47 protein-coding genes (2 of these 47 running past the window's edge) are annotated in these 57671 nt (G+C 71.9%); 27 read left to right on the top strand and 20 right to left on the bottom strand.

Features of this window, described 5'->3' with window-relative positions; all coding sequences use genetic code 11:
* Together ACQPZO_RS18405 and ACQPZO_RS18410 are read right to left on the bottom strand one after the other, a co-directional pair.
* Nucleotides 1-399, bottom strand: the start of a protein-coding gene (locus tag ACQPZO_RS18405) for a thioesterase domain-containing protein (RefSeq protein WP_433342583.1). 2760 nt of this gene lie to the left of the window's left edge; only the first 399 of its 3159 coding nucleotides appear in the window; it begins with the start codon at nt 397-399; its stop codon lies off the left edge, out of view.
* Nucleotides 396-3977, bottom strand: a complete 3582-nt coding sequence (locus ACQPZO_RS18410; RefSeq protein ID WP_433342585.1) for an amino acid adenylation domain-containing protein — start codon at nt 3975-3977, stop codon at nt 396-398. The genes ACQPZO_RS18405 and ACQPZO_RS18410 overlap by 4 nt, the downstream gene beginning before the upstream one ends.
* A gap of 655 nt (nt 3978-4632) precedes the next feature.
* On the opposite strand from ACQPZO_RS18410, the gene ACQPZO_RS18415 reads away from it, so the two are divergent.
* Nucleotides 4633-6180 (top strand): pectate lyase family protein, encoded by a 1548-nt coding sequence (locus tag ACQPZO_RS18415; protein WP_433342587.1) that lies wholly within the window; start codon nt 4633-4635, stop codon nt 6178-6180.
* A gap of 134 nt (nt 6181-6314) precedes the next feature.
* On the opposite strand, the gene ACQPZO_RS18420 is transcribed toward ACQPZO_RS18415, so the two are convergent.
* The 5 genes from ACQPZO_RS18420 to ACQPZO_RS18440 form a co-directional block, all read right to left on the bottom strand.
* A complete protein-coding gene (locus ACQPZO_RS18420; RefSeq protein ID WP_433342589.1) occupies nt 6315-6935 on the bottom strand; it encodes a GNAT family N-acetyltransferase in 621 nt (206 codons plus the stop codon).
* Between the two features lie 64 nt (nt 6936-6999).
* The gene (locus ACQPZO_RS18425; protein ID WP_433342590.1) at nt 7000-7200 is read right to left on the bottom strand and encodes a DUF397 domain-containing protein; all 201 of its coding nucleotides are present in this window, start codon (nt 7198-7200) and stop codon (nt 7000-7002) included.
* Nucleotides 7201-7324: 124 nt separating this feature from the next.
* Nucleotides 7325-7849, bottom strand: coding sequence for a cold shock domain-containing protein (locus ACQPZO_RS18430; RefSeq protein WP_433342591.1), 525 nt, complete (start codon nt 7847-7849; stop codon nt 7325-7327).
* A gap of 53 nt (nt 7850-7902) precedes the next feature.
* Complete coding sequence (locus ACQPZO_RS18435) at nt 7903-8097, bottom strand: DUF397 domain-containing protein (protein ID WP_433351070.1); 195 nt, start codon at nt 8095-8097, stop codon at nt 7903-7905.
* The gene (locus ACQPZO_RS18440; RefSeq protein ID WP_433351072.1) at nt 8094-8840 is read right to left on the bottom strand and encodes a Scr1 family TA system antitoxin-like transcriptional regulator; all 747 of its coding nucleotides are present in this window, start codon (nt 8838-8840) and stop codon (nt 8094-8096) included. Before ACQPZO_RS18440 ends, ACQPZO_RS18435 begins: the two co-directional genes overlap by 4 nt.
* A 455-nt stretch (nt 8841-9295) precedes the next feature.
* Between ACQPZO_RS18440 and ACQPZO_RS18445 the strand changes: the two genes are divergently transcribed.
* The 8 genes from ACQPZO_RS18445 (at nt 9296) to ACQPZO_RS18480 (ending at nt 18219) form a co-directional block, all read left to right on the top strand.
* The gene (locus ACQPZO_RS18445; RefSeq protein ID WP_433342593.1) at nt 9296-9613 is read left to right on the top strand and encodes a hypothetical protein; all 318 of its coding nucleotides are present in this window, start codon (nt 9296-9298) and stop codon (nt 9611-9613) included.
* Nucleotides 9613-9858, top strand: coding sequence for a flavin reductase (locus ACQPZO_RS18450; protein ID WP_433342594.1), 246 nt, complete (start codon nt 9613-9615; stop codon nt 9856-9858). Before ACQPZO_RS18445 ends, ACQPZO_RS18450 begins: the two co-directional genes overlap by 1 nt.
* A gap of 158 nt (nt 9859-10016) precedes the next feature.
* Nucleotides 10017-12644 carry a hypothetical protein gene (locus ACQPZO_RS18455; RefSeq protein ID WP_433342596.1) on the top strand — a complete coding sequence of 876 codons (2628 nt, stop codon included), beginning with the start codon at nt 10017-10019 and terminating at the stop codon, nt 12642-12644.
* Nucleotides 12645-13009: 365 nt separating this feature from the next.
* Nucleotides 13010-14512: a hypothetical protein gene (locus ACQPZO_RS18460; protein ID WP_433342598.1), complete on the top strand. Its 1503-nt coding sequence runs from the start codon at nt 13010-13012 to the stop codon at nt 14510-14512.
* Between the two features lie 222 nt (nt 14513-14734).
* On the top strand, nt 14735-15544 hold the full coding sequence (locus ACQPZO_RS18465) for a nucleotidyltransferase domain-containing protein (protein WP_433342600.1): 810 nt from the start codon (nt 14735-14737) through the stop codon (nt 15542-15544).
* Nucleotides 15545-15659: 115 nt separating this feature from the next.
* Nucleotides 15660-16616 carry a sulfotransferase family protein gene (locus ACQPZO_RS18470; protein ID WP_433342601.1) on the top strand — a complete coding sequence of 319 codons (957 nt, stop codon included), beginning with the start codon at nt 15660-15662 and terminating at the stop codon, nt 16614-16616.
* 117 nt (nt 16617-16733) lie between these two features.
* The gene (locus tag ACQPZO_RS18475) at nt 16734-17573 is read left to right on the top strand and encodes a helix-turn-helix domain-containing protein (RefSeq protein WP_433342602.1); all 840 of its coding nucleotides are present in this window, start codon (nt 16734-16736) and stop codon (nt 17571-17573) included.
* Nucleotides 17574-17637: 64 nt separating this feature from the next.
* Nucleotides 17638-18219, top strand: a complete 582-nt coding sequence (locus ACQPZO_RS18480; RefSeq protein ID WP_433342603.1) for a dihydrofolate reductase family protein — start codon at nt 17638-17640, stop codon at nt 18217-18219.
* A gap of 48 nt (nt 18220-18267) precedes the next feature.
* Here the strand turns inward: ACQPZO_RS18480 and ACQPZO_RS18485 are convergent, their stop codons facing one another.
* The 4 genes from ACQPZO_RS18485 to ACQPZO_RS18500 all read right to left on the bottom strand — a co-directional run bounded on the left by ACQPZO_RS18485 (nt 18268) and on the right by ACQPZO_RS18500 (nt 22121).
* Nucleotides 18268-18705, bottom strand: a complete 438-nt coding sequence (locus ACQPZO_RS18485; RefSeq protein WP_433342605.1) for a hypothetical protein — start codon at nt 18703-18705, stop codon at nt 18268-18270.
* A 190-nt stretch (nt 18706-18895) separates the two neighbouring features.
* On the bottom strand, nt 18896-20197 hold the full coding sequence (locus ACQPZO_RS18490; protein ID WP_433351074.1) for an MGH1-like glycoside hydrolase domain-containing protein: 1302 nt from the start codon (nt 20195-20197) through the stop codon (nt 18896-18898).
* Nucleotides 20198-20262: 65 nt separating this feature from the next.
* Nucleotides 20263-21081 carry a sugar phosphate isomerase/epimerase family protein gene (locus tag ACQPZO_RS18495; RefSeq protein WP_433342607.1) on the bottom strand — a complete coding sequence of 273 codons (819 nt, stop codon included), beginning with the start codon at nt 21079-21081 and terminating at the stop codon, nt 20263-20265.
* Nucleotides 21082-21083: 2 nt separating this feature from the next.
* A complete protein-coding gene (locus ACQPZO_RS18500; protein ID WP_433342609.1) occupies nt 21084-22121 on the bottom strand; it encodes a zinc-binding dehydrogenase in 1038 nt (345 codons plus the stop codon).
* Between the two features lie 118 nt (nt 22122-22239).
* Here ACQPZO_RS18500 and ACQPZO_RS18505 point away from each other — a divergent pair, with 118 nt between their 5' ends.
* From ACQPZO_RS18505 to ACQPZO_RS18525, 5 genes are all read left to right on the top strand, one after another.
* Nucleotides 22240-23628 carry an ABC transporter substrate-binding protein gene (locus ACQPZO_RS18505; RefSeq protein WP_433342611.1) on the top strand — a complete coding sequence of 463 codons (1389 nt, stop codon included), beginning with the start codon at nt 22240-22242 and terminating at the stop codon, nt 23626-23628.
* Complete coding sequence (locus tag ACQPZO_RS18510; RefSeq protein WP_433342613.1) at nt 23625-24584, top strand: carbohydrate ABC transporter permease; 960 nt, start codon at nt 23625-23627, stop codon at nt 24582-24584. Before ACQPZO_RS18505 ends, ACQPZO_RS18510 begins: the two co-directional genes overlap by 4 nt.
* Complete coding sequence (locus ACQPZO_RS18515; protein WP_433342615.1) at nt 24584-25450, top strand: carbohydrate ABC transporter permease; 867 nt, start codon at nt 24584-24586, stop codon at nt 25448-25450. The genes ACQPZO_RS18510 and ACQPZO_RS18515 overlap by 1 nt, the downstream gene beginning before the upstream one ends.
* Nucleotides 25451-25663: 213 nt before the next feature.
* Nucleotides 25664-27196, top strand: coding sequence for an LPXTG cell wall anchor domain-containing protein (locus ACQPZO_RS18520; RefSeq protein ID WP_433342616.1), 1533 nt, complete (start codon nt 25664-25666; stop codon nt 27194-27196).
* Between the two features lie 242 nt (nt 27197-27438).
* Nucleotides 27439-28056 carry a class I SAM-dependent methyltransferase gene (locus tag ACQPZO_RS18525; RefSeq protein ID WP_433342618.1) on the top strand — a complete coding sequence of 206 codons (618 nt, stop codon included), beginning with the start codon at nt 27439-27441 and terminating at the stop codon, nt 28054-28056.
* A 126-nt stretch (nt 28057-28182) separates the two neighbouring features.
* Here the strand turns inward: ACQPZO_RS18525 and eccB are convergent, their stop codons facing one another.
* From eccB to ACQPZO_RS18540, 3 genes are all read right to left on the bottom strand, one after another.
* Complete coding sequence (eccB, locus tag ACQPZO_RS18530; protein ID WP_433342620.1) at nt 28183-29562, bottom strand: type VII secretion protein EccB; 1380 nt, start codon at nt 29560-29562, stop codon at nt 28183-28185.
* Between the two features lie 94 nt (nt 29563-29656).
* Entirely contained in the window at nt 29657-31999 is a 2343-nt protein-coding gene (locus tag ACQPZO_RS18535) for a lysylphosphatidylglycerol synthase domain-containing protein (protein WP_433342622.1), read from the bottom strand.
* 149 nt (nt 32000-32148) lie between these two features.
* Nucleotides 32149-32571, bottom strand: a complete 423-nt coding sequence (locus tag ACQPZO_RS18540) for a hypothetical protein (protein WP_433342624.1) — start codon at nt 32569-32571, stop codon at nt 32149-32151.
* A 252-nt stretch (nt 32572-32823) separates the two neighbouring features.
* Between ACQPZO_RS18540 and ACQPZO_RS18545 the strand changes: the two genes are divergently transcribed.
* The 4 genes from ACQPZO_RS18545 to ACQPZO_RS18560 all read left to right on the top strand — a co-directional run bounded on the left by ACQPZO_RS18545 (nt 32824) and on the right by ACQPZO_RS18560 (nt 34947).
* Nucleotides 32824-33591 (top strand): DUF5753 domain-containing protein, encoded by a 768-nt coding sequence (locus tag ACQPZO_RS18545; protein WP_433342626.1) that lies wholly within the window; start codon nt 32824-32826, stop codon nt 33589-33591.
* Nucleotides 33582-33773: a DUF397 domain-containing protein gene (locus tag ACQPZO_RS18550; RefSeq protein ID WP_433342628.1), complete on the top strand. Its 192-nt coding sequence runs from the start codon at nt 33582-33584 to the stop codon at nt 33771-33773. Before ACQPZO_RS18545 ends, ACQPZO_RS18550 begins: the two co-directional genes overlap by 10 nt.
* A 190-nt stretch (nt 33774-33963) precedes the next feature.
* A complete protein-coding gene (locus ACQPZO_RS18555; RefSeq protein WP_433342629.1) occupies nt 33964-34155 on the top strand; it encodes a DUF397 domain-containing protein in 192 nt (63 codons plus the stop codon).
* A gap of 51 nt (nt 34156-34206) precedes the next feature.
* A complete protein-coding gene (locus tag ACQPZO_RS18560) occupies nt 34207-34947 on the top strand; it encodes a class I SAM-dependent DNA methyltransferase (protein ID WP_433342631.1) in 741 nt (246 codons plus the stop codon).
* Nucleotides 34948-34992: 45 nt separating this feature from the next.
* On the opposite strand, the gene ACQPZO_RS18565 is transcribed toward ACQPZO_RS18560, so the two are convergent.
* Nucleotides 34993-35880: a M23 family metallopeptidase gene (locus tag ACQPZO_RS18565; RefSeq protein WP_433342633.1), complete on the bottom strand. Its 888-nt coding sequence runs from the start codon at nt 35878-35880 to the stop codon at nt 34993-34995.
* A gap of 215 nt (nt 35881-36095) precedes the next feature.
* Here ACQPZO_RS18565 and ACQPZO_RS18570 point away from each other — a divergent pair, with 215 nt between their 5' ends.
* The 4 genes from ACQPZO_RS18570 (at nt 36096) to ACQPZO_RS18585 (ending at nt 43908) form a co-directional block, all read left to right on the top strand.
* Nucleotides 36096-37187, top strand: coding sequence for a GH25 family lysozyme (locus ACQPZO_RS18570; RefSeq protein ID WP_433342635.1), 1092 nt, complete (start codon nt 36096-36098; stop codon nt 37185-37187).
* Between the two features lie 307 nt (nt 37188-37494).
* Entirely contained in the window at nt 37495-42960 is a 5466-nt protein-coding gene (locus tag ACQPZO_RS18575) for a carboxyl transferase domain-containing protein (protein ID WP_433342637.1), read from the top strand.
* A 128-nt stretch (nt 42961-43088) separates the two neighbouring features.
* Nucleotides 43089-43547, top strand: coding sequence for a helix-turn-helix domain-containing protein (locus tag ACQPZO_RS18580; protein ID WP_433342638.1), 459 nt, complete (start codon nt 43089-43091; stop codon nt 43545-43547).
* Nucleotides 43540-43908: a DUF4180 domain-containing protein gene (locus ACQPZO_RS18585; protein ID WP_433342640.1), complete on the top strand. Its 369-nt coding sequence runs from the start codon at nt 43540-43542 to the stop codon at nt 43906-43908. The genes ACQPZO_RS18580 and ACQPZO_RS18585 overlap by 8 nt, the downstream gene beginning before the upstream one ends.
* A 75-nt stretch (nt 43909-43983) precedes the next feature.
* On the opposite strand, the gene ACQPZO_RS18590 is transcribed toward ACQPZO_RS18585, so the two are convergent.
* Nucleotides 43984-44127 carry a hypothetical protein gene (locus tag ACQPZO_RS18590; protein ID WP_433342642.1) on the bottom strand — a complete coding sequence of 48 codons (144 nt, stop codon included), beginning with the start codon at nt 44125-44127 and terminating at the stop codon, nt 43984-43986.
* Nucleotides 44128-44267: 140 nt separating this feature from the next.
* On the opposite strand from ACQPZO_RS18590, the gene ACQPZO_RS18595 reads away from it, so the two are divergent.
* On the top strand, nt 44268-44981 hold the full coding sequence (locus ACQPZO_RS18595) for a spermidine synthase (protein ID WP_433342643.1): 714 nt from the start codon (nt 44268-44270) through the stop codon (nt 44979-44981).
* Between the two features lie 150 nt (nt 44982-45131).
* Nucleotides 45132-46814 carry a long-chain-fatty-acid--CoA ligase gene (locus ACQPZO_RS18600; RefSeq protein WP_433342645.1) on the top strand — a complete coding sequence of 561 codons (1683 nt, stop codon included), beginning with the start codon at nt 45132-45134 and terminating at the stop codon, nt 46812-46814.
* 78 nt (nt 46815-46892) lie between these two features.
* Here ACQPZO_RS18600 and ACQPZO_RS18605 read toward each other — a convergent pair whose 3' ends face one another.
* Entirely contained in the window at nt 46893-47714 is an 822-nt protein-coding gene (locus tag ACQPZO_RS18605; protein ID WP_433342647.1) for a putative protein N(5)-glutamine methyltransferase, read from the bottom strand.
* Nucleotides 47715-48364: 650 nt separating this feature from the next.
* Between ACQPZO_RS18605 and ACQPZO_RS18610 the strand changes: the two genes are divergently transcribed.
* From ACQPZO_RS18610 to ACQPZO_RS18620, 3 genes are all read left to right on the top strand, one after another.
* Nucleotides 48365-50497: a B12-binding domain-containing radical SAM protein gene (locus tag ACQPZO_RS18610; protein ID WP_433342649.1), complete on the top strand. Its 2133-nt coding sequence runs from the start codon at nt 48365-48367 to the stop codon at nt 50495-50497.
* A gap of 141 nt (nt 50498-50638) precedes the next feature.
* Nucleotides 50639-51799, top strand: a complete 1161-nt coding sequence (locus ACQPZO_RS18615; RefSeq protein WP_433342651.1) for a BtrH N-terminal domain-containing protein — start codon at nt 50639-50641, stop codon at nt 51797-51799.
* A gap of 30 nt (nt 51800-51829) precedes the next feature.
* Entirely contained in the window at nt 51830-53023 is a 1194-nt protein-coding gene (locus ACQPZO_RS18620) for a glycosyltransferase (protein ID WP_433342653.1), read from the top strand.
* 81 nt (nt 53024-53104) lie between these two features.
* On the opposite strand, the gene ACQPZO_RS18625 is transcribed toward ACQPZO_RS18620, so the two are convergent.
* The 3 genes in view from ACQPZO_RS18625 to ACQPZO_RS18635 are tightly spaced (at most 13 nt apart) and all read right to left on the bottom strand, a layout consistent with a single transcriptional unit that may run on beyond the window.
* A complete protein-coding gene (locus tag ACQPZO_RS18625) occupies nt 53105-54964 on the bottom strand; it encodes an ABC transporter ATP-binding protein (RefSeq protein WP_433342654.1) in 1860 nt (619 codons plus the stop codon).
* Nucleotides 54961-56829: an ABC transporter ATP-binding protein gene (locus ACQPZO_RS18630; RefSeq protein ID WP_433342656.1), complete on the bottom strand. Its 1869-nt coding sequence runs from the start codon at nt 56827-56829 to the stop codon at nt 54961-54963. Before ACQPZO_RS18630 ends, ACQPZO_RS18625 begins: the two co-directional genes overlap by 4 nt.
* A gap of 13 nt (nt 56830-56842) precedes the next feature.
* Nucleotides 56843-57671, bottom strand: the 3' portion of a protein-coding gene (locus ACQPZO_RS18635; RefSeq protein ID WP_433342658.1) for a hypothetical protein. It continues 350 nt past the right edge of the window; the window shows 829 of its 1179 coding nt (coding positions 351-1179); the start codon falls outside the window, past its right edge; it ends in the stop codon at nt 56843-56845.

Here is a 57671-nt window from a genome sequence, read left to right on the forward strand (position 1 = left end):
GTCGTCGTCCACCCGGGACAGCCCGTCGAAGAGGCTGGCGTCGTCGACGTGCGGGGCCCGCGCGCCGCCCACGTACAGCCGCAGCGGCAGCGGCCCGCCGGTGCGGCGCAGCTCGCGGACCACCTCGAAGCCGACCCGCCCGCCCATCGAGTGGCCGTAGATCGCGTACGGCCGGTCGGCCCGCCCGGCGATCGCGGCGGCGACCTCGGCGACGGTGAAGTTCGGGTCCTCGCTGATCCGGTTCTCCCGGCCGGGCAGTTGCACCGGCAGCACCTCGACGTCGGTGCCGAACTCCCGCTGCCAGTCGCGGAACGCGCTCGCGCCGGCGCCGGCGTAGGGCAGGCAGAACAACCGCACCGGCGCCTGGGGTCGGCTTCCGGCGGAGACGAACCAGTTCACCGCATGCCTCTCTGAGGGGGGTCGATCCAGTACCGCTGGCGCTGGAACGGGTAGGTGGGCAGCCCGGTGCGCCGGACGCTGTCCTCGGGGTGCAGGGCCGTGAGGTCGACGTCCCGCCTGGCCACCCAGTCGGCGGCGAGGTCGCGCAGTTCGCCGGGCGGGCCGGCGACCCGACCGCCGGCGGCGAGCCTGCCGCCCGCCGGGGGCAGGACGCCTGCGGTGGGTGGGGCGCCTGCGGTGGGCGGGGCGTCGGCGGCGAGCAGGGCGTCCAGGCCGGCCAGGGCGTCGGTGAGGTCGCCCGCCACGACCGCCGCCCGGCAGGCGAAGGCCCGGCGGCCGAGCGCGAGGGTGGCGGCCACGTCGGGCAGCGCCGGGGCCGCGCCGGCCAGGTGCCGCCGCAGCCGGTTCAGCGCCGCCCGCAGCGCCGCCGGGGTACGCGCCGACACCGGCAGCAGGTGCTCCGCCGCGTCCGGGGCGGCGGCCGGCTCGACCGGCGGCGGCTGCTCGACGACCACGTGGGCGTTGGTGCCGCCGAGCCCGAACGAGCTGACCCCGGCCACCCGGCGGGCCACCTGCGGCCAATCCCGGGCCTTCGTCGGCACGTGGAACGGGCCGCCGGCGAGGTCGATCTCCGGGTGCGGCCGGGTGAAGTGCAGGTTCGGCGGGATGACACCGTGCTGGACGGCGAGCACCGTCTTGATCAGCCCGGCGATGCCGGCGGCGGCGTCGAGGTGACCGATGTTGGTCTTCACCGAGCCGAGCGCGCAGGACTCGGCGGGGGCGGCTCCCCCGTACACCTCGTGCAGGGCGGCGACCTCCAGGGCGTCGCCCAGCGGGGTGCCGCTGCCGTGCGCCTCGATGAACCGGACCTCGCCGGGGGCGACCTCGGCGGCGGCGAGCGCGCCGGCCACGGCGGCGGACTGCCCGGTGGGGCCGGGCACCGCGAAGCCTGCCCGGTCGGCGCCGTCGTTGGTGACCGCCCAGCCGGGCAGCACCGCGTAGACGCGGTCCCCGTCGGCCTGGGCGTCGGCGAGCCGGCGCAGCGCGACCACCCCGACGCCGGAGCCGAAGCCGGAGCCGTTGGCGGCCTCGTCGAAGGCCCGGCACCGGCCGTCCGGGGAGGCCATCCCGCCGGCGGTGTGCCGGTACCGGGGCCAGGTCACGTTGACCCCGCCGGCCAGGGCGATGTCGCACTGGTAGTCGGCGAGGCTCTGGGCGGCGACGCAGACCGCGACCAGCGAGCTGGAGCAGGCGCTCTGCACGGCCATCGCCGGCCCGGTCAGCCCGAGCCGGTACGCGACCTGGCCGGGCAGGTGGTCGGTGGACTGCCGGCCGACCAGCCGGGCCTCCCAGTCGTCGGGGTCGACGTCGCCGACGACGGCCGGGTTGTCCATGAGGTGGAACAGGAAGTACCGGTTGGCGGAGGTGGCCGAGTACACGCCGACCAGCCCGGGGAACCGCGACGGGTCGTGCCCGGCATCCTCCAGGGCCTCCCACGCGGTCTCCAGGAACAGCCGGTGCTGCGGGTCGGTGCGGGCGGCCTCCTGCGCGCCGAAGGCGAAGAAGGCGGCGTCGAAGTCGGCCACGGCGTCGAGCCGGCCGGTGGCCCGGACGTGCCGGGGGTCGGCGAGCAGCCGTGGGCCGATGCCCAGGTCGGCCAGTTCCTCGTCGGTGTGGTCGTGGATCGCGTCGACCCCGGCGCAGAGGTTCCACCAGAAGGCGCCCAGGTCCTCCGCGCCGGGGAAGCGGCCGGCCATCCCCACCACCGCGATCTCGTCGCCGGTGTACTCGCGGGCGGCGACCGGCGCGGCCGGGGTCGGCCCGGCCGGGGCGCGGTCGGGCACGGGCGGGGCGTCGACGAGGCGGGCCTGCGCCTCGACCGTGGGGTTCTCGAACAGCCGCAGCAGGGGCGGGCGCACCCCGAACCGCTCGGCGAGGCGCTGCTGGACCACGCCGAGCAGCAGCGACTGGCCGCCGACGTCGAAGAAGCTGGCGGTGCGGGCGACCGCCGGGCGGCCCAGCACCGCGCACCAGATGTCGTGCACGGCCCGCTCGGTGGCGGTGGCCGGCTCCTCCCCCGCCGGGACGTCCCGGGCGGGGTCGGGCAGCGCCCGCTCGTCGATCTTCCCGGTGACGGTGAGCGGGAACTCGTCGACCAGCACGACGGCGCGGGGCAGCGCGTACTCCGGCAGCCGCCGGGCGAGGGCGGCACGCAGGGCCGCCGCGTCGAGGGGCCCGCCGGCCGGTCGGGCGTACGCGAGCAGCTCGCCGTCGCGGGCGATGGCGCGGACGGCACCGACGCCGCTCTGGGCGGCGAGGACGGCCTCGATCTCGGTCAGCTCGACCCGGAACCCGCGCACCTTGACCTGCCGGTCGAGCCGGCCGAGGCAGACCAGCTCGCCGCCGGGCAGCCGCGCGCCGAGGTCCCCGGTCCGGTACGACCACACCCCGTCGGGCTCCCGGGTGAACCGGTCGTCGGCCCGGTCGAGATAGCCGGGGGCGACGTGCCGGCCGCGCACCACGATCTCGCCGCCGGCCGGGTTCTCGCCGCTGGCCGGAATCTCGCCGCTGGCCGGGGCGAGGTGCACCTCGTAGCCGGGGAGCGCGGTGCCGATCGGCAGCGGGCCGGTGGCGGCGGGGTCGGCGGCGGCCAGCGGCAGCGCGTACCGGGCGGCGAACGTCATCTCGGTCGCGCCGTAGCCGTTGACCAGCACGCAGCCGGGGGCGAACCGGTCCCGGCCCCGGGCGGCGTCGGCGAAGGTGGCCTGCTCACCGCCGAGCAGCACCGCCCGGACCGCGTCCAGCCGCCGGTCGCCGAGGGCGTCGAGCAGGAACCGGTACACCGTGGGGGTGGAGTGGTAGACGGTGACCCGGTGCCGGACGAGTTGGTCGACGGCGTGGGCGAGGCCGTGCCGGCGCAGGTCGACCGGGACGACGGCGGCGCCGGTGAGCAGCGCCGGATACAGGTCGGGGATGGCCGCGTCGAAGCTGAACGAGGCGAGCAGGCTGAGCCGGTCGTCCGGGCCGACGGCCAGGGTGTCGATCTGGTTGTCGACGACGCGGGCGAGGTTGCGGTGGGTCTGCCCGACTCCCTTGGGCAGCCCGGTCGAGCCGGAGGTGAACAGCACGTACGCCAGCGCGTCCGGGTCGACGACGGTCGGGCGCAGCGGCGCGGGGGCCACCGCGTCGGTGGTCAGCACGGCGGTGCCGGGGCGGTCGGCGGCGAGCCGGGCGGCCAGCTCCCGGTGCTCCGGGGCGGCCAGCGCGGTGCGCACGTCGGCGGCGGCGAGCATGTGCCGCAGCCGGTCGACGGGGAAGCCCGGGTCCAGCGGCACGTACGCGCAGCCGGCGGCGAGCGCGCCGAGGAGCGCCGCGACGGTGGGCACGCCGTGCGGGGTGAGCAGGGCGACGCGGTCGCCGGGGCGGACCCCGGCGGCGGCGAGGAGCGCGGCGTGCCCCCCGGCGGCGGCGGCGAGGTCGGCGTAGCTGACCGCAGGGCCCTCGCCGAGTATCGCCGGACGGGCCGGAACCTCGGCCGCGAGGCGGGCGAATCGATCGATGATGGCGTGTTTTTCCATGTCAGCGGGCGCGGGTCGCGACACCGTCGACGGGCGTGCGGCATCCGGTCACTGTGATCACGATCCCCCCCCAGGACTACACAATGGATGCAGCATATGGGCCTACAACCGGGCTGCAAGATCATCGATTGGAGTCGGACCGAAGAGCCGACGAGGCCCGCCCGGGACGGCTGGCCAGATCCACCCGATCAGTCCTCTAGCGCGTAGAGGATCTTGGATTTACGGGTACCCGCCAGTAATTTTGCGGCCAAAGTCCCTGCTGGCCGGGGGTTTTTCCATCCGGCATGTCCTGAGTGGCAGCTCAGAAGGGCTCGCCGACGGGGGCCGGTGCCGCCGGACGGCAATCGCAACTCAGGTGGAGCTGTCCATAGTGCTGCAATCCGGACGAGGCCTTGCCACATAGATAGATGAATCCCTATCCTCACGGTGGAAAGCGCTTTCCAGGCACCTGCGGATCGTCCCCGACGGGGGGCGATCATCGCGGCACCTGCGGCGACTCTGCCCAGCCGTCGCTGCGCAACCGGTGCTGCCACCGATGCCGCCAGGCCGATTTCGGATCACTGCACCGCGACGGCGGGCATTTCGCCGGGTTCCGCTTCGACCGACACGTACGCAGCAGCGACATCCAGCATTCGAGGACGAAGGTGAGGCGACAATGAGACGACCAGTCGCACTGCGGCTCCAGGCGGCGCTGGCCACAGCGGCCGTCGGGGTCGCGATCGGTGTGGCACTGCCGACACCCCAGGCGTCGGCGGCGGCCGGCAGCGCCACCGGGTACGCGACCCAGAACGGCGGGACCACCGGCGGTGCGGGCGGCCAGACGGTACGGGCCACCACGGGGACCGCGATCCACACGGCCCTGTGCAACCGGACCAGCAGCAGCACCCCGATCATCATCGAGGTCACAGGGACCATCAACCACGGCAACACCAGCAAGGTGTCGGGTGACAGCTGCAACACCGCCGCCGGCGTGATCGAACTCAAGCAGATCAGCAACGTCACGATCATCGGGGTCGGCACCGGAGCCGTCTTCGACCAGCTCGGCATCCACATCCGCGACTCCAGCAACATCATCATCCGGAACGTGACCGTCCGGAACGTCAAGAAGTCGGGCTCGCCCACGTCCAACGGTGGCGACGCCATCGGCATGGAGAGCACCGTCCGCAACGTCTGGGTCGACCACGTCACCCTGGAGGCCTCCGGCGGGGAGTCGGAGGGGTACGACGGCCTGTTCGACATGAAGGACAACGTCCAGTACGTGACCCTGTCCTACAGCACCCTGCGCAACTCCGGCCGAGGCGGCCTGATCGGCTCCAGTGAGAGCGACCGCTCGAACGGCTTCGTCACGTTCCACCACAACCTGTACGAGAACATCGACTCCCGCACGCCCCTGCTGCGCGGCGGCATCGCCCACATCTACAACAACTCCTACGTGAGCCTGCACGAGTCCGGCATCAACTCCCGCGCCGGGGCCAAGGCCAAGGTGGAGAACAACTACTTCAAGAACTCCAAGGACGTCCTGGGCACCTTCTACACCAGCGAGGCCGGCTACTGGCAGGTCAGCGGCAACGTCTTCGACAACGTCACCTGGTCCAGCCCCGGCACCGACAACAACCCCGCCGGCCCCAACCCGCAGTCCAACACCACCGTCAGCATCCCGTACTCCTACAGCCTCGACGGGGCCGGCTGCGTGCCGGACGTCGTCCGCCAGACGGCGGGTGCCAACACGGGCCTGAAGGAGTCCAACGGCAGCTGCTCGCCGCAGACGCCGTCGCCGACGCCGACCACCCCCACGCCGAGGCCAACCACTCCCAATCCGGGACCGACGAACCCCGGCGGGACCAACCTCAGCATCGGTGCCGGCTCCGACGGGTCGAGCAAGGCCAACGGCACGAGCTACGGCAACGTGCGGGACGGCGAGATGAGCACCTACTGGTCGCCCGCCGGCTCGACCGGCTCCATCTCGATCAAGTGGGGCTCCCCCACCACGGTGTCAAGGATCATCATCCGTGAGGCGTCGGGGGCCGTGGGCAACATCGGGTCCTGGCGGGTCACCAACGGCGGGACCGGTGCCGTCCTGACCTCCGGCAGCGGGGCGGGCACCATCACCTTCCCCCCGACAGCGCTCACCAAGGTCACCTTCGAGATCACCAGCTCGACCGGCACACCAAAGGTTGCCGAGTTCGAGACGTACGCCGGATAGCAGTGCGGTCCCGCTGCCCGGCGAGTCCGGCATCCCCCGGACCCGCCGGGCGGCGGCGACCGACCCGGCATCGACGCCGTGGCCTCCGCCCGCCGCCGATCACCCGGGGGCGGGGGCCGTCGGACGCCCCGGAGTCAGGACGGGCGCGTGCGGTACGCCGCCCACATCGCGTGGGTCATCTCGTACTCGACCTCACCCAGTTCCGTGTCCGGCAGCGGGTCGTCCCAGGTCGGGAAGTACGTGCGCACGTACCGCATGCCGACGGCCTCCAGCACGCCCCGGGAGCCGGTGTTCACGGCCATGGTCTGCGCGATCACCCGGCCCTGCCCGACGGTGTCGAAGGCGTGCCGCAGCAGGGCGCGGGACGCCTCGCTGGCCAAGCCCTTCCGCCAGTACCGACGGGCGAGGCGGTAACCGAGTTCCGCGACGGTCGGGTCGTCGGGCTGGTCGGGGCCATGCGCCGGAGGAAGCATCATGAGCCCGACGAACTCGCCCTCGTCCTCGCGGGCCGGGGGCGTCGAGCCACGCGCGCCGCCATCGGACCCGAACGCCATCCAGAAGCCCAGGCCGTCCACCTTGTCGGCCAGGGCAATCCTCCGCGCGTGGGACTCGACCACCTCGTCCCTGGACCGCGCCCGGCCGTAGAGGTAGCGAAGCACCTCCGGGTCGGAGTCGAGCTGGACTTCCGCCTCGATGTGCCGGTCGGCGAGAGGAACCAGCAGGAGGCGGTCGGTGCGCAGGATGGGTTGGGCCACGCGGCAAGAGTCACATGACGGTGCCGGTGATGCGATCCATTTACTGCCGATCTGCGCTGGTTCGTCAGGCGACGGGGCCGATCCTCTTCACGAGGTCGACGAACCCCGCCCAGGCGGGCGGCGCGAAGGCCAGCGTCCCGCCGTCGCGGTCCTTCGTGTCGCGGACGAGGACGATGCCCGCGAGATTGTCGGCTACCTCGACGCACGATCCGCCGTTGTTGCCGCTCTTCGTGCTCTTGCGCCATTGCGCCTGGCTCATGTCCATGATGCCGCCGCCTCCTTGATGAGGTCCAGTGACTGTGCCCGGGAGCGGGCTTCGCCGCGGATCGCTCCCACCTGCGGTATTCCGTCCGCAGCCAAAGGCAGCGCCGGAGTGGTTTTCTTGAGGGTCAGCGCCTGTCGGTCCTTGGCGATTCGTCGAAGGTCAGAGTCAGTGTGCTGCGGTAGGCGTTGGACTCGACGTCTTCTCGTCGTTGGTCGTTCGGTTCGGTGTCGTCCGTCCACACCTTTACCGCCCGGTACGCGAATCCGTCCTGGACTGCCGCCTCGGCCAGGAACGAGACGCTCTGCCCTGGGCTGAGCTGCCGATACCCGTTCGTCGCGATCGCCGAGAAGTGCACCCAGCAACCGCCGGGCACGTCTGGCCCGTCGATGATCCCCCAACCCTCGTCATCGCTGTAGGCCCGCACGATCCCCAAACCTGTCATCTGGTCAGTCTGCCTGCCACTGCCGACGTCGCCGAGGACAAGCGCCGTGTTGACGTGTACCGGAGACAGAGGGGCTCGGTGGGTTGAACTCGCCCCGGTCAGCCCCCCTCGCCGCGGCCGAGGCCCGCCGCCCCCGCCTTCCGGCGACGGTGCCGCCATCTCCTGGAACTCCCGCACGGTGACCGCCTCGCGGAGGGTGGCGAACACGGCCTCCGTCCCGGCGCGGGCAGGGCAGCCGAGGGCCGTTCTGCGTCGGTACGTCAGCCGACGGGGCCGACCCTCTTCGCGAGGTCGACGAACCCCGTCCAGGCGGCCGGTGCGAAAGCCAGCGTCCCGCCGTCGCGGTCCTTCGTGTCGCGGACGAGGACGATGCCCGCAAGATTGTCGGCGACCTCGACACAGTCGCCGCCGTTGGAGCTGCTTCGGGTGCTCTTGCGCCACTGGGCGCGAGTCAGGTCAGCCACGATCTCGCCCTCAAGAAGTCGATGGTCTGGCGGCGTGGAAGCGCCACCGATCGAAGCGTATCCCAGACCAACCAAAGAGCGGCGGTCTCCTTTGTCAACCGCCCCGCAGCCTGGTCGTCCAGGTACGCCACGTCGCCATCATCTGTCGTAGCGATGACGAACGGCCCGGCCTGCCCAGGGTGGATGCCCGCATCCAGCGGCAGTACATGCAGGAGAACGTTGGGCCGCTGCGCCATCGTGACCAGATGGTCCAACTGCGGATGCATGACTTCAGGGTCCCCGCGGCGAAGCGCGAACTCGTCAATGACAGCGATGAAGAGCGGCGGCTTCTTCCGGTCCAGGACAGCCGCCCGGCGGCGCAAGCGCGTCTCGACGTAGTCCGCAACCTCCTCCTGTCCCAGGGGACCGCTACCGAGCACCGTCGAGGCGTAGTCGGGGGTCTGCAACAGACCCGGAATCACGGCTACCTGGAAAGCACGCAAGGCGCTCGCCTGAGCCTCAGTCTCCACCCACGGCCGCAACCACGCGGGTTCGCGCCGTTTCAAAACGTCCGGCCAAACGTCCTCCACCTCTCGCCCAAGCGCGACGGCTGCAGCGGCACGATGGCGCGGGTGGGGGACCCGCCCCGGCGTGACCCACCGTGCGACTGTCTTCGGGTCCACGCCGACCTGGCCGGCAAGACTCTCGACGGTCTGGCCTGCGGCGGTCATCGCTGCCCGTAGTGCGTGATTCATGCTCACCTCTCGCCGGACGTCCTTAACGTCTCCAGAACCTATATCTACGGGGTGTAGTCGTCTACATCCGGAGGGCAAGGTGTTTTCAGGACGGCGCGGGTCGGCTGACAGGTTCCCGGCTCGCGTTTGTCGAGGGGGCCGCCCGGTCCTTCCGCACCGAGCCGAGCAGGCGGCCCCCTCTCCAATCTCGACGGACGAGGGAGAGTCATGTCGTACCGAGGAGGACGTCACCGGGCCTATCGCGGCCGGCACTGCGCGTGCCAGGTGTGCCGGGAGGGCAGGGCCGGAAAGGAGAAGCGCGAGCCGAAGATCGAGCCCGAGCAGAAGCCCGAGCAGAAGCCCGCACGGTACGACCCCCCGCTCGTCGGCCCGATGATCCCGCCGCTGCGAGTACCGCGTAACGACGTGGCGACGCGGGTCGGCCTTACCGGCAAGCCGCGCGGTTGGACGGAGACATGGCGCGCGAACGGGGGCCAGTGGTGAAGTCGACTCCCGCCCCGCTGGCGCTGGAACTGCACTGCGCGGCGGGCCCCCTCTGGCTGTGCGAAGCCGACGGCGAGCCGTTCCCGTGCTCGGTGTGGCGGAATCTGCCGATGGACGACCACCTTCGCGGCGCGCTCCTGGCGGGCTTCACGCTGTTCCTCGGCCCGGCGATCCGCGACCTGCGGGGCCGACCCGAGGGCCCGACCCCGCCCGAGATCGTGAAACGGTTCCTGTGGTTCCTGCCGATCAGCGACGAAGAGGCGCGGGCGACCGCGCTGCGGTACCGCTGATGCACGGCAGCCAGCACCTCCCGATCCGTCCTCTCTGGCTGTGCAGACGCTGCGGGGCCCCCTGGCCGTGCGGCCCGGCGCGGCTGTCGCTGCTGGCCGAGTACCAGGGCAACCGGACGGCCCTGCTGTTCTACCTGGCGATGCTCAAGGAGGAGGCGAACGTTCACCTGACGTCGCTGAACCCGTCGGCCCCGCCACGCGACCTGACCAACCGCTTCCTGTCCTGGGTCCGCGCGCCCCGGTAGCCCTCCCCGACCGCCCGCCCCGGTCCGGTTCCCCTCCCCCGGGACCGGCCCGGGGCGGGCCTCGTTCCGCGCGTACCGGCTCGTCGCGCCGATGGGCGGAGGTCGCCGCCGGATGTTCGTCGGTGTGTTGGCTCGATCGCCTTGAGTAGGGTGCGGGCATGGAACGCGGCCGGCTTGGCGGGTTGTGGTGGCGGTTCCTGGCTGCCGGGGTGCCGGCGGGTGTGGCCGGAGTGGCGGTGTGGGCGTTGGTCGCCGACGACAAGGCGGGGTGGACGGTCGTCGCGGGCGCTACGGCGGCCGTTGCAGGTGGGTTCGGCCCATCCGTAGGGCAGTGGGTGACGGCTCGGCGAGAGCGGCGCGAGCGGCAGGGCCGGGTCGTGGCCGGTGTGTTGGTGGCGGAACTCCCGGCCTCGGTGGCGTGGTTGTTGCACCCCCAGGCGGCGGTGATTCGGTTCTTCGGCCGGGGCTGGGTCCTGCGGGAGTTGCAGGCGTGGTGTGCGGACCCGGACGCGTCGCCCGTGCGCCTGGTGGTCGGGGGCGGCGGCGTGGGCAAGACCCGTCTGGCCCGACACTTCGCGACCGGCATGGCGGGCTGGACGTGGTGGCCGGTGGCGCCACAGGGGGAAGCACGGGTGGCGCAACTGGTCGCCGATGGTGAGGCTCCCGCCCGGTTGTTGCTGGTGGTCGACTACGCCGAGACCCGCGACCCGGCATCACTGGCGGCTCTGCTGTGTACGGCGCAACAGGCCGGGGGTGTGCGGGTGCTGCTGCTGGCCCGCACCGCCGGGCTGTGGTGGTCCACCCTGTCGGCCGCGTACCCCGAACAGGCGCACCTGGTGGATGCGCTGACGATGCCCGCGCACGTGATCGAGCTTCCGGCAGGCGTCGAGGAACGCGACCCGTCCGAGATCGTGGCGGATGCGGTGGGACAGTTCGCCGACCACCTTCGGTACGCGCCGCCGGTGCAGTTCACGCCGCTGGCCCACGACTCGGATACGCCGGTGTTGCGGTTGCACGCCGAGGCGTTGGTGGCGGTCCTCGGCGGGCCACGGGACGGGGGCCGCTACGACGTGCTGGCCGAGGTGGTCAGCCACGAGGCGCGCTACTGGCGTGGGTGCGCCCGCCGCGCCGGACTGCTCGCTGCCGATGATGCGACCTCCCGGGACGCGGTGTTGCGTCAGGTGGTGGGCATCGCTGCGCTCCTCGGTGCCGACGACGACGAGCAGGCGGCGGGCATCGTACGCCGGGCACCGCTGCTGAACGAGGACACGCCGGCACCGGTGGTGGACGGCCTCGTGCGGTGGCTGCGGAACCTGTATCCGCCGGTGGGGTCGGGTGGGGCGTTGGGAACCCTGCAGCCGGACCTACTCGCGGAGGGCCTGGCGGTGGCGGTGTTGCGCGACTGCGCACCGGCCGAGCAGGTGGCGGTGTTCTCGGGACTGCCCAGGTCGCAGGCGGTGCGGGCCTTGACGCTGCTGGGCCGGGCGTGTGCGCATCAGCCGGACGCGGTCGGAGTGATCGAGGTAGCGTTGAGTGCTGACGTGCCGGTGATGACCGAGGCGGTGCTACAGATCGGGACGCAGTTCCCGGGCAGGTTCGCCCCCCGCGTAGCGAACCTGCTCACGACAACCACGATCGATCCCGAATGGGCCCGCGTGTGGGCGGAGCAGGTGCCTTACCCGTCCCTGGAGCTGGGTGAGATCGCGGAGGCGTTGACCGCCAGGGTCCTCAGCGCCCTGCCACCAACGACACCTCCGCAGATACGCGCGGCCTGGCTCAACCGTCATACTCTGCGGCTGAAGGAGGTGGGTCGGCGAGCCGAAGCGCTGGCCGCCAGCGAGGAAGCCGTCAACCTACGCCGAGAACTCGCCGCCACCGACCGCGACGCCCACCTCTCCGACCTCGCCACATCCGTGAACAACCACGCGGTCCGACTCGCGGAAGCCGGCCGCCGCACCGAAGCCCTGACCGCCAGCGAAGAAGGCATCCACCTCTACCGGGAACTGGCCGCCACCAACCGCTACACCCACCTCTCCGACCTCGCCATGTCCGTGAACAACCACGCGGTCCAGCTCGCGGAAGCCGGCCGCCGCACCGAAGCCCTGACCGCCAGCGAAGAAGCCGTCAACCTATGCCGGGAACTGGCCGCCACCGACCGCGACGCCCACCTCCCCAACCTCGCCATGGCCGTGAACAACCACACGGTCCGACTCGCGGAAGCCGGCCGCCGCACCGAAGCCCTGACCGCCAGCGAAGAAGCCGTCAACCTATGCCGGGAACTGGCCGCTACCAACCGCGACGCCCACCTCCCCAAACTCGCCACATCCGTGAACAACCACGCGCTCCATCTCGCGGCATCCGGCCTCCAGACCGAAGCTCGGGCCGCCAGCGAGGAAGCCGTCAACCTACGCCGGGAACTGGCCGCCACCAACCGCGACGCCCACCTCCCCGACCTCGCCTGGTCCGTGAACAACCACGCGGTCCGACTCGCGGAAGCCGGCCTCTACACCGAAGCTCGGGCCGCCAGCGAAGAAGCCATCCACCTCTACCGAGGGCTGGCCGCCGCCAACCGCGACGCCTACCTTCCCAAACTCGCCAAGTCGCTTCTGGGCGCTGGTGTGGTGGGACTTGTCGTGGGCGATACGAGCAACGACATCGTGGCGCTGACGGCGGAGGGCGTACAGCACCTTGAGGCACTCGCTGCTGCCGAACCGGCAGCGTTCGCGCCACTACGAGACTTAGCCGCATCGACCCTTGCCGAACTGCGCCGGGTAGCCGGCAAGTAGGTCGTCACCGCAGGTTCTGACCTCGCGCCTCCTCGGACGAGCGAACGATCTCGGTAGCGCGGGGTCAGCCGGGGCGGCAGCCGCCCGCGCCGGATTCCACGTCGACCAGAGGCAGCGACGGTGAGCATGCCGACCCGTGGCCAGGGTTCAGCGGGGCCAGGGGCTTCCGGTCCCACTCGTACGGGGTGAGATCCCGACCTGGATGGTCCGGCCGCCCCTGCCCGCAGCCGCCCCAGGCCAGTTCCTTCACGGGTGTGTCACCAAGAACTTCCCATCGATCCCGTGCTGGATAGGTCCGATGACGACGGCCGTAGGATCTGGGAGTGGACGATGTGCCTGGCGCAGATCATCGAACTCCGGCATACGTGACTGACTGGGCGCGGCTGTTCGTCGACTACAGCCAATATGAGGTGTCCGCCGTGCCGGGCGCATCCGGTACGGAGATCTACACCCTCGGCGACAACCTGCTGCACGTCGGCGGGCCGTATCAGTTCATTGGCTTCTGCGGCGTACACACCGGCTGGATCGAGGCACGCGTTCGTGTCTTGCCCGGGCCTCCGACGGAGGTCGGCGTCGGCTGGGACGCGATCAGCGAGGTGACCCTCTGGAGTCCCAGCGGCCGACTGTCGGTCGTCGGCCTGATGGGCGGCTTCGCGGAGGCCCTCACCGACGTCGCCGTCCCGCGCGGGCTGATCCGGGTGCGGGTGCACGCACGCGACCGTCTGCACCAGCCCGAACGCACCGACGACGACCCGCCCGAGCGGCACGAGCTGCACATCTGGGCGGTGTCCGAGGAGACGCCATGGCGCACCGTGCTGGCCGCCCCGGGGGGCCGCGACTGGGAGCAGAAGCCGGCGAAGGGCGCCGAGTGGGCGATGCTGTCGCTGGTACCGCGCCCGTCCGGCCGTCCGGCCATCCTGCCGCCGCTGCCACCTGACCCGTACGAGGACGACACCGGCCTGACCCGGGTGGCGGTGGTCCGCTACCGGCCCGCGCCGGTCGAGGTCTCGGTGGGGGTGCTGCCCGCCGGCGACCTGGAGGTCCGGCTGGAGCGGGTAGACGGCGAGACCCTCATGTGGTCGTGGGCCACCGCCGACAAGCCGATCTTTCCGCAACCGCTGGCCACGCTGCCCGACGACGAGCCGAGCACGGTACGGCTGACGTCCGGTCCCGACGGCTTCACGCTGCGGCACGAGGGAGTACTGGGCCGGCACGCCTTCGCCCTCGGCCTGATCTGGGACCATCTGCTCGACAACGCCGGGTCGTATCCGTGGATGGAAACGTTGCGTGAGCGGGCCGTCGAGGCGACCGCGCTGGCCGAGAAGACCCGCCGCTGGCAGGCCGAGCACGACGCCGAACGGTGGGGAGGTGCTCCGCCGTCGGACCGTGTCCGTGGGCTCCTCAGCCAGGCGCAGTCCCTGGCCCGGATCGACCGCCCGTTACTCGACCGCATCGACGCGCTGCCCGCCGCACGTCAGCGGGAGGCAGCCTGCTGGGCGGCCCGGCGCGCGATGCGGGTGGCCGGGCTGGAGCAGATCGGGTGGATCGCCGACGCGCTCGCCGACGCCGAGGCCGACCGTCCACTGCCCCGATCCTTCACCGAGCAGAGCGGCACCGCCGCGTTCAACCGGCTCATGTCCGATCCCGAGGTGCCGCACACCACCGTCCCGCTCCACCCAAACCCAAAGGCGTTCGGCACACGCGGCGTCACCGAGATGCTCCAGCAGGCAGCCGCGTTCCCCGCCCTGATCGCCCTCGCGGACGACGATCCGCTGGTCGCCGCGATCAACGCCGTATACAACACGGCAATCGCCCACGGCGACGACCGCGACCGCTTCCTCACCGACGCCCACATCGCCCTGCGCTGAGCAAGCAGGCGGTCGCGGGGAAGGCTACGAGTCCAACCGAGGCGGCCGAGTGACGGGTGGAGGCAAGTCGTCCGCAAGCCGGACACGCTTTCACCACCGGTAGTGACGCCACACAGCGACTGTGACCGCCACGGCAATGAGCAGCGCGATGGCGCGGCTCTGCCGATGACAGCGCATTTGATCGTGCCGACGTCACTGGAGATCCTCTGGTAGAACACCTGCATGGCCAACGTTGACGAACTGTCCGCCTTGACCGCTGCCGAACGACTTGCCGACCTCTTCGCCGACACCGTCGGTGCTGATGTTCGGTCAGTGATCCTGCACGGGTCGCTCTCGGCTGGCGACTTCCGTGCCGGAAGCAGCGACATTGACCTGCTCATCGTCATCGAAGGCGGACTTTCCGACGCGCAGTCGACGGTCCTGGAGCGCTTGGTTCGCCAGGCAGACCTCGGCAGCGCGGCCGGCATCGATGTCCATGTCGTCACGGCCGAGATCGCCGGCGCGCCGAGCCGGACGCCTGCCCTGGAGCTCTACATCGGCCGTTACGACCGATCGTCCACCGGGTTCGAAGTCGAACGTCGGGTGGCAGCTTCGCCGGATCTGCCTGCTGAGTTGTCCATGGCACGCGCGGACGGGCGCTCTCTCAGGGGCGCTCCACCGCGTGAGGTGATCGCACCTGTTCCGCCCGGCTGGATCGTTGATCGTGGCAGGCACTGGTTGATGACCTGGCGGTCGCTCACCGATGACACCGAGAACGCCGCCTTCATGGCGCTCACCGCCTGCCGCATCTGGCGATTCGCGGTAGACAACGTGCACTGCTCCAAGGCGCAAGCCGCACGGTGGGCACTCGACAGAGACCCATCGTTGACGGTCGTGCGGCAGGCCGTTCAGCAGTACGAGCAGGACCCGACAGCCATCGTTGGTGAGCAGGGCATAACTCGCCTGATCGACACCGTGTTGCAGGAGACCGCACCAACGTGGCGACCCGCCGAGCCGGCGTCTGTTCGACACTCCGACGTGGACAATTCGTAGCACTGGATGTCCGCGTCGTGCTGCCTGCTCATAGGACCGACGGGTCAACGGGGTGAATTGGGGAAAGGGGGCAAATGGCTTGCACAGGCGTCGGGCTGAGAGTTTTACTGCTCGCATGCCTTCCCCCTCACCGATCTTCGTTGCGGGTACGGGTCGTTCGGGAACGTCACGGATCGCCGACATCATCGGCGAACATCCGCTGATCCATCGGATTCCCATGGAGACCCGGTTTCTCGTCGACCCCGGTGGCCTGCGGGACCTGGCCGACGCGCTCACCGATCGATACGACCCCACCGTCGGTGAGGACGCCCTGCATCGGCTGAGCGACTTCCTCACCGTACGAGTGCCCGGCCGGCGCGACGATCGCGGGAAAACCGTTCCCGAGCTGGTCGGCGAGCGGCGCTACCGGGACGCGGTGCAACAGCTCTGGCCGCAGTTGATCGCGTACACATACGACGAACGTGCGCCCGCGGAAGGCTTCGGGAACGCCGACCGGCCTGCCGGGCCGTTCGAGCCGCTGAGCCGCCGGCGGGTACTTCCCAGGTATTTCAGCGACCGGGGCGAACTGCTCGGAATCCTGCGGGGCCTGATCGACACCCTGTTCAGCGGAGCAGCCGTCGACGCGGGCAAGCCGACCTGGTGCGAGAAGACACCGTTCAACCTGCTGTGCATGGAGTTCCTCTGGGAGCTGGTCCCCGAAGCGACCATCGTGCACATCAAGCGTCACCCGGTCTCAGTGCTCGCATCCCACCTGGCCCAGCCATGGGCACCGACCACCGTCGACGGCGCGCTCGCCTACCTCAAGCCGGTCTACCACCGATGGCTCACCTGGAAGAACACGGTCGACCTGACGGGCAGGCGATACATCGAGGTGAAAGCAGAAGATCTCGCAGCCGAGTGGCCCGGGCAGCGCCGCGTCCTGTTCGAACGGCTCGGCGTCGACGACTTCGCCACCCCTTCGACGTTTCAGTCGCACAAGCTGACAAACCGCAACGACCAATTCGACTACGGTACCCGCGAGTTCATCGAAGAAGCACTCGGCAAGGTCATTCCGGCCATGGGATATGAGTGACGGCTCTGGCTCGCCACCAGGACGACGCTGCGTCGCTTCCTCGAACGCCCGGTAAGCGGGCTCTTCACAATGCAGAGTGTCATCGGTGACGCTGATGGCGTCTGCGATGCTGTGGGCGTGGAGTACGTGTCCAGAGTGCCGCGACCGCCGCTGGACGGGCTGATCGACGACCTTTATTACCTGAAGGGTGCGCCGCCGTACGCCCGGCTGACGCTGCCGCCGATGCCGTCGGCGTTGCTCATCGTCAACCTCGGGGCGCCGTTCCGCATCCGCGCCGGCACCGACATCGAGACGGCCGAGTACGCCGACGGTTGCGTGGTCACCATGCCCACCCGCGCGTTGGAGTTCGGCTACCCACACCGGACCCGGTCCGTCGGCGTGCACTTCAAGCCGTGGGGGCTGGCGCCGTTCCTGCCGATGCCTGCGGCCGAGCTGTGTGACCGGCCGGTGACGGTAGAGCAGGTTTGGGGCCGGCCCGCCATTGCTGAGCTGCGCGACCGGCTGGCCACGGCGGACGGACCGCACGAGATGCTGACGCTGCTCGAGGAGGAGCTGATGCGACGGCTGTGCGAGACCGCCGGCCTGGGGCTTGTCCGCCATACGAGCAGCGTCCTCGCGGCGACCAGCGGGGCGGTGGCGATTGGCGACCTGAGCGTGGCAGCCGGTGTCAGCAGCACTCATCTGGCACAGCGGTTCAAGGAGCTCATCGGCGTCACGCCGAAGCGGCTGGCCCGCACCTACCGCTTCGCCGCCACCGTGTTCGCGATCAACCCCGCCGGACCGATCGACTGGGGCGACCTCGCCGGTGGCGCAGGCTACTTCGACCAGGCCCACTTCGGCCACGAGTTCCGGGCGTTCACCGGGCTCACGCCGACTCGATACGTCGAAGTCCGGCGGCGGTTCCTGCAAGAACATCCCGGCCACGTGCTGGACAGCTGGCCGCTGCCGGCCGATTGATTTCTTACAAGAGCGACAGCTCACTACGCGCTAATTTGGGGAACCCAAGGCAGAGGAGAACCCCGTGGGCAAGGTGGTCATGTACAGCTCGGTGTCGGTGGATGGCTTCATCGCGGACGAAAATGACCAGCCCGGACCGCTGTTCGACTGGTTGTCCAACGGTGACGTCCCGTTGGACGAGAGCGGCGAGCTGAAGGTGTCGCAGACGTCCTACGACTACACCCGGCCGTACTGGGACCAGATCGGGGTGACAATCGTCGGCCGCCACGTCTTCGACCTGACGGACGGCTGGGACGGGAAGCCGCCGGGCGGGATCGACCACGTGGTCGTCGTGACGCACCGGCCGGAGCCCGAGGGCTGGGACCCTGAGGCGCCGTTTCACTTCGTCGACGGCGTCGAGGCAGCCGTGGCCAAAGCGCAGGAGCTTGCGGGTGACCGCATGGTCGAGGTCGCCGCTGGCGACGTCGGTGGCCAGGTGCTTGCCGTGGGTTTGGTCGACGAGGTGCGCATGGACGTCGTACCCGTGGTGTTCGGGTCCGGCAAGCGCTACTTCGGGTCGGTCCACGCGCAGCACCGGCTGGAGGATCCTGACGTGGTGGTTCACGGCAACCGGGTGCTTCACCTGCGCTATCGGGTGCGCCGTTGACCGATCTGAGCGGGTACGCGAAGAAGTCCACTGCGAACGGTGACGGGCCTACGCCGCGTGCTCGGATTGGGCGGCGGGGGCGGGCAGGCGGTGGGCCAGTTCGCGCCGAAGCAGGTCACGCCCGGGGCTCATGTATGCGAGTGGGACCAGGATCTCGTATGGCCGGCTCTGCCCATGCCCCGCCCATTCCCACCGCTTGAGCGGGGGTCGGGTCCGGTCCGGGTCGGCCGGCTCGATCACCAGGAACGTCCTCCACCGACCCTTGATCTCGGCGCGAGCGATGTTCGACCACTCGATGGCCAGGATGCGCTCGCCCGGACCCGTCACTGTGAGGTGCTCTCCGGTGAGCCGCAAGGGCAGCCGTGCCTGGTGGCCGGAGGCCGATGGACGGGCCAGACGCATGGCGGACCGGAAGGTCAAGAACCACAGGAGCGGCATCCACAGCCCGTCCCACCACTTGTCGCCCGCGGCCAGGTTGATGGCCACACCTGCTCCTACCACGGCGGGGAGCGCGATCGCCAGATGGACGATTTCACGGCCCACAGAGCGTCTGAACACGATGGTGAGAGGCTCATCGGCAGCAGTCACGCCAGTCGTTCTGCCCGGCCGGTCCGAAGGCCAAACGGCGCTGAGGAAGACCCCCGGCAAACGTCCGGCCGAGAGACCGGCCGGCGGTTCAGTCGACGGCCGACTCGTCGGCGAGGACGTCGAGGAGCAGGGCGGCGGTCCAGCCGAACGCGGGTGAGCCGAGGCCGGCCCCGGTGTCCGGGTGGAAGTACTCGTGGCAGCCGGCCGTCGCTACCAGGTCCACCATGGACTCGCGCAGCCCGGCGGCGAGGTCGAGCCGGTGGTGGGTGCGCAGCCCCCGCCACAGCAGCCAGTTGAGGTTCATCCAGCTCGGCCCCCGCCAGTAGCGCAGCGGCTCGAAGTCCGGGGCGGTCCGGTCGTGGCTGGGCAGCGGCCGGTCCATCCGCGCGGCCAGCCCGAACCGGGGCGAGCACGCCTCCGCGAGCACCGTGGCGACCTGCCGGGGCGGCAGGTCGGGCAGCGCCAGCGGGGCGAGGCCGAGCGCGGTGCGGGCCGGCACGAGCCGGCCGGTGCGCAGGTCCCGGGGGTGGAAGGCACCGGTTGCCGGGTCGTACAGCCGGTCGACGAGGGTCGCGGTGATCCGGGCCGCCCGCTCGCGGTGCGGGCCGGGGTCGCCGCCGACCGCGCGGGCGATGGCCGCGAGGGCGTGCTCGGCGAGCCCCAGCGCGGTGTTGAACAGCGGGCACTCCACCAGGAACGGGTGCCGCCCGGCCAGCCCGTCGTCGCCGTACCGGCCCGTCCGGTAGGCGTCGACCAGCGCGACGTACCGCGCGTAGTCGAGGTCGGTGGGGCGGTGCGCGGCGTCGGCGTGGGCGGTGTCGTGCCGCCGGTACGCCCGCATGACCGTTTCGTCGGCGGGCACCGCGGCCAGCGGCGGGTCCCAGGCGGGGCTGTTGTCCAGCCCGGACTCCCAGGGGTGCACGAGGCAGGCCAGCCCGGCCCCGCCGACGTCGCGCCGGCCGGTCAGGTAGCGCTGTTGGGCGACCAGCCGGGGGTAGAGCCAGGCCAGTTCCGCCCGGCTGCGCTCGGACGGCGTCCGCCGGTACGCCAGCCAGGCGGCGAGGGCGTGCACGGGCGGCTGGACGATGCCGGAGGTGGCCACGGCGGGCGCGCCCGGGGCGCGGGCGGAGTCCCAGAACCCGGGCCCGGGGAAGTACGACCCCGCGCGCAGCGCGGGGTTGAACACGATGTGCGGCACCCGACCGTCGGCCCACTGGGCGGCGAACAGGGTGCGCAGCTCCCGCCAGGCGCGGTCGGGACGCGCCGTGGCCAGCCCGATCGCGATGAACGCCGAGTCCCAGCTCCACTGGTGCGGGTAGAGGGTGCGCGACGGGACGGTGTGGTCGTGCTCCCAGTTGCCGTCGAGGGTGGCGACCGCCAGCCGGCGCAGCGCCCCGAGGTCCCGGGCCGTGGCCGGGCCGACCGGGGGCGCGTCGTCGGCGGCGGTGCCGGCGCTCACGCCGCCGCCCGCTTCGGCTCGGCGTGCCGGAGCACGGTGGCGGCCTGTTGCAGCGCCCGCACCGGCTCGCCGCGCAGCCGGCACTCCAGGGCCAGCCAGCCCCGGTAGTCGATTTCCAGCAGGGTACGCACCAGCGCCCGCCAGTCCAGGTGCCCGGCACCGGGCTGGCACCGGTTGGAGTCGCTGACCTGCACGTGGCCGAGGTAGGGCGCGGCGGCCCGCAGGGCGGCGTGCACGTCGTCCTCCTCGATGTTCATGTGGAAGGTGTCGGCGACCACCCGCACCGAGGGCAGCCCGACGGCCGCGCAGAGGGCCACCGCCTCGTCGAGCCGGTTGACCATGTGGTCCTCGTACCGGTTCAGCGGTTCGAGGAAGAGGGTGACCCCCTCGGCGCGGGCGTGCTCGCCGAGGGCGCCGAGTGCGTCGAGGAGCACCCGCCGGTCGCCGGCCGGCGGGCGGGGCGGCTCGAACGGCGGCAGCCGGCGGGAGAACATCCCCCAGGCGGCGGGGGTCATCACGCCGACGCCGCCCAACTCGGCGATGACCGACAGTTGGGAGCGCAGGTTGGTCACGGCGTCGCGGGACCGGTCGGGGTCGAAGTCGCCGATGAAGTGGTCCATCTCGACGCAGACGGTCGGCATCGCCACCCCGGCGGCGCGGGCCCGGCGCAGCTCGGGCAGCCGGCGGGCGAAGGACAGCTCGCCCCGGCCGCGCAGTTCGAGCCCGTCGAAGCCGAGCGCGGCGGCGAGGGCGTGCTTCTGGATCAGGTCTCCGCCGGGGAGCAGTTGCTCCTGGCAGGCGAGCGGAATGGTCATCTCTAGAACCTCAGCACCACTTGGAGGACGTCGGAGTCACCGCGGTCGAGCAACGCCAGCGCGTCGGCCACCGCGCCCGCGTCGACGACGTGGCTCACCAGCGGCAGCGGGTCGACGCTGCCCTCGGCCACCAGGTCCATGAAGGTGTGGGCGACCCGGGCCCCGGTCCACCGGCCGGCCAGGCCGGGTGCCGGGTCGGCCCCGGACACCTGGGCCGCCACGAGCTGGATCCGGTTGTGGTGGAACTCCTCGCCGAGTCCCAGCCCGTCGGCGTGCCCCTGGTAGAAGCCGGCCGCCACGACGCGGCCGGCGTGGGCGGTGGCCCGGATCGCCTCGTGCAGCGCCGGGTACGCCCCGGACAGCTCCAGGCAGACGTCGGCGCCCCGGCCGCCACTCACCCGGCGCAGCGCGACGGCGGCGGACTCGGCGCCCGCGTCGACGACCAGCCGGGCGCCGCAGCGGGCCGCGTGGCCCAGCCGGACGGCCAGCCGGTCCACCGCCACCACCCGGGCCCCGGACAGGGTGGCCAGCCGGGTGGCGAGCAGCCCGATGACGCCCTGGCCGAAGACGCCGACCCAGTCGCCGAGGTGCAGGTCGCCGGCGATGACGGCGGTGAGCGCGATGGCCCCGGGTCGGGCGAACACGGCGGCGAGCGGGTCGAGCCCGGCGGGCAGCGGGTGGACCGCGTCGGCGCGGACGACCGCCTCGGCGCGGTGGCCCCAGATGCCCCAGACGGTCTGGCCGGGGTGCCGGTCGGCGACGTCCGGGGCCGCCTCGACGATCTCGCCGACCTCCTCGTAGCCGAAGCCGGCCAGCGGGTACGGCACCGGCGCCCGGCGGGGGACGAACATCCGGGTGGCGTCGTCCCAGTCCTTGCTCAGCCGGGGGTTGCTGCCCCGGTAGAGGGTGAGCTCGGTGCCGGCCGAGATGCCGGAGTAGCAGGTGCGGACGCGGACCTGGCCGGGGCCGAGCGGGTCCGGGGCGCAGGGCTCGAGGCTGATCCGTCGAGGCCCGGCGAGTGAGACAACCCAGTTGACCATGAGTCACATCCCGGTAGCACTGGGCTCCATCGTAGAACAAAATATCGGCATATGTCTTGTAATTGATCAATCGAAGGTATTGAATCCGTCATGTACCCCTTCGAGAGGAGTGCCACCGATGCCATCACCCTCGATGCGGATGTTCGCCTCTGCCCTGATCCTGGCAGTAGTCGGCGTCTCCCTGCTGGCCTGCGGCGACGACGAGGCGGGCGACGAGAAGACGCTCACCGTGTGGAGCCTGGAGGACGTGGCCGACCGGGTCACCGCCACCAGGGCGCTCATCGCCGACTTCACCGCGCGGACCGGGACCAAGGTCGACCTGGTCACCGTCAACGAGGACCAGTTCCCATCCCTGATCGCCACCAGCGCCGCCGCCGGCGAGCTGCCCGACGTGATCGGGTCCGTCCCGCTGGCCGGCGTGCGCACGCTGGCCGGCAACGAGCTGCTGCACCCGTCCGCCAACGGCGAGATCGTCGAGGCGCTGGGCCGGCAGACCTTCTCCGCCCGGGCCCTGGAGCTCACCGCCGACGGCGGCCGGCAGCTCGCCGTGCCGAGCGACGGGTGGGGGCAGCTCCTGGTCTACCGCAAGGACCTGTTCGCCGCCGCCGGCCTGCCCGTCCCCGACACGTACGAGAAGATCGCCGCCGCCGCGGCGAAGCTGAACACCGGCGGGGTCGCCGGCATCACCGCGGCCACCTCGGCGGGCGACGTGTTCACCCAGCAGACCTTCGAGCACCTGGCCCTGGCCAACAACTGTCAGCTCACCGACGACTCCGGGTCGGTCACGCTGGACTCCCCCGAGTGCGTCGAGGCGTTCCGGTTCTACGGCGACCTGATGCGCACCGCCTCCGTCCCCGGCGCGCAGGACGTGGACACCACCCGGGCCACGTACTTCGCCGGCAAGGCGGCGATGCTGGTCTGGTCGCCGTTCATCCTCGACGAGCTGGCCGGGCTGCGCGACGACGCCAGGCCGACCTGCCCGCAGTGCCAGGCCGACCCGACGTACCTCGCCCGCAACAGTGGCTTCGTCACCGCGATCAAGGGCCCGAACGGCACCCAGCCGGCCCAGTACGGCGAGATCAGCTCCTGGGCGGTGCTCGACGACGCGGCCGACCCGGCGAAGTCCCTCGTGCAGTTCATGCTCGGCGACGGGTACCCGCGCTGGTTCGGCATGTCCCCCGAGGGCCGGTTCCCGGTGCGCAAGGGCACCGCCGACGACCCGAAGAGGTTCCTCACCGCCTGGAACGCCAGCCAGGCCGGCGTGGACCGCAAGCAGCCGCTGGCCCAGGTGTACGGCGACGACGTCCTGGCCGCCCTGCGCAGCAGCCCGGACAGCTTCCAACGCTGGGGCCTGACCCAGGGCCAGGGCAAACTGGTCGGCGCGATCCTCGGCGAACTGCCGGTCCCCAGGGCCCTCGCCGGCGTGGTGTCCGGGAAGTCCGACGCCGCGGCGGCGGCCCGGCGGGCGAAGAAGGACGTCGAGGCGATCAAGGCCGGTGTCAATTGACCACCACCGCGCCCGGCCCGGGCCACTCCCCCGCCCGGGAGCGCCCCGCCCGGCCCGGGCGCCGCCCGCTCACTCTGCGCCGCCGGGAGTCCCGCGCCGGCCTCGCCCTGGTCGCGCCCACCCTGCTCGTCGTGCTGGCGGTGGTCGGCGTCCCGATCGTCTGGACGGTCCTGCTGGCCTTCCAGCGGGTACGCCTGGCCACCCTGCGAAAGACCGGCCTGTTCGGCGAGTTCACCCTGGACAACCTCGACCGGGTGGTGCACACCCCCGGCTTCGCCGGCACGCTGGGCACCACGGTGCTCTACAGCCTCGGCGGCACCACCGGCTCGATCCTGATCGGCCTGGTCGCCGCGCTGGTGGTGCGCCGGCCGTTCCGGGGGCGCACCCTCGTCCGGGCGTCGATGCTGCTGCCGTACGTGGCGCCGGTGGTCGCCGTCGCCTTCGTCTGGCAGGTGATGCTCGACCCGCAGCTCGGCATCGTCAACGACTGGGGGCAGCGGTTCCTGGGCTGGGACGCCCCGATCCCCTTCCTGTCCCAGGACTCCACGGCCCTGTGGACGGTGATCGCGTTCGAGGCGTGGCGGTACTTCCCGTTCGCGTTCCTGTTCCTGCTGGCCCGGCTCCAGGCCGTGCCGGGCGAGCTGGAGGAGGCCGCACGGGTGGACGGGGCCACCCCCACCCAGCGCTTCCGGCACATCCTGCTGCCCCAGCTCATGCCGGTGATCGCCCTGCTGGGGGTGCTGCGGTTCATCATGACGTTCAACAAGTTCGACGACGTCTACCTGCTCACCGGCGGGGCCGCCGGGACCGAGGTGGTCAGCGTCCGGGTCTACCAGTTCCTCACCGCGCGCACCGACGTCGGGGCGGCGGCGGCGCAGGCGGTCGTGCTGGCCGTGGTGCTGCTCGCCTTCGTCGCGGTGTACCTGCGCTTCTTCGCCGGCCGGGAGGAGTCGTGATGGACCGGGACCGGTTCGAGACGGTGACCCTGCGCTGGCTGCGCCGGGCGGTGATCGCCAGTTTCCTCGTGATCACCCTGGTGCCGTTCTGGTACATGCTGGTGCTCTCGGTGCGCCCCATCGAGCAGTTGCTGCTGCACCCCGGATCGCTGCTGGTGCCGCTGGGCGAGCTCACCGTCGCCACGTACGCCGAGGTGCTCCGGGCCGCCGACGACGGCGGCCAGGGTTTCGCGACCTTCATCCGCAACAGCGGCCTGGTCGCCCTCGCCGCCACCGCGCTCACCCTGGTCGTGGCGATCCCCGGCGCGTACGCGGTCTCCCGGCTGCGGTTCTTCGGCCGCCGGCAGGTCAGCGCGCTGTTCCTGGCGGTCTACCTGTTCCCGTCGATCGTCATCGCGATCCCGCTCTTCGTGGTCTTCACCCGGGCCGGGCTGCGCGGTTCGCTGTTCGGGCTGGTCCTGGTCTACATCTCGCAGACCCTGCCGGTCTCGGTCTACATGCTGAAGAACTACTTCGAGACGATCCCGATCAGCCTGGAGGAGTCCGCCGCGATCGACGGGGCGAGCCGGCTCGGGATCATCCGCCGGGTCAGCCTCCCCCTGGCCGCCCCGTCGATCATGGCGGTCGCGCTCTACGACTTCATGATCGCCTGGAACGAGTACCTGTTCGCCCTGCTCTTCCTCGTCGACAAGCCGGACCGGTGGACGGTGTCGCTCGGGCTGTCGCTGCTCGCCGACGGCGTCGAGGTGCCCAAGACGGTGCTGATGGCCGGCTCGGTGATCCTCACCCTGCCCATCGTGCTCCTGTTCTTCGCCGGCGAGCGGCTGCTCACCGAGGGCCTGACCAGCGGCGCGGAGAAAGGTTGACGGCAGTGTCGTGCAGCCGGGTTCGGCGGGGCCCCGCGGCAGGGGCATCCGTGAGAGCCTTGGTGGTAGCCCTGCACCCCGACGTGGCCCGCCGCTTCCCGGCACGCCGTTCGACGCAGGCTCGCCCCACCCGCTGCTCGGCGCTCGTCGTCGCCGGCGCCGCGACTGCTTCCACCGAACTTCATCTGTCGCCCGCAACCGGAGGCATCCGTCATGCACACCCATCGCGCCCGGCGTTGCCTCGCCGGGCTGGCCGTGACCGGCATGATCGTCACGGCGTCCGTCGGCACCCCCGCCGCCGCAGCGCCGGCCGCCGACGTCAAGCTGTACGCCAACAACGTGATCGTTGCCCCCGACGGCCCGCAGAAGTCGGTCGAGCTGCGCCCACTGACCGACCGGCCCTTCGGCAACTACACCGTTCGGCTGGACCGCCGCGCGGTCGCCGCGTTCGCCGAGGTGACGGTAGCCAGCGACTGGGGGGACTGCACGACGCAGGGCGAGGTCATCACCTGCGAGATGGCCGACGAGGGCGAGCCGACGAGCCTGTTCGACCTCACCGTGAAGGCGCGTGCGGGCGCGGAGATCGGCCAGCAGGGCACGCTGGTGTTCACGCTCACCGCGCCCGATGTGGGCACCGGGACGTACCGCTCCACCGTCGTCGTCGGCGAGGGGGTCGACCTCGCCACCGAGCGTGAGCTCCCGCTGGACGGCAAGCTCGGTGAGCGGGTCGACGTTCCGCTCACGGTGACGAACCGGGGCACGAAGACCGTCCACGGCATGGTGCTGTACCTCTCCGGCTCCTTCGGGTTCACCCCGTCGAAGCGGTACAAGAACTGCAAGTACAGCAGCCTGATCCTCGACGACAGCAACGTCGCCTGCACCTTCGACAATTCGCTGGCCCCCGGCGAGGCGGTCCGGGTGGACTCGACGTTCGGCGGGACGATCCCGGCCGACGCCTGGGCGCCGAACCTGCACTACAGCTGGGTCGCGTGGTTCACCCCGGCCGACTGGGAAAGGTCCAGTTTGATCGACTCGCTCGGCCACCAGGGCACCGACGCGGCTCTGAAGCTGGTTCCGGTCGGCGGCGCACAGGCCCGTGCGCTCGACCAGACCGACACCGACCCGGTGAACAACGAGACCGGGATCACGCTGACTGTCGCCGGTGACAACAACCGTGCCGATGTCGCCGCGGAGGGCGCCACCGTCACCGGCGCGGTCGGCGCCACCGTCCCGATGACCGTCGGCTACCTCAACAACGGCCCCGCACGCGTCGGGCCCAGCGGCCAGAAGGCGCTCACCATCAACACCATGGTGACCCTCCCCAAGGGTGTCACCGCCGTCGCCGTGTCGAACTTCTGCGTTGACCCGTCCGAGAAGGAGTGGAAGCCCGGCAAGCCCGGAGCCCGGATCTACTCGTGCTCCGCCCGCGGCACGATTCCCCGGGGCGAGCGGGTGAAGTTCGAGTTCAAGCTGCGGATCGACCGGGCCGGCAGCCAGACCGGCACGGTGAAGCTGCAGGGCTTCACCAGCGGCGGCAGCCCGGCCAAGGACCTGGACCCCGCCAACGACACCGCGAAGATCACGGTCAAGTCGACCGGCGGCACCGGGGGCGGCGGCGGCGGTGGAACGCTGCCGATCACCGGGGCCGCCACCGGCCTGATCGCCGGCCTCGGCGGCCTGCTGCTCGCCGTCGGCGCGGGCGGCTACCTCCTGGCCCGCCGTCGCCGCACTCGTTTCGTCGCCTGATCCGCCTCGGCCAGGTCGATCCCGGTGGCCGCGGGGTTTCCGATCGTCGATCGCCCCATGGGCCGGCCGTTACCGGCCGGCCCATGGTCACCTTCCGCCCGTCCTGGGCACCTCCCGCCCGTCCTGGTCGCCACGGACCCGCTGGGGGCCGCCCGGCTCTCTCGCAGCACCGACGGCGACCTTTCCCGCAGCCTCCCCGGGTGGCCGTCCGGGCCACCCCGGACCCCGGCTAACGTGGGGTCATGGCCAACCCGACCCGCTGGACGACCGACACCGGCCCCGAGCACTCGCAGTGGTACATCGACCGCTTCCGTCGGCTGGCGGCCGAGGGCGCCGACCTGGCCGGGGAGGCCCGGCTGCTCGACGCGCTGGTTCCGCCGGGCTCCCGGATCCTGGACGCCGGCTGCGGCACCGGGCGGCTCGGCGCGGCGCTGCACGCCCGCGGTCACACGGTGGTGGGCGTGGACGCCGACCCGGCGCTGGTCGAGGCCGCCCGCGCCGACCACCCCGGCCCGCACTGGCTGGTCGGCGACCTCGCCGAGCTGGACCTGGCGACGGCTGGCGAGCCGGAGCCGTTCGACGCGGCCGTGGTGGCCGGCAACGTGATGGCGTTCGTCGCCCCCGGCACCGAGCCGGAGGTGCTCCGCCGGGTCGCCGCCCACCTGCGCCCGGACGGCGTGGTCGTGGTCGGCTTCGGCACCGACCGGGGCTACCCGCTGGCCGACTTCGACGCCGACGCGGTCGCCGCCGGGCTGCGCCGGGAGCACCGCTTCGCCACCTGGGACCTGCGCCCCTGGGCCGACGACGCCGACTTCGCGGTCACCGTGCTGCGCCGCCCACCCGGCGGTCTGCCCGGCTGACGCCGCCGCAGGGCGACCTGTGCTCCTCGACGATGTGGCGCGGCTGGTCGCCCGGCTGGTCCCCCGACGCGACACCGACCGCCGGGCCCCCGGTCAGCGCGGAGCCCTGGCCCCGTCGGCCGAGGATCAGGCGGGGGCGGCGACGGCGCGGGCGGCGGCCGGGTCGAGCGGGCTGCCGGCGGGCACCAGGCTGACCAGGCCGGCGGGCAGCCGGATGGGCGTCACGTCCCGGTAGCCGAGCACGCCGAGCACCTCCGGGTCGGCCAGCACGTGCCGCCGGCCGAGGTCGGTGACGACGGAGACCGCGCCGCCGGTGGCTCCCGGCGCGGCGGCCGACTCCACGACGGCACCGTGCCCCGGCTCGACCACCACGTGGTCGGCGACCGCCGCCGCGCCCACGGTCTGCGGGCTGCCGGACAGGTCGGGCACGGCCGCGCCGAGCCGCACGTCGCGGACCTCCCCGTCGTCGCCGACGCCGACGCAGAGCGCTCCGCCGTCCGGGGCGGCCAGCCGGGGCGGGCCGGTCGGCGGGGCGCTCTGCCCGGTCGGCACGAGGTCGGGCTGTTTGGGCAGCGCGGCGAACCGGCCGAGGGTCAGCGCCTGCGGCTCGCCCTGGCCGGTGCGGGCGAGCAGCAGGTTGGCCTGCAACTCGGTGATTCCGGCGAGGCCGTCGGACAGGGCGACGGCGTACTGCCGGCCACCGCCGGAGTTGCGGATCAGGAAGACGTCGCCGACCGCCGCGCCGGACACCTGGGCCGAGGGCCGCCCGAGACCGGGCAGCTCCGGCGGGGCGAGGTCGGCCCCGGCCGGAATGCTGTCGATCAGGGCGGACGCGGCCGGCACCGCGCGCTGCCGGGTGGCGGCGAGCGCGGCGAGCGACCGGCCGGCGTCCCGCAGCAGGTACCGGCGGGCGTGCCAGACCAGGTGCAGGCCGCCGCCGGGGTGCCGGAGCAGGACCGCGTCGTCGCCCGGGGGCCGACCGCCGACGGCGGCCACCCCGATCAGCACGGCGGAACGGGGGGCGGCCCGCTCCGCCTCGGTGGTGGCGACCGAGCAGACGGTCCACGGGGCGGTCGCCAGGCGGGACCGCTCGGGCAGCGAGTCCGGGGCGTCGGGGATGCCCAGCGGCAGACCGCGCGGCACCCCCTCGATCGAGCGGCGGGCGACCAGCACGGTCTGCGGGCGTTCGGCGCCGATGATCAGCAGCGCGGAGGCGTAGTTGAGCACCGGGTGCAGCTTCTGTTCGCGGTAGACGAAGCGGGCGCCGGACTCCTTCTCCACGATCACCGCGCCGGCGTCGCGCCACTTGCTGCCACCGCCGGTGAAGAGCCCGTACAGGGCGAAGCCGCCGAGGGCGATCGCGGCGACCAGCACGCTGGCCAGCCCGGCCCCGGCGAGCCGGCGGAACGGCGACCGCGCCGGGTCGGTCTCCCGCATGACCAGGGCGGCGACCGCCCGCTGGACGGTGAACTGGTACGAGTGAAGCTGGTCCTGCCGCGACGGCATGCGGGTCCCTCCGACGGGTCGGTCGGGGCACAGGATAAACGCTGCGTCGATCGCCCGAGGACCCTCCGTTGAGCCGGGCGCGGGCCTCCTGCGGTCACACCAGGCGTCGGTGGACGAGCACCCGTAGGGCCACGAATCCGGGGACGACGGGCAGCCAGAACGTCGCGAGCCGGTAGATCAGGACCGCGGCGACGGCCGTCTCCACGGTCAGCCCGTAGAGCAGCAGCCCGGACACGAGAGCCGCCTCGGTGGCCCCGAGCCCACCGGGCGTGGGGGCGGCGGTGGCGACGCCTTCGCCGACGACGCACACCAGGATCACCGGGGGCACCAGCGTGAGGTCGGCGGGGTGGCCGACGGCGAGCACCGCGAGATAGAGACTTGCGCCGTAGCAGAGGGTGAGGGCGACTGAGGACACGACCAGCCGGACCAGCCGGTGCTGGCGGGTCAGCGCGCGCAGGGCCGACAGCACCTGACCGGCTGCGGCGCGTCCCTGCCGGCGCAGCCGGGGGACGGCGAGGGCCGCAGCGGCGACCAGCAGCACCGCCACGACGGTCAGCAGGATGGGCAGCGCCTTTGCGCTGGCCTCGTGGGTCAGGGTGCGGGCGGGCAGGCGGGCGAAGGGCAGCAGCGCGGGCAGCAGCAGCGCGACGGAGACGATGCCCGCGACACGGGACACGGCGACGGCGGTGGCCGCCTCTGCCGTGGGGATCGCCTTCTGGTGCAGGTAGCGCAGGCTCAGGGCGGCACCGCCGACGCTGCCCGGGGCCAGCCGGTTGGCGAAGGACGCGGCGACCTGCACGACGGTCGCCTCCCGTAGCGGGATCCGGTCGGCGCTGGAGAGACGCAGCACGACCGCGCTGAGCACATAGGTGGCCACGGAGGCGAGCAGGGCCGCGGCGACGGCCACCGGGTTCGCGCGGGCGATCAGGTGCAGGGCGGTGCGTACCTGCCCGACCTGGGGAAGGAGGAGGTGTACGAGCAGGCCGAGGATGAGCAGCAGCCCGATGCTGCGGGGGGTGACCCGCACGACACGGGCCAGCCGGTCGTCGCGGTCCGGGCAGTGCCGCAGGATCTCGCCGCGTACCTGGTCCAGCAGGTCGGGGAACCGGCCCAGCGTGCTCCGTCCCGCCCGGGAGAGCACCGGCTTCTGCAGGTACGGCAGGCTGTCGGCGACGTGCCCGCCGCCGAACTGCGCGACGGCCGCGTCGACCGCGGCCCGGGGGCTGATCCGACCGGCGAGGGTGACCAGCAGTTCGACGACGTCCCGGGACTGCTGGTCGGCCGAGGCGTCGTCGGCGCCGAAGCCGAAGTCGACGAGGTACGCGGTCCGGCCGCGGATAAGGATGTTGGCCGCGCGCAGGTCGCGGTGCGCGATCCCGGCGCGGTGCAGCAGCGCCACCTGTCGGCAGACGTCGGCCACCGCGTCGAGCGGCAGCGGTCCGAGCGTCGCGTCCAGCGAGAGGGCGTCGGTGAACTCCTGCACCAGCAGGGCGTCACCGCGCCCGGTGGTGGCGGTGGCGACGACTGCGGGCACGCGCGCCCCGGCACGCTGCGCCAGCAGGACCAGATAGGTCTCGTGCTCGTTCTTCTGCTTCGCGGTGGCATAGGGTGGTTCGTCCGCCACATGCCGGTAGCGCAGCCGCCGATAGAGCTTGTACGCCCAGTCCGCGTCGCGCTGTTCACCGCCGGTCACCTTCACGAACACCCGCCGGCCGTCGGCGGTGTCGACCCGCCAGGGCCGTGAACCACGGGCGTCCCCGATGATCGGTTCCAGCCGCACGGCGTCGATGCCGCGCTGCGCGAGCACCCGGCGCAGCCGCGAGGTGGACTGCTCCGGGCCGACCTCGCCGACGATGAGGCGGGTCAGGCACACCGCCAGCCAGCCGGCCAGGAACCCGCCGACCGCGTCGGCGGGCAGGTGTGCACCGACGTGCACGCGGGCCAGGGCGACCAGGACGATCACCGCCCACAGCGGTCGGCGCCAGCGCGGATCGACGGCGCGGGCGGTGACGATGCAGAGGGCGGAGGCGACCGCGACGTGCCCGGACGGGTAGCCGAACGCTCCGGTGATCGTGTCGTGCGTCCGTACGTCGGCCAGCAGCACCGCGGGTCGTTCCCGGGCCACCGCGGCCTTGCCCAGCACCGCGAGCCAGTACGCCAGGTTGCCGGCCAGGAGCAGGTCGCGGGCGGCAGCGAAGCGCCGCATGAGCGCGGCCACGGCGGCGGCGACGAAGACGGCCACGTACGACCCGAGCTGCATGACCACGACCAGCCCGGGAGTCAGCCCGGCCGGCAGGCGGTTGAGCAGGGTGAACAGGTCCCGCTCCCAGCGGGCGACCGGGTGCTGGCGCACCGCCAGGCTCATCGCGACCAGCAGGCCGGTCGAGGTGACCAGGCTGACCAGCAGCGCCGGTGACGGGCGGTGCGTCCGGGCCATCACCAGTCCTCGACTCCGACGGTCGCTCCCCGAAGCCGGCTCCGGGCCTGTGGATCGACCCTACGGCCCGGGTGGGCACCGGCAGGGCCGTTTCCCGGCCAGGCCCGGCGGACGAGGTCGGCGTCCCGGCCCCTCGCCGTGTCCCTGGTTCATTCCGGACGGCTTCGCCTCTGCGGTGGAGTTGGTTCGTGCGGACTTTGCCGGGGGCGGCGGCGGGGGGACAGCCAGCCGAGGAAGCGGGTGTGTAGCACGCCCGGGGCGGGGTGGACACCCAGGCGGCGCATGTCGTCCATCGCCTCGTACATGGACGCCGCCAGGTAGAACGCGAGCGCGATCGAGTGGCCGTTGAACTCGGTGAGCAGGTCGAGCCGGGCCGGTGCACACGGCCAGGGCGCGGCGCAGGACCGGCACAGCCAGGCGGGACGCATCGGCAGGTGCGGCCGGGGCGGGAGACTGCTGACCGGCGTCTCCCGTTCATCGGCCGGGCGGCGGAACGGGGGAACGGGCGGCTGCTCCGGCGCGGGCTGCTGCTCCGCCGTCGGCTTCCTGGCCCGGTGTTCCCGGCAGCGCACGCATCCGCAGCGCGGTCCACGGCGCGACCCACGCCGGCCTCCTCTGTGCAGCATGACTGTCCCCTCTCGTCGGCCTCGCTGGAGGCCGCCCCGCGCCGGGTGCGCGGGGCGGCCGACAGACGCGACCGCCGGGCCCTCGCCTCCACCGGCCGCGCCGTCCTCTGCGGAGAAACCCTGCCGCGCGTGATGGCCCAGATACAGGGCGTAAGGGTATGGTCAGCAGACATCCCCGACATCCCCTTGGGAGGGGCCTTGAACGACGCTCTCCGGGCCGCGCTGCACGACACCGGGCACACCACCGACTCACTCGCCGCAGAGGTCGGCGTCGATCCAAAGACGACCGCGCGATGGCTGCACGAGGAACGCATCCCCCATCCCCGGCACCGCGCGGCGGCGGCGGCGGTCCTCGGCCGGGACATCGGGGACATCTGGGCGGACACATCGAGACGTCGGGAGCCCATCTGGTTCCGGCCGTGGCAGGAGATCGAGCGCGAGGCGGTCTCGCTTCGGTCGTACGAGTCCATGGTGCTGCCCGGCCTGCTCCAGACGGAGGCGTACGCCCGCGCGGTGCTCGGCGGCACCGGCCTGATCGCCCGGGGCGACGTGGAGCGGCACCTGGCCACCCGGCTGGCCCGCCAGGACATCCTGCGCCACGACGACCCGCCACAGTTCACCGCCGTCGTCGACGAGGCGGTGCTGCGCCGGCCGGTCGGCGGCCCGGCGACCATGCGCGAGCAGTTGCACGCCCTGGTCGCGGCGTGCGCGCAGCCGCACGTGCGGGTGCACGTCGTGCCATCCCGGGTCGGCGCGTACGCCGGGCTGAACGGGCCGTTCGTCATCGCGGCCAGCGCGGACCACCGGCTCGCCGGCTACCTGGACAATCAGCTCAAGGGGCAGGTGGTCAGCGACCCGGACGACATCGCGGCGATACTGGGGGCGTGGGAGAACGTGCGCGGCGAGGCGCTGTCCCACTGGCAATCGGTCGAGCTGATCACGGAGGTGGCGCAGACATGGACCTGACTGGCGCGCGGTGGCGCAAGAGCAGCCGCAGCAGCGGCAACGGCGGCAACTGCGTCGAGGTGGCCGACAACCTCCCGGGCGTCGTCGGCGTACGCGACAGCAAGGACCCGGCCGGCCCGGCCCTCACCTTCCCCCCGACGGCCTGGCGCACCTTCGTCGCCCGGGTCGCCGAGCAGGGCTGAGGCCCCAGGCACGGGGAGACGCCCGTCCCGGCCGGGGCGGGCGTCTCCCGTCGTTCCCTGGCGGTCCGGCGCTCCCTGACCGATGATGCGAGGACCGCCGCGCCCGCCTTCCGGGCGGCGCGGCAGAACACGCCGGGCGGGACGCTGTCCCACCGACGATCGGCCGGCCCAACACGGAGGTGACGCAGACATGGACCTGACTGGCGCGCGGTGGCGCAAGAGCAGCCGCAGCAGCGGCAACGGCGGGGCCTGCGTCGAGGTGGCCGACAACCTTCCGGGCGTCGTCGGCGTACGCGACAGCAAGGACCCGGCCGGCCCGGCCCTCACCTTCCCCCCGGCAGCCTGGCGCACCTTCGTCGCCCGGGTCGCCGGCCGGAGCTGACCCGCCGGTAATTCCCGGCGTCCCGGGAGGCGGTCGCGGTACGGTCCGTCGATGGACGACGGGGACGGATACTTCGGGGAGCGGGTGGCGGCGAGGTACGACGACCCGTCGGACGAGCGGTTCGCCCCGGGCGTGGTGGCCGCCACGGTGGACGTGCTGGCGGAGCTGGCCGGCGGCGGTCAGGCCCTGGAGCTGGGCGTCGGGACGGGACGGATCGCGCTGCCGCTGGCCGGTCGCGGGGTGCCGGTGCACGGCGTCGACCTGTCCCGGGCGATGGTGGCCCGGCTGTGCGCCAAGCCCGGCGGCGACGCGGTCGGCGTGACGATCGGCGACTTCGCGACGACCAGGGTGGCCGGAACGTTCTCGCTCGCCTACCTGGTCTACAACACGATCATGAACCTGACCAGCCAGGCGGAGCAGGTGGCCTGCTTCCGCACCGTCGCGGCGCACCTCGAACCCGGGGGCCGGTTCGTGATCGAGGTGGAGGTGCCGTCGCTGCGCAGGCTCCCGCCCGGCGAGAACGTCGTGCTGTGGCACACCGGCCCGACCCAGTGGGCGTACGACGTCTACGACACGGCCACCCAGGCGTGCAGCTCGAACTACGTCAAGGTCGTCGACGGGCGCGGCGAGTTCCGCTCGATTCCGTTCCGGTACGTGTGGCCCGGCGAGCTGGACCTGATGGCCCAGCTCGCCGGGCTACGCCTGTGCGACCGCTGGGCGGGATGGGCCCGGGAGCCCTTCACCCACGAGAGCACCGGGCACGTCTCGGTCTGGGAGAAGCCGGCCGGCTGACCGCCGCCGAGGACGCCCCGGCCGACAGCGCGGGTCGAGGGAGGGTCAGTTCCACCGGTCCTGGTTGAGGAACCGGGCGAAGCCCCGCCACGAGTTCGGCCCCATCGCCCCGTCGATCGGGCCGGTGTAGCCGTACCCGGCGGCGAGCCGCTGCACCGCCATCCACGAGTTCGGCCCCATCACCCCGTCGATCGGGCCGGTGTAGCCGTAGCCGCGCATGGCCCGTTGCAGCGCCGCGTAGGTGTTCGGACCGGGTGCGCCGTCGATCGGGCCGGTGTAGCCCGAGGTGATCCGCAGCCAGTTCTGCATCCGCTTGTAGAAGATGGTGCCCGGGATGCCGTCCTGCTCGGTCGAGGTCTTGGGCAGGCCACCGCCACCCGGGTTCGAGCCGATGTAGCTGAGCGGGTTGATCCGTACCCCGCTCGGGTTGATCATGTGCCAGTGCAGGTGCGGGCCGGTGGAGCTGCCGGAACCGGGGGCGCCGACGGCCCCACCGGACCGTCCCACGATCGCACCGGCGCCGACCGCAGCGCCGTTGCCGAGCAGGAACTGCGACAGGTGCATGTACTGGCTGCGGTATCCGTCCGCGTGGTGGATCGTGACGGTGTGCCCGCCCGTGCCGTTGTTCGGGATGTTCTGGATCGTGCCCGCGCCGCACGCCGGCAGGTTGGTGCCGACGCCCATCCCGAAGTCGATGCCACCGAGCGAGCCGCTGTTGAGGTGGTCCTGCCAGGATCCGGTGATCCGGTAGCCGGAGAACGGGTTGTAGATCGACGGCGCGGCGTGGGCGATCCCGGGCAGGCCGAAGACACCGCCGACGGCGAGGGCACCGGTGGTCAGGGCGGTGCCGCGCAGCAGCGTACGGCGGCTGAGCCCGGCCGGCGGTTGCTCTCCGCCACCGCCACAGCAGCCGGGCAGGTGTTCACGGCCCATAATCGTTCCTCCGCACGGTCGTAGGTGATGATCACTGACGTGCAGAGGGTAGCCCTCGAAGTGGCGTACATCAATGCTTGAATCGCCCGACCCACCCGCCGAACAGGGGTGGCATCGCGCCCGGCCACCCCCTACCATTGCTCGATGATCATCAATGCGTTTAGAACGACCAGCTCGCCACGCGGCGGCGCGGGCGCTCCGGCAGGAGACCTGGCATGACCACCGTTCTGGGGCGGCTCGCGGTGGCGGTCGCCATCGCCGTCGCGTTGCCGGTGAGCATCGGGGCGACGCCCGCCACCGCGAAGCCCGCCGCCGCGGCGATACCGGCCGGCACGGTGTCCGGCATCGACGTGGCCACCTGGCAGGCCGGCATCAACTTCGCCGGCGTCCGTGCCGCCGGCCACCAGTTCGTGATCGTGAAGGCCGGCGGCTCCCAACTGTCAGAGGGCCCGTACATCGGCTCGCAGTACGCGATCCAGGTGAACGGCGCGCGGGCGGCGGGGCTCAGGGTCGGCCACTACTGGCTGGCCGGGGACTTCCAGACCCCCACCCAGGCCGCCGACTACTTCGCCGCCCACCTGCGCGACTACCGGCCCGGCGACGTGATCGCGCTGGACAACGAGGTGCTCGACGACTCGACGAGGCTGTGGAACGACGCCGAGGTCACGACGTTCTTTCAGCGGATGCGCGCCCGGATCGGCAACCACGTGCCCTGGCTGTACCTGGGCGCGGCCGACCTGCGCTCCCGGGCGTGGCCCCAGACGATCGCGGCGGGCGTGAAGCTCTGGGTGGCGATGTGGGGCGCCAACAACGGCAGCTACCCCGGCGAGCCGAACCTGGGCGGCGCCTACCCGACCTGGAGCGCGCACCAGTACAGCTCGAGGGGATCGACCGGCGGTATGGCCTCGGTGGACCTGAACGTGGCCAAGCCGAGCGCGTTCGAGATCGTCAACGGCGGACCGACCGACCCGCCGGCGGACGACCCGCTGCCCAAGACCACGACCGAGCAGGACGGCACCCCTGGGCCGGTCATGTGGATGCGCGCCCAGAACTGGCTGTCCATCACGTCCGGCTACACCGGCCCGATCGACGGCGTGCCCGGGGCGAACACCTACGCGGCGCTGCAACGGGCCATGCGCGGCTACGGCTACACCGGCCCGATCGACGGGGCGATGGGGCCGAACACCTGGAAGGCCGTGCAGCGGCTCGCCTCCGGCTACGGCTACACCGGCCCGATCGACGGGGCGATGGGGCCGAACTCGTGGCGGGGCTTCGCCCGGTTCCTCAACCAGGACCAGTGGGACTGACCGACGGGACGGGGCGGCGGGACTGACCGACGGGACGGCGGGGCGGCCGGGGATCGGCGTGCACCGCCGCTTCGATCGTGATCCGCATCACAGTCGAAGTCCGGCGGGGGCGCTCGCCGCCCCGCTCGCACCCGCCCTGGTTAGGCGTGTGCGGCCAACGGTCTTTGTAGGTTTCCTACAACTGGTGCCGTCCAGCGTGCGTTGTCTGCGACATGGCGTTCCCCACCGGCAGACGGAAGGGTGAACACTGCCGGGGGTCGCCGTGTCGCGGCACACCCGTCGTCGGACTACAGAAAGGTTCGGTCGGGTGTTCAGTCGTGTCGCCATCGTCAACCGTGGTGAGGCCGCCATGCGGCTCATCCACGCCGTACGGGACATCGCCGCGGAGACCAGGACCCAAATCGAGACTGTCGCCCTACACACCGACGTCGACCGTACGGCCACCTTCGTCCGCGAGGCGGACCTGTCCTACGACCTCGGTCCCGCGTCCGCGCGCCCGTACCTCGACCTGAAGGTGCTGGAACGCGCGCTGGTGGAGACCGGGGCCGACGCCGCCTGGGTCGGCTGGGGCTTCGTCGCGGAGGACCCGGCGTTCGCGGAGCTGTGCGAGAAGGTCGGAGTCACCTTCGTCGGGCCGAGCGCGGAGGCCATGCGCAAGCTCGGCGACAAGATCGGCGCGAAGCTGATCGCCGAGGAGGTCGGCGTTCCGGTGGCGCCGTGGAGCCGCGGCGCGGTCGAGACCCTCGACGCCGCGCTGGCGGCGGCGGCCGGGATCGGCTACCCGCTGATGCTGAAGGCGACCGCGGGCGGCGGCGGGCGCGGCATCCGCGTGGTCACGAACGAGGCCGAACTCGCCGACGCCTACGAGCGCACCAGCCAGGAGGCCGCGCGGGCGTTCGGCAGCGGCGTCGTGTTCCTGGAGCGCCTGGTCACCGGCGCCCGGCACGTCGAGGTCCAGGTGATCGCCGACGGCGAGGGCACCGCCTGGGCGCTCGGGGTCCGCGACTGCTCGGTGCAGCGACGCAACCAGAAGGTCATCGAGGAGTCGGCGTCGCCGGTCCTCAGCCCCGCGCAGACGGCCGAGCTCAAGACGTCGGCCGAACGGCTGGCCCTCGCGGTCGGCTACCGCGGCGCGGCGACCGTCGAGTTCCTCTACCACCCCGGCGACAGGCTGTTCGCGTTCCTCGAGGTCAACACCCGCCTGCAGGTCGAGCACCCGATCACCGAGTCCACCACCGGGTTCGACCTGGTCAAGGCGCAGCTGCACGTGGCCTCGGGCGGACGGCTCGAAGGTGAGCCGCCGGCGGAGCGCGGGCACGCCATCGAGGCCCGGCTGAACGCCGAGGACCCCGACCGCGACTTCGCGCCCTCCCCGGGCCGCATCGCGCGGCTGGCCCTGCCCGCCGGGCCGGGCATCCGGGTGGACACCGGAGTCAGCGAGGGCGACACCATCCCCGCCGACTTCGACTCCATGATCGCGAAGATCATCGCCTACGGCCGCGACCGCGACGAGGCGCTCGGCCGGCTGCGCCGGGCGATGGCCCAGACCACGGTGATCATCGAGGGCGGCGCGACGAACAAGAGCTTCGTGCTCGACCTACTCGACCAGCCCGAGGTGATCGACGCCAGCGCGGACACCGGCTGGATCGACCGCGTCCGCGGCGAGGGCCGGCTCGTCACGCACCGGCACTCCGCCGTCGCGTTGGCCGCCGCCGCCATCGAGGCGTACGAGGAGGAGGAACGCGCCGAGCGGCAGCGGCTGGTGTCGACGGCGTTCGGCGGACGCCCGCAGGTGCAGCACGAGAGCGGCCGCCCGCTGGATCTGAAGCTGCGCGGCGCCGGCTACCGCGTGCGCGTGGCACGGGTCGGCGCGCACCGGTTCCGCGTCGGCGTCGAGGCGGGTGACGACGTCCGCACCGCCGACGTCGAGCTCGACCGCTTCGACCGGCACACCGGGCAGATTCTCGTCAACGGCACCCGGTACCGCCTGCTCACCAGCACGTACGGGCCGATCCACCTGGTCGAGGTGGACGGCGTGACGCACCGGGTCAGCCGCGACGAGGGCGGCGTCGTCCGCTCCCCCGCGCCCGCGCTGGTCGTCGCGACGCCGCTGAAGGTCGGGGGCGAGGTCGAGGCGGGCGCTCCGATGCTGGTGCTGGAGAGCATGAAGATGGAAACGGTGCTGCGGGCGCCGTTCAAGGCGCGGCTGAAGGAATGCCTCGTGTTCGTGGGCAGCCAGGTGGAGACCGGCGCCCCGCTGCTGCGGCTGGAGCCGCTCGCCGACGACGACGCCGAGGCCGAGAACGCCTCGGCCGGCAGCGCCGTCGAGTTGGACCTGCCCGCCGCGCCCGAGGAGGTCCCGGCGCGGGAGCGCACCCGGCGCGGCCAGGAAGACCTGCGCAGCCTGCTGCTGGGCTACGACGTCGACCCGCACGACGAGCGCCGCGTGCTCGACGACTACCTCGCCGCACGCCGGAAGATCACCGAGGACCGCGCGCGGCCCCTCGCCGAGGAGCTCGAACTCGTCTCCCTGTTCGCCGACCTGACGGAGCTGAGCCGCAACCGGCCGGCGGGTGAGGACGGCGGCGGCGACGGCCACGTGCACAGCGACCGCGAGCACTTCCACACCTATCTGCAGAGCCTCGACGTCGAGCGGGCCGGGCTGCCGGAGGCGTTCCAGGCCAAGCTCGCCAAGGCCCTCGGGCACTACGGCGTACCCGACCTGGAGCGCTCGCCCGAGCTCGAAGCCGCCGTGTTCCGGATCTTCCTCGCGCTGCAGCGGGCGTCGACCGACGCCATGGTCGTCACGACGCTGCTGCGGGCGTGGCTGCGCGAGCCGCCGCCGGACGAGACGCTGCGCGAGCCCGCCGGTCTCGCGCTGGAACGGCTGGTCGCCGCGACGCAGGTCCGCTTCCCCGTGGTGGCCGACCTCGCCCGCGGCGTGGTGTTCGCCTGGTTCGGCCAGCCGCTGCTGCGCCGCAACCGCGCCCTCGTGTACGCCGGCGTCCGCAAGCACCTGCGCTTCCTCGACGAGCACCCGGACACGCCGGACCGCGCCGAGCGCATCGCCGAGATGGTACGCAGCACCGAGCCGCTGGTACGGCTGCTCGGCCAGCGACTCGTCCGGGGCGCCGTGGACAACTCGGTGCTGCTGGAGGTGCTGACCCGGCGGTACTACGGCAACAAGGGCCTCACCGGTGTCCGCACCGGCGACGTCTCGGGCTGCAGATTCGTGGTCGCCGAGCGGGCCGGCTCGCGGCTGGTGACCTCCGCGGTGAGGTTCGAGTCGCTGGGCGACGCGCTGCGCGGGCTCGCCGAGCTGGCGAGCGGCCAGGAGGCCATCGACGCCGACATCTACCTCGCGTGGGAGGGGCAGCCCGAGGACACCGACGCGATGGCCGCCGCCCTGCACGAGGTCATCGCCGCGCACCCGCTGCCGAGCCACGTCAGCAGGCTCACCGCCACCGTCGCGGGCAGCCGCGGCGCGGTGATGCACCACCACTTCACGTTCCGCCCGTCGACCACCGGGATGGCCGAGGAGCGGCTGATCCGCGGCCTGCACCCGTACATCGCGCAGCGGATGCAGCTTGAGCGGCTGCGCAAGTTCGACCTCACCCGGCTGCCGTCGTCGGACGAGGAGGTCTACCTCTTCCAGTGCGAGGCACGGGAGAACCCGTCGGACGACCGGCTCGTCGCGTTCGCCCAGGTGCGCGACCTCGCCGAGCTGCGCGAGCACGACGGCAGGCTGGTCGCGCTGCCCACGGCCGAGGACACCGTCGCCACCTGCCTCGACTCCATCCGCCGCGCGCAGTCGCGGCGGCCGTCGAAGAAGCGCTTCAACACCAACCGGATCGTGATCTACGTCTGGCCGCCGAGCGACCTCACCCGCGCCGAACTGGAGACGATCGCCGGGCGCGTGCTGCCGACGACCGCGGGCGCCGGGCTGGAGGAGATCCTGTTCATCGCGCGGCAGCGCGACCGGACGACCGGCGAGCTGAACAAGATCGCGGTACGCATCTCCTTCGACGCCACCGGCGGCTCCGAGCTGATCCTCGGCGAGCCGTCGGACGAGCCGGTCGAGCCGCTCGACGACTACCGGCTGAAGGTGCTGCGGGCGAGCAGCCGCAACACGGTGTACCCGTACGAGCTGACCGGGCTGCTCGGCCACTTCGTCGAGCACGACCTCGACGAGAACCACGTGCTGGTGCCGGTCGACCGGCCCAAGGGCCGCAACAGGGCGGCGATCGTCGCGGGCGTGGTCGCCACGCCGACCCGGCGACACCCGCAGGGCGTCACCAGGGTCGTGCTGCTCGGCGACCCGACGAAGTCGCTCGGGGCGCTGTCGGAGCCGGAGTGCCGCCGCGTGATCGCCGCGCTGGACCTGGCCGAGCGGATGCAGGTGCCGCTGGAGTGGTACGCGCTGTCCTCCGGCGCGCGGATCTCCATGGAGTCCGGCACGGAGAACATGGACTGGGTGGCGGCGACGCTCAAGCGGATCGTCGAGTTCACCCAGGACGGCGGCGAGATCAACATCGTGGTCGCGGGCATCAACGTCGGCGCGCAGCCGTACTGGAACGCCGAGGCGACGATGCTCATGCACACCAAGGGCATCCTGGTGATGACGCCGGACTCGGCGATGGTGCTCACCGGCAAGCAGTCGCTCGACTTCTCCGGTGGCGTGTCGGCCGAGGACAACTTCGGCATCGGCGGCTACGACCGGGTGATGGGCCCGAACGGGCAGGCGCAGTACTGGGCGCCGAGTCTGACCGCCGCGCGGGCCGTGCTGATGTCGCACTACGACCACACGTACGTCGCGCCCGGCGAGGAGGGGCCGCGACGGGCGAGGACGACCGACCCCGTCGACCGCGACATCTCCGACTTCCCGCACACCGTGGCGGGCAGCGACTTCACCACCGTCGGCGAGATCTTCTCCGCCGAGGCCAACCCGGACCGCAAGAAGCCGTTCGACATCCGGTCCGTGATGCGGGCGCTCTCCGACCAGGACCACCCGGTGCTGGAACGCTGGGCGGGCATGGCCGACGCGGAGACCGCGGTGGTGCAGGACGTGCATCTCGGCGGCATGCCGGTGTGCCTGCTCGGCATCGAGTCACGGTCGGTGTCTCGGCGAGGCTTCCCGCCCACCGACGGCCCCGACACCTACACGGCTGGCACGCTGTTCCCGCAGTCGTCGAGGAAGGCCGCGCGGGCGATCAACGCGGCCAGCGGCAACCGGCCGCTGGTGGTGCTGGCGAACCTGTCGGGCTTCGACGGCTCGCCGGAGTCGATGCGGAAGCTGCAGTTGGAGTACGGCGCCGAGATCGGCCGCGCGATCGTGAACTTCCGCGGGCCCATCGTGTTCTGCGTGATCTCGCGGTACCACGGCGGTGCGTTCGTGGTGTTCTCGAAGGCACTGAACCCGAACATGACCGTGCTCGCCTTGGAAGGCTCGTTCGCCTCGGTGCTCGGCGGCGCCCCCGCCGCCGCGGTGGTGTTCTCCGGCGACGTCAACGCCCGCACCGCGGCCGACCCGCGGGTGCGGGACCTGGAGGCCCGCGTCGCGGCGGCCTCCGGTGCCGACCGCGCCGCGTTGACCGCCGAGCTCGACGAGCTCCGCGCGACGGTCCGCCCGGAGAAGCTCGGCGAGGTGGCCACGGAGTTCGACCGCGTGCACAACATCCAGCGCGCGGTCGAGGTCGGCTCCGTCGACGCCGTCATCCGCGCCGCGGAACTGCGCCCACGGATCATCGAGTCCATCGAGTCCCGCCTGCGCTGACGATCCCGCTGCAACCTTGAGGAAACCGTGGCCTCCGCGCGAACGAGGCCACGGTTTCCTGTTCTAGCGACCCCTGCGGGGCACCCCAGGCTCCCTATCGTTCCCCATCACACCTAGAATGGGGAACGATGAAGGAAGAAATGTACTCCGTCGAACAGGTGGCCGAGCTGCTCGGGCTGCACGTGCGCACGGTCCGCGGCTACATCCGCTCGGGCCGGCTCGCAGCGGTGCGGATCGGCAAGCAGTACCGGATCGCCCGCGCCGATCTCGACGCGCTCACCGGGCGGTCCCAGCCGCTGCCGACCCGGGCCGGTGGCGCGTCGGTGGAGGTGTCCAGCATCGTGCAGATCGACGGCGTCGACCGGACGGCGGCCGACCGGCTGGGCACGCTCGTCCTGGCCGGCGCGAACACCGGTCACGACCCCGCGCGCCCGCTGCGTATCCAGACCGTCCACGACGAGGAACGAGGCCGAATGAAGATCGTGATCCTGGGCGACGCCGCCAGCACCGCCGACCTGCTGCGCCTGCTCGACGCGGTGCTCGACGGCGACAACGGCCTGTTCGCCGGGAAGGTCGACCATGCCTGACGAGGTACGGGAACTGGCCGGGGTGGCCGTGCTGGTCTGCGACCCGGCCGGCCCGCCGGTGGCGACCGTGCAGGACGCGCTGGACCTGATCGGCGCGGCCTTCCTCGGCGCCGAGGTGGTGGCCGTGCCGGCGAGCCGGCTGGACGAGGACTTCTTCACCCTGGGCACCCAATTCGCGGGCGAGGTCATGCAGAAGTTCGTCAACTACCGGCTACGCCTGGCTGTCATCGGCGACATCTCGCGGCACCTGGCGGCCAGTTCGGCCCTGCGCGCCCTGGTCCACGAGTCGAACCGGGCCGAGCACGTGTGGTTCCTCCCCGACCTGGACGCCCTCGAAGCCCGTCTGACCACCCCAGCCTGAACCCCCACCCCACCTGATCACGCTCTAACACGGAATGAGTGGCCTCCTACGCGCCGGGAGGCCACTCATTCCGTGTTAGAGCACGATGTTGGGAGGGCGGGCGGGGCGCGGGCGGGCTCGGGCGGCGTCCGCGCCGAGGGTCAGCGCCCGCTCGCGGGCCACCACGAGGGGTTCCACCGCGATGACCGGGGCGGCCCCGACCAGCCGCAGCAACTGCACCGGCTCGATCGCCTCCGGGCGGGGTCACCCAGGACGGATCGGAGGAAGCGCCGCGGGCGTACCGGATGGGGTTGCTGCGGCGGCCGGGCGTGCACGGGCGGTAGCATCCGCTCGGACCCCGGCCGAAGTGAGGAAACCGCGTGGGCGTGCGATTCGAGGAACTGGCCTGGCGGGAGACCCCGATCGGCGAGATCAGCCTGCGCCGGCGGCACGACGCCGCGCTGGACCGCGAGGTGTACGAGGTCAAGCTGGACGACGAGTTCCTGATGTCCAGCCTCTTCCCGGTGGCGGAGATCGAGCTGGCCCGGTTGGGGCTCGCGCCGCTTGCCGGCACGGCCCTCGACGTCGTGGTCGGCGGCCTGGGCCTCGGCTACACGGCCCGCACCGCCCTGGAGGACCCCCGGGTCCGCTCCCTGGTGGTGGTGGAGGCGATCGAGGACGTCATCGACTGGCACCGGCGGGGCCTGCTGCCGTTCGCGTCGGGGCTGGCCGACGACCCGCGCACCCGGTTCGTCCGGGCGGACTTCTTCGCGGCGGTGACCGACGGGGCCGGCTTCGACCCGGACGAGACCGGCCGGCGGTTCCACGCCATCCTGCTGGACGTGGACCACTCCCCCCGGCACGTGCTGCACCCGAGTCACGCCCCGTTCTACACGGCCGACGGCCTGCGCCGCCTCGCCGACCTGTTGCACCCGGACGGGGTCTTCGCGCTGTGGTCCAACGACCCGCCGGACACCGACTTCCAGCGGGTGCTCACCGGGGTGTTCCCGACCTCGCTGGCCCACGTCGTCCGCTTTCCCAACCCGTTGCAGGGCCGGGAGTCCGCCAACACCGTCTACGTCGCCCGCCGGTAGCCGACCCGCGCCCGCCCGCCTGGGCAGGCATGGCGCCGGCGGGACCGGGAAAGGCCGTCCTACGCGACCGTAGGTTACCGGGGCGTAGGGTTAGCTGGCGGCCGGTCGACGACGTCACCCGCCGGCCGCCCGACGCCCGAGGAGAGCCGAGTGGAACCCACCGCCGACCGGCCCTGGCTGCGCAGCTACGCCCCTGGCGTGCCGGCCACCGTCGCCGAGCCCCCGGGCTCGCTGGTCGACCTGCTCGGGGATGCCGCCCGGCGGTTCGGTCCCCGGGTCGCGCTGGACTTCTACGGCGCCACCACCACGTACGCGGACCTGGCCGACCAGGTGTCCCGCGCGGCGGAGGCGCTGCGCCGGCTCGGCGTCGCCCGGGGCGACCGGGTGGCGCTGGTGCTGCCGAACTGCCCCCAGCACGTGGTCGCCTTCTACGCGGCGCTGCGGCTGGGCGCGGTGGTGGTCGAGCACAACCCGCTCTACACCGCCCAGGAGCTGGACCAGCAGCTCACCGACCACGGCGCCCGGGTGGCGGTGGTGTGGGACAAGGTCGCCCCACTGGTGCGGGGCCGGGGCGCGGTGCAGACCGTGGTGGCGGTGGACCTCACCGGCGCGCTGCCCCGGCTCAAGCGGTGGGCGCTGCGGCTGCCGCTGCCCAGCGCCCGCGCGACCCGGGCGGCGATGACCGGCCCGGCCCCGGGCGCGACGCGCTGGGCCGACCTGCTCGCCGCCGCCGGGCCGCTGCCGGCCGACCATCCCGCGCCCGGCCCGGACGACACCGCGCTGCTGCAGTACACCGGCGGCACCACCGGCACCCCGAAGGGCGCGGTCCTGACCCACCGCAACCTGCGGGCCAACGCCGCGCAGGGCCGCGCGTGGGTGCCGGGCCTGCGCGACGGCGCGGAGACGGTGTACGCGGTGCTGCCGCTGTTCCACGCGTACGGGCTCACGCTCTGCCTGACCTTCTCGGTGAGCATCGGGGCGACCCTGGTGCTCTTCCCGCGCTTCGACCTCGACCAGGTCCTCGACGCGGCCCGCCGCCGCCCGCCGACGTTCCTGCCCGCCGTCCCGCCGATCTACGAGCGGCTGGCCACCGCCGCCCGGGAGCGCGGCGTCGACCTCACCTCCGTCCGGTACGCCCTCTCCGGCGCGATGGCCCTGCCGCCGGCCACCGTGCAGCTGTGGGAGTCGGTGACCGGCGGCCTGCTGGTGGAGGGGTACGGCATGACCGAGTCCTCGCCGGTCACCCTGGGCAACCCGGTCTCCCCCGCCCGCCGGCCCGGCACCGTGGGGGTGCCCTTCCCCTCCACCGACGCACGCGTCGTCGACCCCGACGACCCGTCCCGGGACCGGGCCCCGGGCGAGTCCGGAGAGCTGCTGGTCCGCGGCCCGCAGGTCTTCACCGGCTACTGGCGACGCCCGGAGGAGACCGCGAAGGTGCTGCTGCCCGACGGCTGGCTGCGCACCGGCGACATCGTGACGATGGACGCGGACGGCTTCGTCACGGTGGTCGACCGGATCAAGGAACTGATCATCACCGGCGGCTTCAACGTCTACCCGTCCGAGGTGGAGGACGCGCTGCGCCGGCTGCCCGGCGTACGCGACGCCGCCGCGGTGGGCCTGCCGGGCGAGCACGGCGGCGAGGAGGTCGTCGCGGCGGTGGTCCCGCACCCCGACGCCGACCTCGACGAGGCCGCGCTGCGGGCCGGCTGCCGGGAGCACCTGGCCGGCTACAAGGTCCCCCGCCGGGTGGTGATCGTCGAGGACCTGCCCCGCTCGCAGATCGGCAAGGTCCTGCGCCGGGAGGTCCGCGACCGGCTGCTCGCCGGACACTGACCGGCACGGCCTGTTCGTACCGCGACGTGATACCTGGGGAGTGGGCGGGTCGGTCACGCCGACCGCCCACCGGGCTGGTCACGGCCCCGCGTCGTCGAGTCCCGGGGCCACCTGGGCCGGCAGAGTGCCGATCACCACGGTGCAGTACAGCTCCTCGGAGGTGACCACGCGCGGCCGCAGACCGTGGTCGGACACCGCCGCCGCCGTCAGCGTCGCCTGCTGCTCGCCGGTCTCGATGAGCAGGTGACCGCCCGGGGCCAGCCACCGGGATGCATCCTCGGCCACCCGGCGGTGCACGCCGACGCCGTCCGGGCCGCCTTCAAGGGCGACCAGCGGCTCGTGGTCCCGCGCCTCCGGCGGCAGCATCGCGATCTCGTCGGTGGGCACGTACGGCGCGTTGACGAGAAGCACGTCCACCCGGCCGCGCAGCTCGCCCGGGAGCGCGTCGTACAGGTCACCGGCGAAGGTTCGCCCACCGAGCGGCTCCAGGTTGCGGCGGGCGCAGCGCACTGCGGCCGGCTCGATGTCGGCCGCGTACAGCTCGACGCCGGGCACCCGGGCCGCGATCGCCGCGCCGATCGCGCCGGTGCCGCAGCACAGGTCGACCACGACGGCACCGGGCCGGGTGAGCGCCACCGCCTGCTCGACGAGGTACGCGGTTCGCTGTCGGGGCACGAAGACACCGGGCTCGACCGCGACGCGCAGCCCGCAGAACTCCGCCCAGCCGAGGATGACCTCCAGCGGCTCGCCCGCCACCCGGCGGGACGTCATGGCTACCAGCTCGTCCGGCGTGCGCGCCGCTGAGAGGAGCAGCCGCGCCTCGTCCTCGGCGAAGACGCAGCCGACCGCGCGCAGCCGGCCGACCGTGGCGGTCATGGGGTCCGTGGCCGGGGAGGTCATCGCGGGCCCCCCGCCGCGCCTGCCGCGAGGTCGGCGAGGCTGACCAGACAGATTTCCATGAACCTACCTAAGACTTGGCAAATGCCGACAGCGCCTACATATCCTGTCATCCTGCCGCCGCCCGCCCCGGCACCGCACCGTTCGCGACGTCAACGTCTCACACCGTCATGGGCCCCGAAACGGATACGCCGCCGCAGAGAAATCGAGGCCCGTGACGGGTCGTGCCAGGACGGTAGATCGCGTAACGTCGAACCGACCTCGGCAAGATCACCGCGCCGACCGGCGTTCCACGGGAAGGAAGCGGCTTGAAGGTATCCCCTGTTCACCCTCCGCCTGAGCCTGTCGCCGGCCCCAGCACAGCCAGCCTCGGCTCGGCAGCCCCGGATCGGATCCGTTGAGGGCCCGTTCCGGGGGGAGCGGGCGACGTCGCGTCTCCCCTCCCACATCGGCACACCCGACGTAGCACGCCGGTCGGCGCGCTTCCGCACCACAGTGGCGCGATGATGTCCGGCCTGACGCTGTCGAGGCTCACGCCGGCTGCGGCGATCCACACTGGTCCTTCCGTCCCCCACGTCGAGCGACCGTCCCGGGCAGCTCCATCGAGCTGGCAGACGAGTCGCCGGTCCACCATGCCGAGAGGGCAGGCAAACATGGTCATCGAGCAGCCTGGACAAACCTTTATTCCTGTCGAGAGCCTCAATGCTCGCACTCTCGGGCACGGCACCCGGGCAGCCGCGATCGGCCGGCCGCTGGTCGTCTTCCTGGCGCACCTGCACAGCACGACCGGAAAAAACCTGCGCGTGACGGTTCCGCTCGGGATGACCTACGTGCACTCCTATCTGAAGGCGCGGTTCGGCGACGCGATCCAGATCAAGCAACTCGCCACGACGCAGCAGGTCAACGAAGCGCTGAACGAACAGGTGCCCGACGTCTTCGCGTTCGGCAACTACTCGTGGAACACCGCGCTGACCAACGCGGTGATCGGTGTCGTGAAGCAGCGACACCCCAAGGTCGTCGTCGCGGTGGCCGGGCCGAACATCCCCACCGAGAAGCCCATCGCGCAGGCCGGCCTGCGCAGGAACCAGGCCGCCGATTTCTACATCTCCCGCGAGGGCGAGCACCCGCTCGCCAACCTCGTCGAGACGTGCCTGGGCCTGGCTGACCCCAGCGACGTCAAGGGGACGGTGGTGGACGGGTGCTACTCGCTCACGCAGGAGGGGCTGATCCTCCAGGGTGACCCGCTGGACCGGGTGGGCGTCCTGGAGGAGATCCCGTCGCCCTACCTGACCGGCCTGTGTGACGACTTCCTGGCGAATCCCGAGTTCATCCCGTTGCTCCAGACGTCACGCGGTTGCCCGTACCGGTGCACGTTCTGCGTGGCGGGTCACGACTGGTGGTCCAAGCTGCGGGCGTTCAGCGTGGAGCGCGTCAAGGAGGAGATCGACTACATCCAGGCTCGAACGTCGAATCCCCTGCTGCGCATCGCCGACGAGAACTTCGGGATCCTCCCCCGCGACGTCGAGATCGCCGAACACATCCGGAAGGTGAAGGACACGTTCTCCTACCCCTCCGTGGTGCAGGTCTACACCGACAAGCACCTGACCAAGAACGTCAAGCAGGTGACCCTGCTCATGCGGGATCTCATCCCGCTCAACATCAGCTTCCAGTCGCTGGACAAGCAGGTCCTGAAGAACATCAAGCGGGTCAACGTCAAGGACACCGCGATCGAGGAGGCTGCTGCCTTCGCCCGGGAGCACAGCCTGGTGCTCTCCACCGAGCTGATCTTCGGATTGCCCGGTGAGACGATCGATTCCTTCACGAACTCCCTGGACAAGGTTCTCGACCACCGCTTCGACAACGTCGTCATCTACGCGCTCAACATCCTCGACCAGGCCGAGATGGCCTTCGCGGAGTACCGCGAGAAGTTCGGTCTGAAGACCCGATTCGCCCTGTCCGAGAACGGATACTCCGAGTACGACTCCGTGCAGACCTTCGAGATGGACGAGCTCGTGGTCGCGACCTCGACGATCCCGGAGCAGGAGTACCTCCGGTTCTTCAAGTTCATCTTCTTCTTCAACTTCGCGCTGTTCTACGGCTGGCTGCGGGAGTTGGTCTTCTTCTTCGAGACCAACGGCGTCCGGGCGACCTCCGTGATCCGCTCCATGCTGGCGGATCCCGAGCAGTGCCCGACCCTGGCCGAGTTCGCCAGTCGGTTCCTCACCGGCCACCGGGCGATGATGCGCGACACCCGCGAGGAGGTCGCCGAGCTCATCCGCGAGCTGGCCGAGAGTCAACCCGAGCAGGTCACCGACAACCAGTTCGGGGCGATGCGTTACCAGTACGCGGTCTTCAGCGACCTGTTCACCGAGGGCCGGTTCGCCCAGGTCGTCCACGAGTTCGCGCAGAGCGGCCTCCGGCTCCACCACGAACTGACCGGTGAGGCGCCGTCAGACTCGTTCCGGGAGCAGCTGGACGTGATCACCCAGTTGCAGATCCAGTCGTTCATCCCGCTGCACGAGCCCGTGCCCGAGATCGTGGTCCTGGAGTCCGGCTACGACCTGGTCGGATGGAAAGACTCCAACTTCAGGCAGCCGCTCGCCGACTTCGCCCTCGCCGAACCGGCGAAGTTCTCCCTGCGGATCGAGGGCTACCAGCACCACGAACGGCTCTGGGACGCACGGGGCAACGACGACATCCGACGCATCTATCTGCGCAGCTTCGCCAGCACCAACGCGAACCGGCGGCGGCACCTCGAACTCTGTGAGGAGCCCCCGCCGGCCTGATCGGGGCGGGCGGCGTCGGCGCACGACGGTCCCGACGCCGCCCGCTGGCCCCGAGCGGGAGACGGATGACCGTCGACACCGGATCTGGACGCCGGACATTGGATGAGCCGATACGGCACGACCACGGGCGTGGGGGAACACATGGATGACATCGACCTGGACGGCTTCACCCACTCCCACGTTCCACTCATGTACGACCGGGACGGGCTGCACTGCTTCTGGGTGCCCCGGGCGCTCGCCGCGTCCCGGTGGGGCCGGGAGCGGCACGACGCCTTCTACGTCCATTTCCAGCTCTGGGTCCACTACAACCACCGGTGGGATCGCTACGACGTCGGTGATCGCTGGCGGGGCGCCGACAGCGCGACGGGCTGGGACACCGGGCTGGGCGCCGAGGTGGACGCGGTGCAGGACCGCATCTTCCGCACCCACCTGGGACTGCGTCTCGACACGTTCAGCTCCGGGGGCGAGAACGTGGTGGAGACACTCGCCGGGCTCCTGCGCGACGGCCGCGTCCCGCTGCTCCCCCTGGACATGGGTGAGCTGCCGTCGTGCCGCGCCTACTACGACGGCCACCACTCGGGGCACGTCACCGTGGTGACCGGCTACCGCAAGCAGCGCGAGATGTTCACCGTGCTGGACGGGCTGCATCTCGAGTCGCTGACGAACGCCAGGCTGTTCCACGTCGACTCGACGGGCGGGCAGGCACCGCTCGACCCCTGGGAGACCCCGTTGCGGTTCGCGGTGCCGTTCGAACCGACGGTCACCCTCCGGCAGGTCCTCGGGGACATCTGCACGACGGCCTACGTGCCGAGCGAACACCTCGCCCGCGCCCACGCGGCCTGGGCGGCCCACGGCGTTCCCTACCTGGTCGGGCAGGTCCTGACCGTCTCGGCCGGGCCGACGCCGACGACTGCCGCCGAGGTGGTCCGCGGCGCCGCGAGCGAGCTCGCGGACGTGGCCGACGCGGTTCTCGCCGGCGAGGAGCCGGTACGGGCCAAGGCCGAGTTCCTGGCCGGGGTCGCGCCGGAGTCGTCGTGGCGTCAGTTCGGGTACGTGGACAGCCAACACATCCTGGGCGCCGCGGCGCGGCTGGTCCTGTACCGGGCTGGGGCGAGCCCCGCCGACGCGGCGGCCTGCCAGCTCGCGGCGGGAGCCGCGGCGGGCCGGTGGCGCGCGCTCGTGGAGCGGGCGCTCGCCGACGGCGGGAAGCTGGATGACGCGCTCGCGCAGACCTACGACGACGCCCTGGCCGCCGAGCGGGCCTGGGCGACGACGGTCCGGCGGGCGATGGGGCGCGGTTAGCCGGGCCCTGATCCGAGAGATGGAGAAATGGTGAACAAGATCGAAATTCCGGAGCTGACGCTGTGCCTCATCGTCAAGGATGAGGCCGCGTTCCTCCCGAGGTGTCTCGCGGAGGCCGGGCCCGTCTGCGGCGACGTCGTCATCGTGGACACGGGTTCGACCGACGGCTCCCAGGACATCGCGCGTTCCCACACCGACACGTTCATCCAGACGACCATGGACGGCGGCTACTCGGCCGCGCGGAACCTGGCCCTGGAGCAGGTGAAGACGCCCTGGGTGTTGTTCCTCGACGTGGACGAGGAGTTTCCCGCCACCGAGTGGCCACGGGTCGCCGCCCTCATCGAGCAGGCACCCGACGACCATCTCGCCTACACCGTCCTTCGGTTCAATCTCACCGCCGTGGGCGCGATCTGGGTCGACCGCCCGGTGCGGCTCTTCCGCAGCCACCCGGACATCCGGTACCGCCGGCTCGTCGGCGAATCGGTGGAGGAGGCGGTGCAGGACATGGGGGGCGTCATCGCGTCCTCGGGTCTGGTCCTCAACCATCCCGGCAACGTCCGGCCGGTCGCGGACCGCACCGCCAAGCTGCGGCGCTACCTCGACCTCACCGAGAAGCAGATCGCCGACTACCCCGACCTCGGCCTGTGGCCCGCCTACGCGGGTTTCCTGCACCGCGCCCTCGGCAACTTCGAGCAGGCGGTCGAGTGGAGTTCCAAAGCCGTCGAGTCGGACCCGTCGGCACCTCGGGTGTGGGCCTACCACGGCCACGTGCTCCGTGCGGCGGATCGTCCGCACGACGCCCTCGCGGCGTTCCAGACCGCGGCCAAGCTGGCCCCGGAGGACTCCATCTTCCTCAACATGGTCGGCGTCATGCACCTCATGCTCAACGAGCTGGAGGAGGCCGAAGCGGCCTTCACGGGGGCGCTCGGGCTGGAACCCGACCTGTTGCACGCCGAGATCAACCGTGGGCTGATCCGCCAGGCCCGGGAGGAGTACGAGGCCGCGGCCGAGATCCTGCGCGGGGTCGCTCACCGCAACTCCGGTCTTCTCCTGCAGGACTGGCGCGGGCGCGTCGAGATCGACCACTTCACGTATCTCTTCAACGAGACGGTTCCGCACTTCGCCGGCCTCGCCTATCACCTCGCCTACTGCGAGTTCATGGCGGCGTCCTCCCGCACCGAGGTCCGCTACCCGGTGGACGGGAGATTCGCCCGCACGAGGTAGGGCGTCGGCCGGGTGGCCGTCGATCTGACGCCGCCCACCGTCGGCGGCCGGGGCGACCCGGCCGCCGACGCGCGGCCACCGTCACCGGTAGGCGCTCGCCTGGACGGTGAACAGGTCGGCGTAGAGGCCGTTCGCGCTCATCAGCGCGTCGTGGCTGCCCATCTCCCACAGCCGTCCGTCATGGAGGACGGCGATCTGATCCGCCGCCCGGACGGTGGAGAAACGGTGCGACACGAAGAGAGTGATCACTCCGCGCTCTCCGCGCACGTCCGCGGCGGTGTTCACGAGTCGTTCGAACAGCGCGTGTTCCGCCAGGGCGTCCAGGGCCGCCGCCGGCTCGTCGAGTGCCACGAGCAGCGGGTCGCGGCGCATCAGGGTACGGGCGAGCCCCAACGTCTGCCACTGCCCGCCGGACAACTCCGTCCCGTCCCCGTAGCTGTGCCCGAGCAGACCGTCCAGGCCACCGGGAACCCTCCGCACGATGCCCCGCGCACCGGCCCGGTCGAGCGCCGTCATGATCTCCTGGTCGGCGTCGACGGCCGCCGGCCGGCCCAGCCCGACGTTCTCCCGAAGCAACAGTTCGAAGCGCGCGAAGTCCTGGAACAGCGTGGCGACCCGGGACCGCCAGTGTTCGGGGGTCAACTCCCGCAGGTCGATTCCGTCGACGGTGATCCGGCCCGAGGTCGGCTGGCAGAGGCCACAGATCATCCTCACCAGGGTGCTCTTGCCCGCACCGTTCTCGCCCACCAGCGCCAACGTGCTGCCGGCCGGGATCTCCATCGAGACGTCCCGGATCACTGGCGCGTCGGCGCCCGGATATGCGAAGGAGACCTGTTCCAGCCGGATCCCCCGACGCAGCCGGGCGGGCGTCCGCGACACCACCTTCTGGCCGGCCGGCTCCTGCGACGGATCCGACATCGGCGGCGACGCGACAACAGGACGGACCGGGCCGATCGCGGGGGCACGCCCCGGACCGGCCGTCAACTGCCGCAACACGTCGATGCGCTCGACGGTACGACCCATCTGCTGCAACGTCCCGAGCATCCCCAGCAGACCGGCCACCTGCACACTGACCTGAACTGCGAGGGTGAGCACCAGGACGACCTGCCCGATGTTCGCCTCGCCGCGCACCGCGCTGCGGACGACGAGGAAGATCGCCGTACCGTACGCAGCCGCGAACAGCACCTGCCCGCCGGCACGCAACAGGGCGCTGCGCCAGTGCGCCCGCCACAGCCGGCGGGTCGTCGTGGCCCAGGCAGCGCGCTGCCGCGAGATCACCGCGTCCCGGGCACCCGCGAGCCGGATCTCCTTCGCGGAGCTTCCGGTCGTAGCCACCTTCACCAGGTGCCGGGACACCTGGATGTCGACGGCGGCGGCCTCCTGGGCGTCGTCGATGATCCGCTGCGCGCGGTTGCTGAGCAGCACCGGCGGCAGGGCGGCGAGCGGCAGCATGACGAGCCACGGGTCGACGCTGACCAGCAGCACGGCGGTGAGACCGATCTGCAGCACGACTCCGCCCAACTGCAGCGTCGACTCGAGCGCGTTCCGCACCCGGATCAGGTTCTCGTTCACCAGGGTCAGGGCCTCGACGAACCTCGGATTGTCGAAGTGGTCGATGCCGGCGCTGCCGTGGACGATCGAGGCGACCTCGTCGGTGATGGCCAGTTGCTCCAGGTCTCCCAATTCGAAGTAGGAAAGGTGCGCGAAGTGCATCATGGTCAGCTCGAAGACCAGCAGCATGGCTACGGCCAGGGCCAGCAGCACGGCCACCGTGCCGTCCCGACCGATCGCCGCGTTGGTGAAAGCCGCGAGGACGACACCGATCAACGGCGTCGCGAGATAGCCCACGGTCATCAGGACAATCGCGGTGAACAGCCTGCGGCGGTCGGTTCGGTAGCCGAGGCGCAGGAGGAAACCGGCCGCGCGGGCGATCTTTCTCATCCCACTGCCGTCGGTTCGGCCGGGTCCATCCGGAATTTCTTCGCCTGCAACTCGAACAGCTCGGCGTACCGCCCGTCGTGCCGAATCAGTTCGTCGTGGCTGCCGCGTTCGACGACCCGGCCGTGCTCGATCACCACGATCTGATCCGCGTGTCGGACCGTGGAGAAACGGTGGGAGATCAGGACGCTCGTGATCCCCTTCGCGGTGGCCAGGAACCGGTCGTGGAACTCCACCTCCGCCCGGACGTCGAGCTGCGCGGTCGGCTCGTCGAGCACCAGCACCGAGGCGCCGCCCTGCACGGCCAGCAGCGCCCGGGCAAGGGCGATCCGCTGCCACTGGCCGCCCGACAGGTCCGTGCCACCGGGATAGCGCGAGGACAGCGGCGTCCGGAGCGGATCCGGCGCTCCGCGCAACGCGTCCAGGGCACCGGCCCGTTCGGCCGCAGCCGTGATCGCCTCGTCGTCCGCGAGCAGCCGCGGCGCACCGAGACCGATGTTCTCCGCCACCGTCAGCTCGTAGCGGACGTAGTCCTGGAAAGTCATCGCGAGTTGGCGACGCCATTCATCCGGGTCGAAGCGGGCCAGCTCAGCCCCGTCCACGGTGATCCGCCCGCTCGTCGGCTCGTAGAGGCGGGCGAGCAGCTTCACCAGGGTGGTCTTGCCTGCGCCGTTCAGGCCGACGATGGCGGTGGAACGGCCGACCGGGAGCGTGAGGTCCAGGCCGTCGAGAATGGTGGGACCGTCCGCGGAGTACCGGAAGCTCACGTTGTCGAAACGGATCTCCCGGCTCGGCCGCACCGGCATCGTCGTCGCCCGCGCACCGACCGGCCGGGCGGCGCCCGCTTGTTGCTCGAAACGCTCCAGGGCGTGGAACGAGTGCAGCCCGAACTGCGTCTGCACATCGCATTCCGGGAAGTAGACGCCGAAGCGCATGGGGATCAGGATCCCCTGTAGGGCGACGGCGAGTTCGAAGAGGCCGACCTGCCCCCGGCCGGCCGCCACGGCCAGCATCGTGATGGCGACCGCTCCGCCGACGAAGCCGACCGCGGAGAACCCGACGAACGGCCAGAACTGCAGGCGTCGGCTACCGGCCCACATCGGCCGGAGATTGGCCATGGTGTCGGAGCGCAGCCGCTCACGCAGCCAGCCGAGCAGCCCGAACACGCGGATCTCCTTGGCGGCGGTCGCACCGGTCGCCAGGCCAGCGATGTACCCGGCCCTGCGTCGATGACCGGCCAGGGACTCCGACACCGCCGCGAACCGCCCGAGCGTGCCGCGCACTCCCACCCGGATGACCAGTGCGGTGAGCATCAGGATCAACCCCGCGAGCGGACTCAACACCACACCGACGAGGACCACGGCAGCTGTCAGCTGGCAGTAACGGGACACCAACGCGGGGATCGCGCCGACGGCGTCGCCGGGGGTGTACGCCTGCCGCTCGAACGCCGCCCGCGCGTCGGCGAGCAGGTCCAGCGCCTCGGGGTTCTCCAGCAGGGCGATCGGTGCGTCGTCCAGCGCCGCGTCGAGCAGCCGCCCGATACACACCTCGTCGACCCGGCGCGCGATGACCTCGGTGACCGCGGACTGGAACGGCGTCAGCAGCTGTTGCAGGGTGAACGCGCCCAGGGCCACCGCGAAGACGACCACGATGCCGTCCCACGAGAGCCCCGTGGGCTCCGCGGCGAGGGCCGGCACGCGAGAGAGCAGCAGGCTGGTGGAGACGATGAACGCCGACGGCAGCAGGCCGAGCGTGACGTTCAGCGCGAGGGCGCCGAGGGCCAGTCCGCGCCCCGCGTGCGGCAACAGGCGGAGCATCTGGAGCCAGCGGATGGACCGATCCCTGATGGCGAGCGCCAGAGGTGCCACCGAACCTCCCATGTCACCCACGGTGACGCGCCGCCGGGAGGTCGCGGCCGGGGCGGGACGTCCGTCGCGCCGTTTCCAGGCCCCACTGCGCCGCCGCGTCCACGACAGGTGCGAGTTGTTCACTCACCACGGGAAGGGCCTGGCCGTCCACGAAGTTGCGCAGTCCACCCGGCACCAGCGTGGCCAGCGCGGCGGCCGCGACCGGTTCCTTGGTCCGCCCGCCGTCGGCGGGGGCACCGCACTCGCCTGCCAGGAGCCCCACGGCCACCGCCGCCGTGACAAGGGCCTGCGTCAGGTGGGCCGACACCCCGCCGTCGCCCGGGCGCTGCGGGCATCCGTCGGCGATCAGCCGCCGCACGTCGTCGTCCCCGAGGCCGTAGGCCCGCAACAGGTCGATGGCCGGCACCTGCCGCCAGTCCTCGCTGGCCGGCCGATCGCGGAACCGGCAGATGGCATCCCCGGTGAACCAGGAGAAGAACGGCACGAGAGCGATCCGGTCGAGGACGGTCTCGCCCGGCGTCACCGGGTCGGCCCGCCAGCACGCGGCCTTGCGCAGGCCGTGCCAGCCGTTGCCGGCGATGCTCGCCTCGTCGCCGTGCTGGACGAGATTCGACACCGACACGACCATGGGCACGCCCATCGACCGCAGGAAGCCCAGGAGCACCTCGTCGTCCGGTTCGTCGCCGGCGGTGGCCCGTGCGGCGTACCGGTCGAACTCGCGGGCGACGTCGGCCGGCAGGATGAGCGCCTGGGCCGGCATGTACCCGTCGACGACCTCGACCCAGTCGGCGCCGACGAGCGCGGCGACCCGCAGGGCGTACGAGGTGAACGACCCCCACTCG

The sequence above is a fragment of the Micromonospora sp. CA-111912 genome, assembly GCF_050948415.1.
GTDB lineage: Bacteria > Actinomycetota > Actinomycetes > Mycobacteriales > Micromonosporaceae > Micromonospora.

Bases quoted from the DNA above. Each gene is read 5' to 3' on its own strand.
- ACQPZO_RS18410 (WP_433342585.1), bottom strand. From the start codon at position 3,977: ATGGAAAAACACGCCATCATCGATCGATTCGCCCGCCTCGCGGCCGAG.
- ACQPZO_RS18415 (WP_433342587.1), top strand. From the start codon at position 4,633: ATGAGACGACCAGTCGCACTGCGGCTCCAGGCGGCGCTGGCCACAGCG.
- ACQPZO_RS18425 (WP_433342590.1), bottom strand. From the start codon at position 7,200: ATGGACATGAGCCAGGCGCAATGGCGCAAGAGCACGAAGAGCGGCAAC.
- ACQPZO_RS18440 (WP_433351072.1), bottom strand. From the start codon at position 8,840: ATGAATCACGCACTACGGGCAGCGATGACCGCCGCAGGCCAGACCGTC.
- ACQPZO_RS18445 (WP_433342593.1), top strand. From the start codon at position 9,296: ATGGCGCGCGAACGGGGGCCAGTGGTGAAGTCGACTCCCGCCCCGCTG.
- ACQPZO_RS18450 (WP_433342594.1), top strand. From the start codon at position 9,613: ATGCACGGCAGCCAGCACCTCCCGATCCGTCCTCTCTGGCTGTGCAGA.
- ACQPZO_RS18455 (WP_433342596.1), top strand. From the start codon at position 10,017: ATGGAACGCGGCCGGCTTGGCGGGTTGTGGTGGCGGTTCCTGGCTGCC.
- ACQPZO_RS18465 (WP_433342600.1), top strand. From the start codon at position 14,735: ATGGCCAACGTTGACGAACTGTCCGCCTTGACCGCTGCCGAACGACTT.
- ACQPZO_RS18470 (WP_433342601.1), top strand. From the start codon at position 15,660: ATGCCTTCCCCCTCACCGATCTTCGTTGCGGGTACGGGTCGTTCGGGA.
- ACQPZO_RS18495 (WP_433342607.1), bottom strand. From the start codon at position 21,081: ATGACCATTCCGCTCGCCTGCCAGGAGCAACTGCTCCCCGGCGGAGAC.
- ACQPZO_RS18500 (WP_433342609.1), bottom strand. From the start codon at position 22,121: ATGGTCAACTGGGTTGTCTCACTCGCCGGGCCTCGACGGATCAGCCTC.
- ACQPZO_RS18505 (WP_433342611.1), top strand. From the start codon at position 22,240: ATGCCATCACCCTCGATGCGGATGTTCGCCTCTGCCCTGATCCTGGCA.
- ACQPZO_RS18515 (WP_433342615.1), top strand. From the start codon at position 24,584: ATGGACCGGGACCGGTTCGAGACGGTGACCCTGCGCTGGCTGCGCCGG.
- ACQPZO_RS18520 (WP_433342616.1), top strand. From the start codon at position 25,664: ATGCACACCCATCGCGCCCGGCGTTGCCTCGCCGGGCTGGCCGTGACC.
- ACQPZO_RS18525 (WP_433342618.1), top strand. From the start codon at position 27,439: ATGGCCAACCCGACCCGCTGGACGACCGACACCGGCCCCGAGCACTCG.
- eccB (WP_433342620.1), bottom strand. From the start codon at position 29,562: ATGCCGTCGCGGCAGGACCAGCTTCACTCGTACCAGTTCACCGTCCAG.
- ACQPZO_RS18535 (WP_433342622.1), bottom strand. From the start codon at position 31,999: ATGGCCCGGACGCACCGCCCGTCACCGGCGCTGCTGGTCAGCCTGGTC.
- ACQPZO_RS18550 (WP_433342628.1), top strand. From the start codon at position 33,582: ATGGACCTGACTGGCGCGCGGTGGCGCAAGAGCAGCCGCAGCAGCGGC.
- ACQPZO_RS18555 (WP_433342629.1), top strand. From the start codon at position 33,964: ATGGACCTGACTGGCGCGCGGTGGCGCAAGAGCAGCCGCAGCAGCGGC.
- ACQPZO_RS18560 (WP_433342631.1), top strand. From the start codon at position 34,207: ATGGACGACGGGGACGGATACTTCGGGGAGCGGGTGGCGGCGAGGTAC.
- ACQPZO_RS18565 (WP_433342633.1), bottom strand. From the start codon at position 35,880: ATGGGCCGTGAACACCTGCCCGGCTGCTGTGGCGGTGGCGGAGAGCAA.
- ACQPZO_RS18570 (WP_433342635.1), top strand. From the start codon at position 36,096: ATGACCACCGTTCTGGGGCGGCTCGCGGTGGCGGTCGCCATCGCCGTC.
- ACQPZO_RS18580 (WP_433342638.1), top strand. From the start codon at position 43,089: ATGAAGGAAGAAATGTACTCCGTCGAACAGGTGGCCGAGCTGCTCGGG.
- ACQPZO_RS18585 (WP_433342640.1), top strand. From the start codon at position 43,540: ATGCCTGACGAGGTACGGGAACTGGCCGGGGTGGCCGTGCTGGTCTGC.
- ACQPZO_RS18605 (WP_433342647.1), bottom strand. From the start codon at position 47,714: ATGACCTCCCCGGCCACGGACCCCATGACCGCCACGGTCGGCCGGCTG.
- ACQPZO_RS18610 (WP_433342649.1), top strand. From the start codon at position 48,365: ATGGTCATCGAGCAGCCTGGACAAACCTTTATTCCTGTCGAGAGCCTC.
- ACQPZO_RS18615 (WP_433342651.1), top strand. From the start codon at position 50,639: ATGGATGACATCGACCTGGACGGCTTCACCCACTCCCACGTTCCACTC.
- ACQPZO_RS18625 (WP_433342654.1), bottom strand. From the start codon at position 54,964: ATGAGAAAGATCGCCCGCGCGGCCGGTTTCCTCCTGCGCCTCGGCTAC.